This window comes from Croceicoccus estronivorus (genome assembly GCF_001625325.1).
Classification (GTDB): domain Bacteria; phylum Pseudomonadota; class Alphaproteobacteria; order Sphingomonadales; family Sphingomonadaceae; genus Caenibius; species Caenibius estronivorus.
On record NZ_JRQQ01000006.1, the window covers coordinates 57,672 to 115,342 of the forward strand.

The 57,671-nt window shown below is 58.9% G+C and carries 52 protein-coding genes (2 of these 52 cut by a window edge); 23 read left to right on the plus strand and 29 right to left on the minus strand.

The genetic code is table 11. The features are described from left to right. Together MB02_RS10130 and MB02_RS10140 are read right to left on the minus strand one after the other, a co-directional pair. On the minus strand, positions 1–2,437 hold the 5' portion of the coding sequence (locus MB02_RS10130; RefSeq protein WP_067537296.1) for a TonB-dependent receptor domain-containing protein. It extends 488 nt beyond the left edge of the window; the window shows 2,437 of its 2,925 coding nt (coding positions 1–2,437); it begins with the start codon at positions 2,435–2,437; its stop codon lies off the left edge, out of view. 1,096 nt (positions 2,438–3,533) lie between these two features. Further along, positions 3,534–5,930 (minus strand): TonB-dependent receptor, encoded by a 2,397-nt coding sequence (locus MB02_RS10140; RefSeq protein ID WP_156495476.1) that lies wholly within the window; start codon positions 5,928–5,930, stop codon positions 3,534–3,536. An 805-nt stretch (positions 5,931–6,735) separates the two neighbouring features. Between MB02_RS10140 and MB02_RS17695 the strand changes: the two genes are divergently transcribed. Beyond that, the gene (locus tag MB02_RS17695; RefSeq protein WP_156495477.1) at positions 6,736–7,005 is read left to right on the plus strand and encodes a hypothetical protein; all 270 of its coding nucleotides are present in this window, start codon (positions 6,736–6,738) and stop codon (positions 7,003–7,005) included. Between the two features lie 63 nt (positions 7,006–7,068). Here MB02_RS17695 and MB02_RS10145 read toward each other — a convergent pair whose 3' ends face one another. Next, on the minus strand, positions 7,069–8,421 hold the full coding sequence (locus MB02_RS10145; protein WP_067536601.1) for an amidohydrolase family protein: 1,353 nt from the start codon (positions 8,419–8,421) through the stop codon (positions 7,069–7,071). Next, positions 8,415–9,644: a CoA transferase gene (locus MB02_RS10150; protein ID WP_082826105.1), complete on the minus strand. Its 1,230-nt coding sequence runs from the start codon at positions 9,642–9,644 to the stop codon at positions 8,415–8,417. Before MB02_RS10150 ends, MB02_RS10145 begins: the two co-directional genes overlap by 7 nt. A gap of 459 nt (positions 9,645–10,103) precedes the next feature. Between MB02_RS10150 and MB02_RS10155 the strand changes: the two genes are divergently transcribed. Then, positions 10,104–10,724, plus strand: a complete 621-nt coding sequence (locus MB02_RS10155) for a TetR/AcrR family transcriptional regulator (RefSeq protein ID WP_170304692.1) — start codon at positions 10,104–10,106, stop codon at positions 10,722–10,724. Between the two features lie 97 nt (positions 10,725–10,821). Here MB02_RS10155 and MB02_RS10160 read toward each other — a convergent pair whose 3' ends face one another. Genes MB02_RS10160 through MB02_RS10170 form a run of 3 tightly spaced genes read right to left on the minus strand, consistent with a single transcriptional unit; the run spans position 10,822 to position 13,070 of the window. After that, positions 10,822–11,133, minus strand: a complete 312-nt coding sequence (locus MB02_RS10160; RefSeq protein WP_067536603.1) for a hypothetical protein — start codon at positions 11,131–11,133, stop codon at positions 10,822–10,824. Further along, on the minus strand, positions 11,117–12,052 hold the full coding sequence (locus MB02_RS10165; RefSeq protein WP_170304693.1) for an alpha/beta hydrolase: 936 nt from the start codon (positions 12,050–12,052) through the stop codon (positions 11,117–11,119). Before MB02_RS10165 ends, MB02_RS10160 begins: the two co-directional genes overlap by 17 nt. A 25-nt stretch (positions 12,053–12,077) precedes the next feature. Then, positions 12,078–13,070 carry a Rieske 2Fe-2S domain-containing protein gene (locus tag MB02_RS10170; protein WP_235829485.1) on the minus strand — a complete coding sequence of 331 codons (993 nt, stop codon included), beginning with the start codon at positions 13,068–13,070 and terminating at the stop codon, positions 12,078–12,080. Between the two features lie 285 nt (positions 13,071–13,355). On the opposite strand from MB02_RS10170, the gene MB02_RS10175 reads away from it, so the two are divergent. From MB02_RS10175 to MB02_RS10190, 4 genes are read left to right on the plus strand one after another with little or no spacing between them, the layout of a single operon-like run. Further along, entirely contained in the window at positions 13,356–14,507 is a 1,152-nt protein-coding gene (locus MB02_RS10175) for an acetyl-CoA C-acetyltransferase (RefSeq protein ID WP_067536610.1), read from the plus strand. Beyond that, positions 14,507–14,974, plus strand: coding sequence for a MaoC family dehydratase (locus MB02_RS10180; protein WP_067536613.1), 468 nt, complete (start codon positions 14,507–14,509; stop codon positions 14,972–14,974). The genes MB02_RS10175 and MB02_RS10180 overlap by 1 nt, the downstream gene beginning before the upstream one ends. Before the next feature lie 2 nt (positions 14,975–14,976). Further along, a complete protein-coding gene (locus MB02_RS10185; RefSeq protein ID WP_067536617.1) occupies positions 14,977–15,294 on the plus strand; it encodes a 2Fe-2S iron-sulfur cluster-binding protein in 318 nt (105 codons plus the stop codon). 15 nt (positions 15,295–15,309) lie between these two features. Beyond that, complete coding sequence (locus tag MB02_RS10190; RefSeq protein WP_067536620.1) at positions 15,310–16,215, plus strand: SDR family NAD(P)-dependent oxidoreductase; 906 nt, start codon at positions 15,310–15,312, stop codon at positions 16,213–16,215. On the opposite strand, the gene MB02_RS10195 is transcribed toward MB02_RS10190, so the two are convergent. Then, complete coding sequence (locus tag MB02_RS10195; protein ID WP_156495479.1) at positions 16,195–16,752, minus strand: hypothetical protein; 558 nt, start codon at positions 16,750–16,752, stop codon at positions 16,195–16,197. The genes MB02_RS10190 and MB02_RS10195 overlap by 21 nt on opposite strands. 198 nt (positions 16,753–16,950) lie before the next feature. Beyond that, positions 16,951–18,045, minus strand: a complete 1,095-nt coding sequence (locus MB02_RS10200) for an amidohydrolase family protein (RefSeq protein WP_067536627.1) — start codon at positions 18,043–18,045, stop codon at positions 16,951–16,953. A 179-nt stretch (positions 18,046–18,224) separates the two neighbouring features. Between MB02_RS10200 and MB02_RS10205 the strand changes: the two genes are divergently transcribed. After that, positions 18,225–19,070: an enoyl-CoA hydratase-related protein gene (locus tag MB02_RS10205; protein ID WP_067536630.1), complete on the plus strand. Its 846-nt coding sequence runs from the start codon at positions 18,225–18,227 to the stop codon at positions 19,068–19,070. Positions 19,071–19,152: 82 nt separating this feature from the next. On the opposite strand, the gene MB02_RS10210 is transcribed toward MB02_RS10205, so the two are convergent. The 6 genes from MB02_RS10210 to MB02_RS10235 form a co-directional block, all read right to left on the minus strand. Next, on the minus strand, positions 19,153–21,609 hold the full coding sequence (locus MB02_RS10210) for a TonB-dependent receptor (protein WP_067536633.1): 2,457 nt from the start codon (positions 21,607–21,609) through the stop codon (positions 19,153–19,155). 149 nt (positions 21,610–21,758) lie between these two features. Next, entirely contained in the window at positions 21,759–22,910 is a 1,152-nt protein-coding gene (locus MB02_RS10215; protein ID WP_067536636.1) for a thiolase C-terminal domain-containing protein, read from the minus strand. Beyond that, complete coding sequence (locus MB02_RS10220; protein ID WP_067536640.1) at positions 22,907–23,287, minus strand: Zn-ribbon domain-containing OB-fold protein; 381 nt, start codon at positions 23,285–23,287, stop codon at positions 22,907–22,909. Before MB02_RS10220 ends, MB02_RS10215 begins: the two co-directional genes overlap by 4 nt. Positions 23,288–23,304: 17 nt before the next feature. Then, on the minus strand, positions 23,305–25,797 hold the full coding sequence (locus MB02_RS10225) for a CaiB/BaiF CoA transferase family protein (protein ID WP_067536643.1): 2,493 nt from the start codon (positions 25,795–25,797) through the stop codon (positions 23,305–23,307). Positions 25,798–25,899: 102 nt separating this feature from the next. Then, positions 25,900–26,910: a helix-turn-helix domain-containing protein gene (locus MB02_RS10230; protein ID WP_067536646.1), complete on the minus strand. Its 1,011-nt coding sequence runs from the start codon at positions 26,908–26,910 to the stop codon at positions 25,900–25,902. A gap of 138 nt (positions 26,911–27,048) precedes the next feature. Continuing rightward, on the minus strand, positions 27,049–27,864 hold the full coding sequence (locus MB02_RS10235; protein ID WP_067536648.1) for an acyl-CoA thioesterase: 816 nt from the start codon (positions 27,862–27,864) through the stop codon (positions 27,049–27,051). Between the two features lie 147 nt (positions 27,865–28,011). Here MB02_RS10235 and MB02_RS10240 point away from each other — a divergent pair, with 147 nt between their 5' ends. Genes MB02_RS10240 through MB02_RS10260 form a run of 5 tightly spaced genes read left to right on the plus strand, consistent with a single transcriptional unit; the run spans position 28,012 to position 32,023 of the window. Continuing rightward, positions 28,012–29,025 (plus strand): DUF7064 domain-containing protein, encoded by a 1,014-nt coding sequence (locus MB02_RS10240; RefSeq protein ID WP_067536651.1) that lies wholly within the window; start codon positions 28,012–28,014, stop codon positions 29,023–29,025. Further along, positions 29,006–29,995 carry a phosphotransferase family protein gene (locus tag MB02_RS10245; protein ID WP_067536656.1) on the plus strand — a complete coding sequence of 330 codons (990 nt, stop codon included), beginning with the start codon at positions 29,006–29,008 and terminating at the stop codon, positions 29,993–29,995. The genes MB02_RS10240 and MB02_RS10245 overlap by 20 nt, the downstream gene beginning before the upstream one ends. Continuing rightward, a complete protein-coding gene (locus MB02_RS10250) occupies positions 29,995–30,306 on the plus strand; it encodes a DUF6285 domain-containing protein (protein ID WP_067536659.1) in 312 nt (103 codons plus the stop codon). The genes MB02_RS10245 and MB02_RS10250 overlap by 1 nt, the downstream gene beginning before the upstream one ends. Next, the gene (locus MB02_RS10255; RefSeq protein ID WP_067536663.1) at positions 30,303–31,064 is read left to right on the plus strand and encodes an enoyl-CoA hydratase/isomerase family protein; all 762 of its coding nucleotides are present in this window, start codon (positions 30,303–30,305) and stop codon (positions 31,062–31,064) included. Before MB02_RS10250 ends, MB02_RS10255 begins: the two co-directional genes overlap by 4 nt. Further along, a complete protein-coding gene (locus MB02_RS10260) occupies positions 31,061–32,023 on the plus strand; it encodes an enoyl-CoA hydratase/isomerase family protein (protein WP_067536666.1) in 963 nt (320 codons plus the stop codon). The genes MB02_RS10255 and MB02_RS10260 overlap by 4 nt, the downstream gene beginning before the upstream one ends. A 36-nt stretch (positions 32,024–32,059) precedes the next feature. On the opposite strand, the gene MB02_RS10265 is transcribed toward MB02_RS10260, so the two are convergent. From MB02_RS10265 to MB02_RS10280, 4 genes are read right to left on the minus strand one after another with little or no spacing between them, the layout of a single operon-like run. Then, the gene (locus tag MB02_RS10265; protein ID WP_067536670.1) at positions 32,060–33,550 is read right to left on the minus strand and encodes a class I adenylate-forming enzyme family protein; all 1,491 of its coding nucleotides are present in this window, start codon (positions 33,548–33,550) and stop codon (positions 32,060–32,062) included. A gap of 28 nt (positions 33,551–33,578) precedes the next feature. Next, complete coding sequence (locus MB02_RS10270) at positions 33,579–34,859, minus strand: MFS transporter (protein WP_067536673.1); 1,281 nt, start codon at positions 34,857–34,859, stop codon at positions 33,579–33,581. Then, entirely contained in the window at positions 34,856–35,806 is a 951-nt protein-coding gene (locus MB02_RS10275; RefSeq protein WP_067536677.1) for an alpha/beta fold hydrolase, read from the minus strand. Before MB02_RS10275 ends, MB02_RS10270 begins: the two co-directional genes overlap by 4 nt. A 12-nt stretch (positions 35,807–35,818) precedes the next feature. Continuing rightward, positions 35,819–36,973, minus strand: coding sequence for an acyl-CoA dehydrogenase family protein (locus MB02_RS10280; RefSeq protein ID WP_067536680.1), 1,155 nt, complete (start codon positions 36,971–36,973; stop codon positions 35,819–35,821). Between the two features lie 325 nt (positions 36,974–37,298). Here MB02_RS10280 and MB02_RS10285 point away from each other — a divergent pair, with 325 nt between their 5' ends. The 5 genes from MB02_RS10285 to MB02_RS10305 are packed head-to-tail and all read left to right on the plus strand — an operon-like array spanning position 37,299 to position 40,913. Continuing rightward, complete coding sequence (locus MB02_RS10285) at positions 37,299–37,742, plus strand: hypothetical protein (protein WP_067536683.1); 444 nt, start codon at positions 37,299–37,301, stop codon at positions 37,740–37,742. After that, positions 37,739–38,560, plus strand: a complete 822-nt coding sequence (locus MB02_RS10290) for a hypothetical protein (protein WP_067536686.1) — start codon at positions 37,739–37,741, stop codon at positions 38,558–38,560. Before MB02_RS10285 ends, MB02_RS10290 begins: the two co-directional genes overlap by 4 nt. Beyond that, complete coding sequence (locus MB02_RS10295; RefSeq protein ID WP_067536688.1) at positions 38,557–39,654, plus strand: tetratricopeptide repeat protein; 1,098 nt, start codon at positions 38,557–38,559, stop codon at positions 39,652–39,654. Before MB02_RS10290 ends, MB02_RS10295 begins: the two co-directional genes overlap by 4 nt. Positions 39,655–39,661: 7 nt before the next feature. Beyond that, on the plus strand, positions 39,662–40,000 hold the full coding sequence (locus tag MB02_RS10300; RefSeq protein WP_067536691.1) for a hypothetical protein: 339 nt from the start codon (positions 39,662–39,664) through the stop codon (positions 39,998–40,000). Between the two features lie 25 nt (positions 40,001–40,025). After that, a complete protein-coding gene (locus MB02_RS10305; protein ID WP_170304694.1) occupies positions 40,026–40,913 on the plus strand; it encodes a hypothetical protein in 888 nt (295 codons plus the stop codon). A gap of 107 nt (positions 40,914–41,020) precedes the next feature. On the opposite strand, the gene MB02_RS10310 is transcribed toward MB02_RS10305, so the two are convergent. After that, positions 41,021–43,417, minus strand: a complete 2,397-nt coding sequence (locus tag MB02_RS10310) for a TonB-dependent receptor (protein WP_067536697.1) — start codon at positions 43,415–43,417, stop codon at positions 41,021–41,023. A gap of 514 nt (positions 43,418–43,931) precedes the next feature. Between MB02_RS10310 and MB02_RS10315 the strand changes: the two genes are divergently transcribed. Then, entirely contained in the window at positions 43,932–45,686 is a 1,755-nt protein-coding gene (locus MB02_RS10315) for an amidohydrolase family protein (protein WP_067536700.1), read from the plus strand. Positions 45,687–45,840: 154 nt separating this feature from the next. Here the strand turns inward: MB02_RS10315 and leuD are convergent, their stop codons facing one another. From leuD to MB02_RS10330, 3 genes are read right to left on the minus strand one after another with little or no spacing between them, the layout of a single operon-like run. Then, positions 45,841–46,476: a 3-isopropylmalate dehydratase small subunit gene (gene leuD / locus MB02_RS10320; RefSeq protein ID WP_067536702.1), complete on the minus strand. Its 636-nt coding sequence runs from the start codon at positions 46,474–46,476 to the stop codon at positions 45,841–45,843. Next, on the minus strand, positions 46,476–47,882 hold the full coding sequence (locus MB02_RS10325) for a 3-isopropylmalate dehydratase large subunit (RefSeq protein ID WP_067536706.1): 1,407 nt from the start codon (positions 47,880–47,882) through the stop codon (positions 46,476–46,478). Before MB02_RS10325 ends, leuD begins: the two co-directional genes overlap by 1 nt. Continuing rightward, on the minus strand, positions 47,879–49,024 hold the full coding sequence (locus tag MB02_RS10330; RefSeq protein ID WP_067537307.1) for a CaiB/BaiF CoA transferase family protein: 1,146 nt from the start codon (positions 49,022–49,024) through the stop codon (positions 47,879–47,881). Before MB02_RS10330 ends, MB02_RS10325 begins: the two co-directional genes overlap by 4 nt. 93 nt (positions 49,025–49,117) lie before the next feature. On the opposite strand from MB02_RS10330, the gene MB02_RS10335 reads away from it, so the two are divergent. The 4 genes from MB02_RS10335 to MB02_RS10350 are packed head-to-tail and all read left to right on the plus strand — an operon-like array spanning position 49,118 to position 52,612. After that, positions 49,118–50,074 (plus strand): hydroxymethylglutaryl-CoA lyase, encoded by a 957-nt coding sequence (locus MB02_RS10335; RefSeq protein ID WP_067537310.1) that lies wholly within the window; start codon positions 49,118–49,120, stop codon positions 50,072–50,074. Next, positions 50,071–50,751 carry an isochorismatase family protein gene (locus MB02_RS10340; protein WP_170304695.1) on the plus strand — a complete coding sequence of 227 codons (681 nt, stop codon included), beginning with the start codon at positions 50,071–50,073 and terminating at the stop codon, positions 50,749–50,751. The genes MB02_RS10335 and MB02_RS10340 overlap by 4 nt, the downstream gene beginning before the upstream one ends. Beyond that, positions 50,751–51,686: a polysaccharide deacetylase family protein gene (locus MB02_RS10345; RefSeq protein ID WP_067536709.1), complete on the plus strand. Its 936-nt coding sequence runs from the start codon at positions 50,751–50,753 to the stop codon at positions 51,684–51,686. The genes MB02_RS10340 and MB02_RS10345 overlap by 1 nt, the downstream gene beginning before the upstream one ends. Beyond that, a complete protein-coding gene (locus MB02_RS10350; RefSeq protein WP_067536711.1) occupies positions 51,683–52,612 on the plus strand; it encodes a polysaccharide deacetylase family protein in 930 nt (309 codons plus the stop codon). Before MB02_RS10345 ends, MB02_RS10350 begins: the two co-directional genes overlap by 4 nt. A gap of 67 nt (positions 52,613–52,679) precedes the next feature. Here MB02_RS10350 and MB02_RS10355 read toward each other — a convergent pair whose 3' ends face one another. From MB02_RS10355 to MB02_RS10370, 4 genes are all read right to left on the minus strand, one after another. Continuing rightward, a complete protein-coding gene (locus MB02_RS10355) occupies positions 52,680–53,009 on the minus strand; it encodes a hypothetical protein (RefSeq protein WP_067536714.1) in 330 nt (109 codons plus the stop codon). After that, positions 53,006–54,151 (minus strand): class I SAM-dependent methyltransferase, encoded by a 1,146-nt coding sequence (locus MB02_RS10360; RefSeq protein ID WP_170304696.1) that lies wholly within the window; start codon positions 54,149–54,151, stop codon positions 53,006–53,008. The genes MB02_RS10355 and MB02_RS10360 overlap by 4 nt, the downstream gene beginning before the upstream one ends. Before the next feature lie 84 nt (positions 54,152–54,235). After that, positions 54,236–55,168 carry a hypothetical protein gene (locus MB02_RS10365; RefSeq protein ID WP_067536719.1) on the minus strand — a complete coding sequence of 311 codons (933 nt, stop codon included), beginning with the start codon at positions 55,166–55,168 and terminating at the stop codon, positions 54,236–54,238. 102 nt (positions 55,169–55,270) lie between these two features. Beyond that, entirely contained in the window at positions 55,271–56,047 is a 777-nt protein-coding gene (locus MB02_RS10370; protein ID WP_235829486.1) for a GntR family transcriptional regulator, read from the minus strand. 111 nt (positions 56,048–56,158) lie between these two features. Here MB02_RS10370 and MB02_RS10375 point away from each other — a divergent pair, with 111 nt between their 5' ends. Further along, the gene (locus MB02_RS10375; protein ID WP_067536722.1) at positions 56,159–56,560 is read left to right on the plus strand and encodes a GlcG/HbpS family heme-binding protein; all 402 of its coding nucleotides are present in this window, start codon (positions 56,159–56,161) and stop codon (positions 56,558–56,560) included. A gap of 39 nt (positions 56,561–56,599) precedes the next feature. On the opposite strand, the gene MB02_RS10380 is transcribed toward MB02_RS10375, so the two are convergent. After that, positions 56,600–57,451, minus strand: a complete 852-nt coding sequence (locus MB02_RS10380; protein ID WP_067536726.1) for an SDR family NAD(P)-dependent oxidoreductase — start codon at positions 57,449–57,451, stop codon at positions 56,600–56,602. Positions 57,452–57,463: 12 nt separating this feature from the next. Continuing rightward, on the minus strand, positions 57,464–57,671 hold the 3' portion of the coding sequence (locus MB02_RS10385) for an oxidoreductase (protein WP_082826108.1). The gene runs 1,772 nt beyond the window's last position; the window shows 208 of its 1,980 coding nt (coding positions 1,773–1,980); its start codon lies beyond the right edge, outside the window; the stop codon is at positions 57,464–57,466.

The following is a 57,671-nucleotide window of genomic DNA, read 5'->3' on the forward strand; positions in this document are numbered from 1 at the left end:
AGGTCGCGTCGATGTCGATACCCGCCGTCTTCAGCGAAGAAATGTTCGCTTCCGCGATGCGGACGAGAGTCGGGAACTCGGTGGGCGACGGACGGCTGATGAGCGAGCAGGTCGGCGCGCTCGGTCCGAAGGTATAGCAGTTGTCGACGATCTGCTGCGCACTCAGCGAGTCAATCGCCTTGTCCAGCTTGATCGAATAATAGTCCACCGCAAGGCTGAAGCCCCGGAAGAAGCTGGGAGTGACAACTGCACCCAGTGAGAAGGTCTTCGCAACTTCCGGATCCAGGTTACGGTTACCACCGCTGACCGTCGGAATATTGAAATTGATCTTGGTCACCGGGTCCAGCACGATGCCGATGCCGCTCGTGTCTCCGCGATAGAGTTCGTAGAGGTTGGGCGCACGGATGTCGCGTGAATAGAGGCCACGGAAAAGAAGATCATCGATCGGCTTCCAGGTCGCACCTACCTTCCAGGTAGTGACGCCGCCGGAGGACGAATAATCGGTATAACGGACGGCACCATTGACGCTCAGTTCCTGGAAACCAGGCGTATCGGCAAGGATCGGAACGGCGACTTCACCGAACACTTCCTTGACGGTTTCACTGCCGTCGGCAACGCCGACATTCATCAGCCAGTAGTACAGAACACTGCTGGGAACACCACGCAGGCCGGCGAAATATGCGTCCCGCTCTTCAGTCGTATCCAGCGTGGCCGGATCGGCGTTGCTGGTGAGCAGGAGGCTTTGCTTGCGCCATTCCGCGCCGACTACGACATCGACCGGACCTGCGGGCAGGCTGAACGGACTGCCGCTGATCGTACCGACAATCGAGTCATGCTTCAGCTTTGCGCGATACCGCGATGTTCCCGTGACATAGTCATAAGCTTCCGGTGAACTGATCGCCGGTGCCCCGGCAAGGACGTTAAGCGGCAGACAGCCCGAAAAGGCGGACGCGTAAACGGGATCCAGCAGCACGCGGCAAGTTGGATCACCACTGTCGGGATCAGTTACGACATCAACTGCGGCATAAAGCTTGCGCTGGTCATAAAGACCGGACTGCGCGACCTTATGCGTCGATTCACCGTGGGTGTAGCTCAGGCTGGCTTTGAAATCGCCAAACGTCGCATCGAACCCGACCGTCCCCATCCAGAAATCGGTCCGCTCTTTTGCTCGCGGCGCGGGATTGCCCGGAGAATACTGGCCGAAGCTGACATAGTCATCCGCGGTAGTCAAAAGCGAGTCAATGCTGGCGGGAAGGTAGGGATTGCCCTTGTACAGGTTGACCGGCGTCACGAGGGAATTGCCCAGAGCATCGTAGCTCAGATCCGTCCGGCTATAGATTCCCTGAACATAAGCATTCACATTGTCGGTCAGGTCATAGCTCAACCGGCCAAAGCCCTGCCATGTCTTGTAAGGTGCAACCGCAGCGGTATCCGCAGGGATCGTATAACCGTCGCCACCAATGCCGAAGCCGGGCGTTCCGGTCGGAGTGCCGTTGTCAAACGGCCTGAACGTGCCATCGCCATTATAGGCGTAACCGGTGTAGGGAAAACCCGGGACACTGGAGCCCTTCAGAATGCCGATGTCGTTGTTACCTCCAATCCGAACATCCGACTGGGCGACGAACGGATTGAGGCTGCCACCCGGGGAGCAAGCCGTCGGATCGCTGGTAGTGTTTACGCAGTTGGCATTGGAACCAACGTAAGTGTAGCTCTGACGCCCAATCTTGCGATCGCTGCGCAGCATACCATCGTTGTTGGAGTATTCGACGCTGGCTAGGAAGTGACCGCGGTCGTCGGCGAAGGGCGTACCGTATGCCAGGCCAAAGCGCTGGTTTTCGTTATCGCCCCGCTGGGAAATACCGGCTTGCGCCTGCCCCTTGATCCCGGTGAATTCCTTGTCGAGTACGAAGTTCACTACACCGGCAACAGCATCGGAGCCCCATGCGGCGGATGCACCGCCAGTAACCACATCCACCCGGTTGACCAGCAGGTTCGGAATGACGTTCGTGTCAATCGTACCAATGTAAGTCGTCGGCGGAACGCGAAGACCATCGAACAGAACCAGGGTACGCAACGGCCCCTTTGGATTGGCTGTGGGAGTCCCCAGACCACGCAGGTTGAGGATGTTTCCGTGAATCGGAATTGACGAGAAGTTGTTGGCGGATTTGCCGGGGCTCAGCGAATTCTGGAACTGCGGGAGCTTGTTGAGAGCGTCGGGAATGCTGGATGGCGTAGTCTTCGCCAGATCTTCGGTCGAGGCCACAGTAACCGGCGTAGGCGCCGTATAGCCATCGCGCACGATGCGCGTACCCGTTACGATAATTTCCTTTTGGCTATCCGCCGCAGCATCGCCGTCGTTTGCATCCTGTGCAGCAGCCTGACCGGTATAGGTCAAGGCACTGCTCGCCAATAGAATTGCAACTGCCTTCAATCGCATGACACCCTCCCTGTGCATCCACCCCATTGCGCGCACTAACGCACGCATTCGTAATAGATGGCATATTCTAACCTCTAGTGCAACTTTGGTAGTCCGACAAATTTTGCCAGTCAATGCAAATTTGAGACGCTACGGAAAATTTCATGCGACCTGCCCAGAAGGGTGATATATATAAATTTAATCAACTACTTATTGTGAAATTTTGTATACTCACCTTGGTCGAGACTGGCTATGAAAGCCATCTCCACCCCCCGGGAATAACCCTTGTGTTGCACAGAAACATCGAATCGTGTGCTGATATCCAAGCGCAAGGGGGCCCCAAGCCTCTCACTCGGGGCGCATTTGCATTCTATCCTGACAAGGGGCCTCTGGCCGTGCCCGCCGCGTGAAAACGGAATGCAGCTACCACACGATGTCGAGACCTTTACTGGTCACTTACAGATGCAAAGCATGCATACTCTGAGATCGATGCACGGCAAAAATATGGAAAATTAATCAGGGCGGCTAAGCCGTTGAACAAACGGCCTGCAATGTTTCATGGGATCAACACGGCGATCTCGGCTGCCGTTATGGCAGTTGGGCCTCTGGCAACCGACCACCGCCGCATACTTTTCGAACCAAGGGACCGGAGAGTAGTATTGGTCAATCGCAATGACGAGCTGAGCCCCGCGCCGCTCCACGTTACTTCGGAAGATCTGAATGCCAGGGTCATACCAGCTCTACTTCGATCAAGAGTGACAACGTCACTTTTGGGGCAGAGCAGCCACAACAAGCTTGCGCGACTTTCAATCCCGATTTCTCAGGCAGGTCCGGTTGAATGGGATCCTCTGGCAAGGCTTGGGTGAGAACACCGTTATGAAGCCAACACGATCACGGGAACGGTCTATTTCCATTCCCATCCGGTCAATGGCAGCTTGCGATATCCGGAGACGTAGCCTTCCTGCTCGACAAACTACCGATGATTGCCACAGCCGCAGGCTCAGCAACGAGCGTACTATTCCGATCGGAATCCTATGTCCGTGAGCTGATCGTATTCCCGAACGAGAGAGGCCCGGAAGAATGCCGGGCCGGATAGAAAATCCGGCCCGGCCAACGATCAGAATTCGAGGTTCACCTCGAGGCCATAGAGGCGGCCGTTGATGAACTGACCGGTCTGTACGATCGCAGTCGGACCGAACAGCATCACGTCATCCTTGTCGAAGAGGTTCTGTCCCCAAAGCGACACGCCCACTTTGGCTCCTGCAAGGGGCATCTGGACCAGACCGAGGCGTCCATCGACGATCCAGTGCCCCTTGGCCACTGCCAGGGCATCGACTTCCGGTGTATCCGCAGGAAATGTGCCGAGCGGCACTGTCGAGCGATAGCGGCTGTCCAACCGGATCATGAAGTGACCGCCAGAGGAGAATTCCGGGAAATCATATTGCCCGGAGAACCGCATGTTCCATTTTGGCGTGTAAATCGGGCGCGCGATGTCCGCGACATCGACAACACTTCCGCCAACCGTGGACAGGTATTCCTTGTACTTGAAGTTCTGATAGCCGAAATTCGCCTCCAGATTGAGGCCATTGACCGGAACCGCAGTGAATTCCGCCTCAAGACCCCAAATACGCGCCTTACCCGCATTTTCAAAGCGCTGGACGCCATCCTGGAAAGTCTGAATCTGGAGATCCTTGTAGTCCATGTAGTAGCCGGACAAATTGGCCCGCAAGCGACGATCCAGCAGTTCCGATTTCAGGCCCACTTCATAGGAAGTGACCTTTTCCGGACCATAGGGGATCGCGCCGAGAATACCGCCAGCGACATATCCGGTCGAAACCTTGGCATAGGTCGTGATATCCGAACTCGGCCGGTAGGTCAGGATAGCGCTGTAAGTGAACTCGTTATACTTCTTCTTGTAAGTTCCCGGCGGCAAAGTGCCACCACTACCGACGCCCGGCGCGCCACTGCGGATAAGCTCCGTTTCGCGCTTGTCATGCGTATAACGTCCACCCAGCGAGAAATCGAGCTGATCGCTGATGTGCAAGGTTCCCTGCGCATAGCCCGCCAAGGAGCTGTTCCTCACGATCGTCTCGTTCACACCATTCCCGAAGACACTGTCAAACGCGGGAATCGGCACGACAGTGCCATTAATGGTCGGCTGCATGACGCCGAGGATATTGAGCGCCGGCGAGCGTTCATGGAAATAGAAGCCGCCGAAAGTCAAATCGAACGCGTCGCTCGAGTACACACCCTGCAGTTCCTGAGTGAACTGCTTCTGGGACGTGCTGCGCGCCGTCAGGAGCGTGTAGAAGCGGTCATTGGGGCCAGCCGCATTGGCAGGATCCGTGACGCCAGCGATATCGCCTTGAAGCAGGGCGCCAAATTGCGCGGCAGAGAAACGAAGGCCACCGGTACCCGAAAGGTCGTAGCTGTTCGGCTTCTGCTTGAATTTGCGATAGCCGGTAATGCTCTTCACAGTGAATGCGTCGCTGGCCTGCCAGGTCAGCGTGAGATTATGCCCTTCCACTGTCAAAGGCTGGACAGAGGTCGAGTTGGCAACTTGCGACAGCGGCTTTTCGCCGAAGTTGGTAATCCCACCCGTCAACTGCTGAAACGCGAATACAGCCTTGGTCAACTGCGCCAGATCGCCCGTATGGCCAAGCACCTGCACCGGGCTGCCGACAGTCTTGCTGTCCGTGTAGTCAAAACGGTAATCGACCGTGAGATTACCGCCGAAATCGAGTCTGGCGGCTGCCTGAAACGCATCCACGTTGCGGGCGCCAAGACGATCCGCGTAGGTGATCTTGCCGAATGTCGGCTCACGAAGGCTGAGGTCGACCTGCTGCCCTCCGGCCAGATTCTTCATCCAGCCATGGGATTCGTCATGAAGATACGAAAACTTGACGGAAAGTGGGCCCATCTGCGGCAAGTTGACAGTGGTACGGAACCGCAATGAATCCTGATTGCCATAGGAAGCCATGGCCTTGACGCCGAATTCACCCGTGGGCGTGGCCGTAATCAGACTGATTGCACCACCGGTCGCGTTGCGGCCAAACAGTGTTCCCTGTGGCCCGCGCAGCACTTCCACACGCTCGATATCGGCAAGATCGAAAATCGCGCCCACTGAACGGCCGATGTAAACGCCATCGAGATAGATGCCGACCTTCGGATCAACCGCATTGTCCGATGTACCCGACGTGATACCGCGAATACTGATTGTCGGAATCGATTGAATACCCTGAGTGGTAATCGCAAGGTTTGGCGCCAACCCGGACAGGTTCTGCACGTCAGTGACGCGCAGGTTGTCCAGCGTCTCGCTGTTCAATGCGGTGACCGCGACCGGCACATCCTGCAGGCTTTCTTCTTTACGCTGGGCTGTGACGACGATTTCACCCAACCCTCCGCTGCGGACGCTCTGTTCCGCCGGCGCTTGCGCAAACGCCGCACCGGGAAATGCAGCCCCAGCCGCGATAGCAATGGCCGCAGTTTGCATCAGGAATTTTTTCTTAGACATCCCCCACCCTCTCTCAAAAATTATATATGACTTTGAGGTTCAGTTCTTCACACATAGTCAGGCCAAATTTAGGGGCGCTTGCGCCCCCTGTCCGCGCCTGAATTACTCGGACAAAGCGCCACAAGATGCTGCCTTTGGCAGCGTCCGGTAACATCCTGAGGAAGTTGGAAGCATTCGTGCGTGCTTCAAATGAAGCCATTGGGCTGCGAACCTCTGCACCGAGTGGATCGGCAACAGATGGAACTGTGGTTATCAGCGCCGAACCGGGCACATCATTACCCGTTCGGCCAAATGGCCAGCCCTCACGAGCCCTCTCCCTGCTGTTCATTTTTATTACTTAACAGAGTGTATTGTTAACGTGGAATTCTGGATTCGCAAGATAGAAAACAGCAGCGCTAAACACATAGCCCGACAGCCCGGGAATCCATAGAAATTCGTCCTGATCGAAAGGTCGGCGTCCCCGTCAGAAAGCTCGGCAAGCATCGTTTGCAGATGCAGATTGCTGCAAAAATTGTGCGCAGCATTTGGCGCTCCTGCCTCGACCGAACACTGGGGCGTGCATCGCTCATCTCAGAGGATGATCTGGCCAGCATGTCATACGCAAGCATGACGTTTCAAATATCTATACGGCTAAACTATAAAATCAAAAGCACTTCATATAATCAAAAAGACACCTGCCCGGGCAGATGGCACGGCAAAACATTTCACAGGTCAATAGAATAGTGTTCTTCCCATTCCCTCATGACATTCACGAGGGACTCATATTGGAAGAAATATGGCTGGACCCTCAAAAGGGGAGGAAGCTTTGAAAAAGACAGACTATTCGATTCTCACCTTTATGGCAGCAGCACTATTCGGGGCCAGCAATGCCATAGCGCAGCCGTCACTATCCAACTCGGACACCAGTGCAGCAGCAACTAGCCGCCAACAGGATGCTGCTGCTTCGACCGAAACTGGAAAGCCCCAACCAGGCCAGCAGCATCGAAAGAAAATGAAAAAGCTTGATGCCGCCGAAGCTGAACCACTTGAATTAATGGATGAAACAGATCCTTGTCCGACTTTGCCGTGTCCGTGATCGAACGCCTGTCTATCCCACGCTGTTATTGCACGTGATAAAATGATGAGAATTGCATACCGTTCAGATGTTTGATTGCGCGGCGATTGCAGTTTCCTGATGAACGATCTCGCCCCCGACAACCGTCAGGTCGACCGCAACCGCGGCAGGATCACGGCCAGCCTTGTCCCAACCTCGATCGAGGAGACAGAGATCAGCTACCTCTCCCTCCTCGACCATTCTTGATGCCCCCCCAGGATCATCGGGGTGTCCGGTCCACATTGCCAATGCCGCATCTGGCAAGAGCATTTCGTCATTCCCGAAGCCGTGAGGCCGATTGACGGCTGCTGCGACGGAAAGCCACGGATCAAGTCCGCCAAAGGGTGCATCGCTTCCTCCGGCCAGTGGAATGCCTTGGCGCATCAGCCCTCCCAGACGATAGAGCCGAGGATGATCGCCCGACGGAACATCCAGACGATAGGCATCGCCCCGTTCCGCCAGAAAGTGCGGTTGCGTGACGACCGTCAAACCCAGCCTGGCGATCCACTCCGCGAAATGATCGTCGATGAGCGCACCGTGTTCGATACGGTCGCCGGCAAGAGCCCCTGCCTCCTCGATCGCACTCAGCGTCCAAGCCAGCTCCGCATAAGTCACGCAGTGCGCCGCAACGACGCGTCCATCGTCATGCGCCACACCTACGGCACGTACGACATCTTCCAGTGGCGGCAGGTCGTGATCGTGGAAATGAAGCTTGTGCGCCCCCACCCGTGCCCGGTGGAGCGGCCTTTGACCAGCCAAGCTCATTTGTCCCATAACAACAAGCCGCTGTGGCAGGCCCGCAGTCGCCAGTGTCTCGTATTCTTCCGGTCCGTTTCGCACCGTCGCATCGGTTATGCTGGTGACACCGCGAGCGGCCAGACGCCGTCCGACCTCCGCGAGATCCAACGGTTGCTTACGCAGCCTGGCCTGCAGCCAGTCGTCCCGGTCAAGCAATCTGCCATCGGCCGGTGCCCTGTCCCCAAGGCAATCCAGAGCCGCACTGTTCAGAATCCACATTCGTCCACTGCGATGTTGAATGCGAACCGGCCGGCGCGGGCCATGGAGATCCAGCCATTGGCGATCGATCTCACCAGCGACGGATTCATGATAACCGATGCCCCTCAACCACCCGCTTCCCGGCGTAGTAAGCAACGCTTCTGCCAATGATGGCCCATCCCGCACATCAGGCGGGCCGCAAGGGATCGATTGCAGCGCGGCGGCAGTCGCCATCAAATGACAGTGATTATCGACAAGGCCGGGAAGTAATGCTCCACCTCCAGCATTCACAATCACTTCGGCGGCAAGCGGAGACAAGGCAGGGGCGATGCTGGCGATTTTTCCCGCTTCGATACGGACGTCCCGCCGGCAGCCCTTCACCTCTGCGTTGCGTATCAGCATGCTGGAACACTGTCGTTATCGGCCCCCAGAGCTCGCGCGGAAGGAGATGAGCGCATGGGATACATAGGTGCCGCATCATGTTGAGCCATGGCTTGCCAGTGCGGAAGCTCTTCTGCAGCGGCCGCATGATAATGCAGGGCGTGCCGCACCCCATCCGCCAAGGAGACGGAAATCAACCCACCGGAACCTTTGCTCCAACAAGTCCAGGCTGCCAATGCGGCATGCAGACCAGCCAAGGGGTCCGCAATCGCATCTCCCGCAAACATGGGAATGCCCCAATACGCCCCCATAAATGCGGAGATGCCTCCGGCAATCGCAGCATCGTCACCAAATCCGATCCGCTCGCCCGCCTTTCCGTAGCGACCGTGCGCGGTAATGGAGACCCAGATCATCCCCTGAGCCACCAGTTCTTCTGCATTGATCCCAAGATGCCTGAGTGCGCGTGGCCGCGATCCCTCGATAACGATATCGGCGCTGTCGATCAGATTGCGCAGTTGCCTGCGGCCTGACACGGAGTCAAAGTCCAGCGCGACACTGGCCTTTTCAGCATTGAGCAGATCATAGAATTGCCGATTGCCTCGCCGCGCCCCATCCGGGCGCGCGATACTTTCAACCTTGATGACCTTTGCCCCCATCGCCCCCAGCAAGGACGCAGCCAGCGGCCCGGCCCAGAGAGAGGAGAGATCGACTACCAACGGCGTCGTTCTCCCGCGCGTCGTACCAGCTGAGCTGAACGTCCATGGTTCTGCGGCGTAAGGCATCCGCTCTGCCGCAATGGGCAAACCCAATTCCATTCCCCGCTCAACCAAGGCCGCCACAGAGCGTACATGAATGGCCGCTGCAAGCTTTTGCCAATTGTCCGGACATTCTCCATCGAGGAGGGCTGGAAGTAAGTCCCAATCATCCGCGCGCGCGAGGTTGAGCGCAATTCGCCCGTCATACGCATCGAGCAGACAGCAGGAACCGTTGGCGGACATCCGCCCACCTTTTTTGAGCCCGAGTAAACGTGACCTCTCGCCCAGGAGCAACGCACCGTTCGCCGGTAAACCTGATGGATCGCGAGCCAGCCTCTTCAAGCCATTCAAAGCATTGTTGGCCACTGTCGTAATCGCGGCGGGATAGACCAGTTCATCTCCATCCGGGCGGCCAGTTATCGCCATCAGACCCGACCTTCGCCAGGCAAGAGCCGGATGATCGCCGTTTTGCTCCCCGAGTTTAGACATGATCCGCCACGTCGAAGGCTAAAAACGCTCTGCCTATGATCCGTGCAGGGCCTTTCCCATTTCGCAACCTCTCACAACTGCACTCAAGCCAAGACATACGGCCACTGGTCCGTTTCTTACTCCGCTTCGTGACAAGATTTGAGAGGATCATTGACGGAAACCAACCCTTTTCTTTGGCGCAAAACCAATCTAACGATCGTTTGATAAGCGAATATGTTCCAGTCAAGATGTGCGATCAGATATATGCCGCAGCCTTGCTGCGTTCCGCTCGTTTTTTATCGAGAGTTCACCGAACCGAATAACTCGCAGCGCTCAATATCATCAACTTGGCGAGCATCTGCGCGGTGGCACGTTCCGGCAACATCCCAGAGTGGCACGGTGATATGAAACGACAGGGTAGGAGCGAATACTTAAACAAACACCAGTTTCACTGCTAATCAAATTACGAGAATTTTTATCGTGAAGCCAAAAATCAAAGAAAATACCCTTGTAAATAAACAAATAAAACCCCGTGCGCGTAACTTTGCCCGGCGTGAATATATAACGCAGGTGGCAAGCATCTTGTTCGCAACACGCGGGTATGAGGCCAGCTCGATGCGAGACATCGCGGCGGAGGTCGGGATCATGCCCGCGTCGCTATACCATCATTTCAGCTCCAAAGAGGACTTGCTCGTTTCCGTTGTCAGCGAGAGCGTCGCCAAGATCCAAAGGGCAGTCGATGCCGCAATCGAGGATATTGAAGAACCCTGGGTACGCTTCACCGCCGCAATATTGGCCCATGTCGAGGCATTGCTGGATCGGGAAGGTTTTCAGGTATTGGTCATGCTCACTCTCCCGCCAGAAATTAGCGACACCGCGCGCGCCTCACTGATTTCTCATCGCAATGAATATGAGCGCCGCTTCACTTCACTGCTTTCCGCGTTCAACACACCCGACGGAACCGATCAGCGCGTCCTGGCAAATCTCATCCTGGGCATGCTCAACAGCATTCCGATCTGGTACAAAGTCGATGGCGGATCTTCACCGCGAGAAATTGGGCAAAACATCCTGTCCCTGGTGAAAGGAGCATTCGCCCAATAATCCCCGCGCATCGAATAAATCGCGCCCTCGCTACACCGAAAGGCCCATAAAGGGGCTTCATCAGTCCCTTTATGGGTAGCTTCAGCCGGCAAGTGCCTCAATCGGACGATGGCAAAGCCTTTGGTAGTTTCACCGCCAACGCAACGCCATCCACACTGACGGTCCCCTGGCCGGCTTTGGTGCAGAGGAATTCCATCGTTTCGTCAGCATCGACATAACGCTTGCCGGCGAGCGTACCTTCCGCGAACTTTGGATCGAGCCCCGTGCTTTCGCCTTCTTCATCCGGCAATAGCGCTGGCGCGCCGCCGATCCGGATATCGATCTCGCGAGCCGGTGCTTTCAAGGTCATGATCTGGGTATCGCACACGGCACTGCGCAATTTCATTCCAGCCTTAACGTGTCTTGGCATTCAATACTCCTGCTACTCCATCAAGCCAATGTGCCGTGCGCGTGAAGAATTGCGCTGCGGAGGAGGCTACGAACAAGTGGTGGCCTGATGTTTCAAGCACATACAACGTAAAATCATGCGCATTCTCATACCGCTGTGCGAGCAGATGCGGCGGCCCCGTCATATCGCGATCACCCACCGCGACCATCACCGGAACGTCAATCGCGGCCAGTTCTTTACGCACATTACCGGGCAGGATCGCAAACTGCCCCAGATTGGCAACCAGCGTATCATGAACGGCAAGCAAGGCACGGGCGGCAGCCTTGTCACTATCGCGTGCGATCGTCGGAATATAACCGCTATCCGCGAAACGCGCACGCGCAAGCTCCACGACACGGCCAACCCCAAAATCAGGATCGACGGCTGCAGCCTTCTCTACCTCGTTCAGAATCTCCGGCATACCTCCGTCACCGAAACAGAGCAGCAACAAGGCATCAAAAGATGCCCCGCGCGCTTGCGCCATGACAGTCAGAATCGCGCCTGCCGAATGTCCGACTCCCACCACCGGCAATTTCGCCAGATCGCTTCCGATTGCCTCGCCCCTGCGAAGGTGAGCAAGCAGCAAGCGGTTGGCATCAGCCATATCCGGCACACCAAGCGTGAAGCCGTCCTCCGGTCGTGTGCTCTCACCCACGCCAACCGGATCGAGCGCCAACACGTAATGGCCTCCCTGCGTCATGGCCCGGGCGAAACTGAATTCCGTCCCGGGGCCACCATCGAGATCGTAATAGCCACGCCGCATCCCCCCGCCCGGCGTACAAAACAGCATCAGAGGCTGTTTCGCTGGCCGGGTTGGAGAATGAAGTTCGAAGGCGATGGAAATCGTCTCTCCATCCGGACACAAGCGTCCAATCGTAACCTCATGGCGCTCCGACGTCATGCAAGCGCCCTCCATCACAAGGCGGTCAGGCTGCTGCATTCTCGCTCGCATAGAATTGGGCGAACCATTCGCGCCACATCAGGATCGGGCCGTCACCGTCACACAGGAGAGGTTGCGGGCGATACTTCTTGTTATCCCACACGATCAAATCGACCGATTCAAAGCCAGCCGATTCCTCACCCTCAGCCGCACCGATCGAGTGAGCATAGAGATGTTCGGCGATGCCCCTTTCAGTACTCCCTTCCGCGTAATCGCGGAACGTGAACGCCATGCGTGAAAGTGTCATTTCCCGATCAACAGGCAGAGGGGTCGAGAACATCACCATGGTGACGCCATCTTTGTTGAACCGCATCACCTGGATGCCGGGCCCGTGATGCTCGCCCGTGATGAAGCCATCGCCGATATCGACGGAGAACTTGTAATCGTCAGCCTTTGCGACCCCCTCCGGAATGATCGGGGAACCATGGAGGAAGCGCAAATGCGCGTAATCGACACCGTTTTCGCCGATTTCCTGAATGGCCGTGCCGATGTTCCACTGCCCCCGCCTGGTTTCGATCCTGTCGTCAGCCTCGAATTCAGGAACGGTCGGCAGCGGGAAGAGGGGATCGACGCCATCGGGATGATACCAGGCGAAGATGGCGCCGTAACGTTCCTCTACCGGCAAAGTGCGCAGGACCGGCCGCTTCCGGGCGAGACCGGGCATGATTTTTGCGTAGGGAATGGCCTTGCACCAACCGTCTGCGTCGAATTCCCAGTGATGGAACGGGCAACGAATATTGTCGCCGTCGACCACCCCGCCATGACCGAGATGTGCCCCGAGGTGCGGACAGAACGGGTCGCTCAGACCTACCTTGCCGCTCTCTCCGCGGAACAGCACCCATTCCTGATCGAATGCCTGAATATTGCGGATCTCGCCAACCGGCAGCTTGGCCGACTCTTCGATCATGAACCAACCATAGGGAATCGGGAAAGGGCAACGCTCCAGTTCCTTGCTGGTCTGGATGCGCTCAATTGTCATTACTTCATTCATCGCGAACCTCTCAGGATGCCCATTCAGATTGGGCTTGCTCCCTTGGGGTAGGTACCTGCGAAATACCGGACAAGCCTCGGAAATAGCATTTGCACCCAGCCAGGGAGCCAATTTGTGACTCCCCCAAATACCTATCCCATTCAGCCGCCACTCAGGCGGACCAAAATCTTCCAAAGGTGGTACGGAAAGAGACTCCATGTCGTCATGGTCTTTCCTCCCGACACATCCGGAGCTTAACCAGCCCGCACCATTGGAAGGAGGAGCGGACACCGCATGCCTGAAGCTTATATCATCGACGCCGTACGTACGCCTTTGGGGCGCAAGAAGGGCTCGCTCTCCACAATGCACCCTGCCGATCTGGGCGCCGTACCGCTTCGGGCGATCATCGAACGGACTGGAATCGACCCGGAGCAGGTCGACGACGTAATCTTCGGCGTGCTCGAGGCCATCGGCCCGAACGCAGGCAACCTTGCGCGTACCTGCTGGCTCGCAGCCGGTCTGCCCGAGGCGATCCCTGCTGTCGCCATCGACCGGCAGTGCGGATCGGGGCAGCAGGCCGTCCACTTCGCCGCATTTGGCGTCATGAGCGGTCAGCAAGATCTCGTCATTGCAGGCGGGGTGCAACAGATGAATGCCATCCCGATTCTGGCATCGATGGCCGCAGGGAACGCATTCGGCTTCGACGATCCCTTTTCCGGATCGACGGGCTTCACAACGCGATATGGAGACGAGGAAGTGAACCAGTATCGTTCTGCGGAGCTTATCGCGGAACGCTGGAATATCACGCGGGAAGAAATGGAACAGTTCGCACTGACCTCTCACCAGCGCGCCGATACGGCCATCCGTGAAGGCCGGTTCAAGAGTCAGATCACGCCAGTCGGTGATTTTACCCAGGATGAAACGGTACGACCGGATACCACCCTGGAAAAAATGGCCAGCCTCAAGACTCTGCGCGAAGGGGGCCGCATTCATGCCGGCATCGCGAGCCAGAATGCGGACGCTTCTGCAGCAATGCTGATAGCGTCCGAAAAAGCCGTGCGCGAACATGGTCTGAAACCCCGGGCGCGCATTCACTATATGACCGTGCGTGGTGACGATCCGGTATGGATGCTGACCGCACCGATTCCGGCAACACGCTATGCATTCGAAAAATCCGGCCTGACGGTGGACGACATCGACCTGTTCGAATGCAATGAAGCCTTCGCGAGTGTCCCCATGGCATGGATGCAGGAACTTGGCATCCCTCACGAAAAGACCAACGTAAATGGTGGTGCAATCGCTCTCGGGCACCCGCTGGGGGCGACAGGCGTCCGGCTGATGACGACAATGCTGGCCGAACTGGAACGCACAGGCGGGAAATATGGCCTGCAGACCATGTGCGAAGGCGGCGGCCTTGCCAATGTGACGATCATCGAGCGGCTGTGATGGACAATCCCACTGTTTTCGAGACACCGAATGCGCTGCTCGGGCAGGAAGGAACCGATCTTGGCGTAACTGAATGGTTCACGATCGGACAGGATCGGATCGACACCTTCGCCGAGGCGACCGAAGACCGGCAGTGGATTCATGTCGATGCCGAGCGCGCGGCATCGAGCGTCTTTGGCGGGACCATTGCCCACGGTTTCCTGACACTTGGCCTGTTCGCCTACTTTATCCCGCAGCTGATCACGGTGAACGGGGCCGCCATGGGGATCAATGCCGGAGTCGACAGGGTGCGCTTTCTCACACCTGTCCGCGCCGGGTCACGCGTGCGTGCGCGAGGCGAGATATTTTCCGTCGAGGAAAAGAAAGGCGCGGTCCAGCTGATCCTGCGTCTGACGATCGAAATCGAAGGGAGCGACAAACCCGCCTGCGTGGGAGACTCCCTCGCCCGTTACGTTGTCGCCAGCTAATTATGCCAAAGATAGAAGTACAGGATCGCGACGGCGGCGTGCACACGCTGGAAGCCCCAGATGGAACAATGCTGATGCGCCTGCTGCGTGAGGAAGGGCTCGGTGTGGCCGGTACATGCGGGGGCATGTCATCGTGTGGCAGCTGCCACATCTACGTGCGAAGCAATCACCCGCTCCCCGCGCCCAGTGAGGACGAGGCCGACATGATCGAAGCCCTGGGCGACATCGTCGAAGTCCGTCCGAATTCCCGTCTTTCCTGCCAGATCGTCCTGGGGCCAGAGACAGCCGGCCTCTCCATCGAAATCGGCCCGCAATTCTAAAATAGGGGTGTACCCATGGATTTTACCGATCAGGTCGTGATTGTCACGGGCGGCGGACGCGGTCTCGGACGTTCTCACGCACTCGCTTTTTCCCGCGCGGGGGCCCGCGTCGTCGTCGTCGATTTGCCCGGCGAAAGCGACGATCCAGCCGCCGATGTCGTCGGAGAGATTCACGCTACGGGCGGGCAGGCTCTGGTCAACCACGCCTCGGTTACCGATCGCCCTGCAATCGACGCGACAGTAGCGGATGTGTTGTCCCGCTGGGGACGGATCGACGCTCTGGTCAATAATGCGGGCATCCTGCGGGACAGGAGTTTTGCCAAGCTTGGCCAGCAGGATTTCAGCGATGTCATCGATGTCCATCTGACCGGGGCTTTCAACTGCACTCAGGCTGTGTGGGATCCGATGCGAGAGCGCAATTATGGCCGCATCGTCATGACCGGCTCTGCTTCCGGCCTGTTCGGTAACTTCGGCCAGTCCAATTATGGCGCCGCAAAGATGGCACAAATAGGCCTGATGCAGACGCTGGGTATCGAAGGGGCAAAGGCGGATATCCGCGTCAACAGCCTCGTACCGTCGGCCGCCACCCGTATGACCGCTGATATCCTTTCCCCGGATATGCTCGACGCACTCTCGCCGGACCTCGTCTCACCTGCGGCGCTGTTCCTTGCATCGCGTGATGCACCAAACCGCTGTATGCTCATCGCCGGCGCAGGCAGTTTCGAAGTGGCAACCATTTCCATGTCTCGCGGGATCCACCTGACAGGCGATCCGTCCACCATGGCTGACCAGATATCGGCGCGCTTTGACGAGATATGCGACCCGACCGATGCCTTCATGCCATCAAATGCCATGGAGCCGCCAGAGTATCAGCTCGGCAAGCGGGCAAGCGCACTGAATCTAGGTTCCGGATCGCGATAATCTGCCACGCTTTTTTGCAGTCTCGTCAACCAGCGGACGCAGCATTTCTTTCGCCAGATCGCCCAGCCCCTTCGTGTAAAGGTCTCGTTGCTCGGAAAGCAGCTCCAAGCCTTCCTCATCAATGCCGTCCAGGGCCTCGTTACCCCAATCCGTCTGGGTATTGTTCACCCGCCGGATACATACAGCGGCACCGACCGCGATATATCCAGCGGCACGAGACAGTTTCACCGCTTCGGCAGGTGCAAACCCCCGCTTCACCAATGCCAGCATGAGGCGACCTGAAATTCTGGCCTCAGCCTCAAGACCGAACCCGCTGAAAACAAATTGCTCCAGCACTCCCGGATTGTCGACCATCAGGGTTTGCAGCGAACCGGCATAATCGAAGAGATAGTCTTCCCAGCCCTGTCCGCGATCAACTGCCAACGGCAGTGTCTCAACGCGCCGCGCGACCGCAAGCTGGACCAGCTCGCTCCGGCCTTGGACATAATCATAGAGCGTAGCAATTCCGACACCGAGCGCCTCCGCCACACGCTTCATACTGAGATCTTCGGGGGCTATGCCAGCTGCCACATCGACAATGCGATCAAGGGTAAGCAGTCTCGGGCGCCCAGGCGAACGGCTTGACCTGGTTTCATGGGTCATTGGCGCGCTTTTTCAATCAACTGAACTGGATCGGGCCGTCATCGGGCCAAGCTTGCCCCCACCCATTGGCAGGCGGGGGCAAGACACCTTCTCTTACGCAAGAGCAAACATCTTGAGGCCGTTTTCGCAAGTGATCTTGCGGCGATCATCGTCAGAGACACCTGCGGCTGCGAATTGCTTTTCCATCAATTCGCGCGAGTTCGGCCATGACGTTGCCGGATGCGGGAAATCGGTGGACCAATACAAGCAATCCGGGCCAAAATATTCGTAACAATATTTGAGGCCTAGCGGCTCGTACATGAACGTGGCGCCCATCTGCCGTTTGAAATATTCGCTGGGGAGCATTTTCAGAGCGGGGAACTTGTAATGTCCCTGCAGGATGCGCCCGTCCAGAATTGTGTCGAACAGGAACGGCAACCAACCAAGACCCGGCTCAACAAACAACACCTTGAGCTTCGGGAAACGTTCAAGAGTGCCCGACAAGATCCAGAAGCAGAGCGTTTCCGCAAGCTGGAAGCCCGGCAAACCAAGGGCAACGCCCTTCATCGGTGTTGGGTCCCGCTGTATCAACTCGTAGCTTTTGGCATTCTGATCGAGATGATTGAGTACCGTGATGCCGGTTTCAGACAGCACGCTCCACAGCGGATCATAGCGCGCATCGAAATAATCGGGCAGGCCAAGCTCCGTCGGGAACGGCGGCAACTGGACGCACCGCGCGCCGCGTTGGGCAACCCGCTCGACTTCCTTGACCGAACCTTCGATATCATGCGGCAGCAACTGATAGGCGCACATCAACCGTTCGGTATCGATTGAGGCAAAGTCAGCAATCGCATCATTGAAGCCTGACAGCATAGCCTGCCAGTCATCGCCCATGATGTCGGGGCTACACATTTTAGCGCCGCCCACTTCGGGGAATATGACCTCTGCAAACACGCCATCGCGATCCATCGCTTTCAGCTTGGCATCCGGGGCATAGTGGCCCGGATCGTTCCAGGCGATTGGATCCATGAGATCGTTGATGTCGGGAATGAAGCCCCCGCGGCGATCCAGTTCACGCTGCTCATGCAGTTTACGGCCTTCGACCCAGCGCTCACGCAAACGCTCGGGCAGACGCTCGGTGACCCATTCATCGGTATAGTACACATGAGAATCAACCGAGATCAGTTTTTCGGCTGCGTTAGTTGCCATAATATCCTCTCCAAGACGCAGTACGTATTGCACTCTTCTTGTAATACTTACGAAGATCTCATCTCTGACGACATGGCAGAAGGTGACTGGGCTCGGGTAAAATTCTACACGCGCCATTCTGCTTTGATCTTCGCTCCACAACGCACGATCCTGGGAGCGGAAGATCAAGGAGATACGATTTGGAAACTCATACAATCAGTTGCGCGGTCGATACGCATGTATTGACTATCACGCTCGATCGGCAGGAACGCCTGAACGCATATAACGCCGAAATGTTCGCCGAACTGACGGCCGCGTTCGATATGGCAGATGCCGACCCAGACATTCGCGCAGTGATTGTCACCGGCGCCGGAAGGGCATTCTGTGCAGGGGCAGACATGGTCGAGGGAGGAACCGCCACTTTCGACTTCTGCGACCCGGACGACAAGGAAAAGGAACTTGCCTGGCGGGATGATGCCGGGCGTCTGTCCCTGCGTATTTATCGTTCATTGAAACCTGTCATTGCGGCAATCAACGGACCGGCGATCGGGGTCGGCATTACAATGACGTTGCCGATGGATATTCGCCTGATTGCAGACAACGCACGTATCTGTTTCCCGTTTGCGCAGCGTGGCATCGTACCGGAAGCCGCATCGAGCTGGTTCCTGCCCCGCATCGTCGGCATATCGACCGCAATCGAATGGTGCGCCACGGGCCGAATGCTCTCCGCGCAAAGCGCCCACTCAGCCGGACTGGTTCGTTCGATTCATTCCACTGACGAGCTTCTGCCGGCTGCCCGAGACCTTGCCGGCGAAATCGCGGCCAGTTCCCCTGCTTGCGTCACGCTTTCACGCAGGATGCTGTGGGATGGCCTGACAACTCCTGAGCCCGAGATGGCCCATGCGCTGGAAAGCCGGACCATCTATCATCTTGGCCAAGCGCCCGACGCAGCAGAAGGCGTGACAAGCTTCTTCGAAAAACGTCCGCCCGTCTTCTCAAGCCAGGTCCCGAAGGACCTGCCACCCTTCTGGCAAGAACTCCTGTAATCACCGCCAGATTTTCACATCAAAAAAGGGAGGCAGGCGATGCGAAGCCTGCCCCCCAATGGGAGATTGAGTTGGCTGGAGCTTATCGGTTCGCTGAAGTTCCGAACCGATAACGAAGCTGGGCACCGATCATCCGCGGCTCACCCCATGTATCCGCGACCAGACCCAACGAGCTAAATGTCGTCAAACGGCCCTGGACATAGTTCTTGTTGGTGACATTCGTTGCGAAGATGGACGCATCGAAAGAGGAACCTGCGATCCCGTTCCAATCAAGGCGGAGGTCCAAAGTGCCGAAGCCCGGCAGACGATTGTATGGCTCCAGCGGAAGGGGGCTGCCCCACATCCCGCTTTGATGAGAGTATGACAGGCTGGGTATGATCTTCCCGAGGCTTTCAGCCACCGGCAGTTCATATCTCATGGAGATATTGAACTTGTGCTTGGGCACATAGCCAAAAACCGTCGAGGAATCCTTCAGTTTCGCATCGGTGTAGCTGTAGAAGCCGGAAATGGACAAGCCAGGGGTCGGGACCAGAGTTGCTTCCAGCTCCGCGCCCTTGATGTCGGCACTGCCACCGTTGATAAGAACCGTCAGGGCCTGGCCATTTATTGCGGTGCCAAAGCTCTGAATGATGTCGTTGTACCAGCTGCGATAGAGCGAGATGTTGGTGCGTAATTCGGCATCACCACCGAGATACCAGTCAGCTTTCGTACCGAATTCCAGATCCGTAACTTTTTCAGGCCCATATGTGAGATATTCGGCAGATGGGACTGCGAAGTTGAACCCTCCTGGCTTGTAGCCCCGGCGCGATGCCAGATAGATCAATACGTTGTCGGATGCCTGATAGTCGAAAGACAGCGTCCAAGTAGGCTGCTTGAACTTGGCCGAGCGGTCGACGCGGCAGGTGGCATCGTCGAACGGCGTACCATTGCCCGGCGCTCCGCCCTGGCTGCATAGCCCTGAAACGGCGTTGAACTGCTGCGCCGTGCCCGACCGCTTGTCCCAAGTGTATCGGCCGCCGGCAGTGAACTTCAATCCTTCGACGAAAGAGTCGAGATTTACCGTTGCCTGCGCGAACAAGGCGTAAGTATGGCCCCGCGCCCGCGGACGCACCAGATTTACGCCACCGATTGTTGCGGATCGCGTCTGGGAAAAACCAGCCGGACTGTTCCATTCGGCAAACGCACCAAGCACATAGTTCAGACCTGAAGTGCGCCCCTGGATCTGGAACTCATTGCTGATGTTCTCTTGCGAGAGAACCCGGCCATCGGCCTTGGTATTGGCGACCCCCAGAAAAGTCAGCGGCGTTCCGTCATAATCGAACGCGTAGCGCGTGTCCTGGCGATTGTATCCGAAGATGTTGCGCAATGTGATTCCGTCGGAAACATCCCAGTCGGTCAGGTTCGCGAAAATTTGCGTCCGCGCATGATAATTCTGCAGGAAACCCGTGAAGGTGCAACGTATGCCACAAGCCTGCTGCTGCGCCAGAACGGCTTCTAGCGTTGCATCCGAAAAGAAGCTGAAGCGTCCCGCGGCCTTGGCAGCAAGAATGGTATTGGTGAAATCGCTGGACAGACCCGCGGTCGACGGCCCACCCGCCAAAGTCAGCGGCAGGGGATTATTCAACCCGAACGCATCGATTGCCGACTGCGGGAGAACACCCCGAAGATCGGCAGCGAACACCGCATCACGGTTAAATGCCCGCAGAACCGCGCCGTCACCATTCCGGTTCGTTTCGAAATAATTGTAGATGGTGGTATTGCGAAATTCCGGAACGGGCTCGAAGAGAACCGATATTCTCCCGCTCCAGTACTTTCGGTCATCCAGCTTCTGCGTACCGAGCGATGTGAACGTATTCGTCGCAGTATCGATCGCTTGCGCGTAGTTCTTCGTAAATCCGTCACGATGGTAAGCGGTACCGGCGACGCGCACTGCCAGCACATCCGGAACGATCGGTATGTTGAGCGCACCTTCGATCCCGTAGAGATCATGCGATCCCCCCTGAATCTGGAGATAGCCATCCAACTCATAGGTGGGCCGCCGTGTCTCGAACAGTACTGCACCGCCAGTGGTATTACGCCCGAACAACGTACCCTGAGGCCCCTTAAGCACCTGTACGTTTTGCATGTCATAGTAACTGCCGACGCCTGACTGCCCCGGAACCTCGTTAAAGTAGGTCTGAACCGAGTTCACCACCGTGCTGGCGACGGAAGCCCCCTGACTCGACCCCAGGCCACGCAACGAGAATGATTCACTGGTGCGGTTGATCGCCGTGGCGATGGTCAGCGATGGCACAATGCGCTGCAAATCGGAGGCGGTCTGAATATTCCGCTGACGGATTTCATCACTGCCCAGCGCAGTGATCGCAACAGGTACATCCTGCAGGCTTTCCTCGCGGCGGCGTGCCGTCACGACTATATCCTGAATAGCTGCGCCATCACGCACCGCCGTATCGGTTGTCTCCTGCGCAATAACAGGTGTTGCACTCATGAACGGCAAAATCGAGGCAGCCAACAGCAATACACGCCGATGTGTTTTCATTTCCCTCCCCTTTCTCATTCGCAGTATTTCTTTGTGGTGATTTTTCGCGATGCGAATACAATTTAGGTTACACGGCCAGGCCGGTTTGTCGCCGGATCGAAATACGACATCGTAGGAACAAAAAGGTCGATTTACCCTGAGAGTGATATTTACAGGGGGCCGAGAATCATCCCGCTTCTGCTGGCGGAAACCAGCACATGCTTTGCATCCTTGATCTGGTTGGCCGCAGTTCCGCGTACCTGGCGGACGCCTTCCAGAATGTTGTTCATTCCGTGGATGTAGCCTTCTCCGAGAAGACCCCCGTTGGTGTTCACCGGCAAGGAGCCCGACAGGCCGATGTGGCCGTCCTTGATGAAATCCTTGGCTTCTCCTCGTTTACAGAAGCCATGCCCTTCGAGCGTCAGGAACACCACCGGGGAGAAATTCTCATAAATCATGGCGACGTCGATATCGTTCTGCGTCAGCCCGCTGTCTGCCCACAGCCGTTCTGTCATCGTCCGGGTTTCCTCGAACTCCGAGAGATCCTCGCGGTAATAGTCGAACATGATCAGGCCGCCCTTGCGATGCGACTGGGTGGCGGCAGCAACCCGGACACCGGGCTGGGCAAGGTCACGCGCACGGTCCGCGCTCGTAACGACCATTGCGACCCCACCATCGGATTCCTGGCAGCAGTCCAGCAAACGCAGCACCGGCTCGACGATCCACCGGCTTGTCTGGTGATCTTCCAGAGTAATCGGCTTGCCATAATACCAGGCTGCCGGATTGGTAGCGGCATGTGCCCGCGCGGTAACGACGTAACGCCCGAGATCCTCGTTGGTCACACCATATTTGAGCAGGTACCTTTGATACCACAGCGAATAGATTTTCGCAGGTGTATCCAGACCATAACTGAAGTGAAAATCCGGGCCTGCTGCCGTCGATGTGTATCCGTTCGGATCGGGTTGGCCGAAACGACGGCCCGAACGCTCGTTGAATGCCCGGTACACCAGCACCGCCTTCGCAGCGCCGCTAGCCACCGCCGCTGCTGCAAGCTGGATTGTAGCCGCCGACGCACCACCCCCGAATGGACCACGTGCGGTCCAGTTCAGCTCGGTCATGCCCAGAGTACGCATCAGATCCAGCTCGTCGTTGCTGTCGAGCGTAAACGTCACCATGCCGTCGATGTCGTCAGGCGTAAGTCCTGCATCCTGAATGGCCGCCAAGCTTGCCTCGGCAGCGAGTTGCAATTCGCTGCGCCCGGAATTCTTGGAGAATTCAGTCTGCCCAATGCCGACAATGGCAGTATCGCTGATCTTGCTCATGCGCTGTCTCCCGTCATCCGGAACTGGGGCAGAATCTGTCCGTCCACTTCTACAAAAGTGACTGCCACAGGCGCCCCGGCCGTTACTTCGTCGATTTCCGTATCCAGCAGGTTGGATACCAATCGGACACCTTCTTCGAGATCGACCAGCACGACGATCCGGCCTTTGTCATCAGCCTGATTGGGATGTTTCGAACAAAGCCACGCGTAAACTGTCCCTCGCCCGCTGGCCTCGACCGTACCCCATTCCAGACCATGGCAATGTGGGCACATCGGCAACGGTGGATGGGCGATTTCGCCACAGCTTGCGCAACTGCGCAGCAGCAGACGCCCTTCCTGCGCGCCTTCCCAAAAGAAGGCATCGTCTTTCGACATCATCTGTCTCCTCTTAATCTTCAGGCTTCGGCGCCGGTGTCGCTGTTTTCAGGCAGCGATGCAGGCGGCTGAGCCCAACGGCTCGCGAATACCTTGTGCGTTTCTCCCGGCGCCCAGGCGAGCGCGGCATTGGTATCCAGCAGTTCCTGGATTTCCTCCTCACTCCTCCCGAGTTCGGCGAGAATGGCCCGGGTATCCTGCCCAACCACAAGCGGCGGCCCCTGAATCGCTCCCGGTGTTTCGGAAAATTCGAGAAGCAGACCGATCTGATCGATCCGTCCGACGAACGGATCCGGATAGGAAGCCGTCCACTGTCGCTTGGCGAGTTCGGGATCGTCATGCAAACGGCGCGAGATTTCGGGGTCGGAAATTTCGCATGGAACACCCGCTGCATCGAGCGCATCCAACCATGCCTTCGCTGATTTCTCGCGGAATTTCGCTGCGAAAGCCGCGCGGGCCGCCTTGTCGTCGAGGCCACTTTTCACATTGGCAGCCTGTTCGAGAGCTCGGCGTGTTTCCGGCGTCAGCGCCGCCACGCAGAGCCACCCGCCATCGCCGCCTTCATAGAGGCTATAGTAAGCGGACAGGCCCGTTTGCATCGCGTCGAGACGCGGCCGATCAATCGTCCCGCCATCGGCCTTGGCAACGGCAAAGGAACAATTGAGTTGCTGCGCGTTGACGATCGAGGTGTCGACCCGCTGCCCCTTGCCGGTCAACTCCCGGTGCCTGAGCGCCTGACAGATGCCGATAGCCGAGAGGAAGCCATTGCCGGTGTCACCAAACGAAGTGAAGCTCCACATCGGCTTGCCGCCATTAGCCATGCCGCCATCTTCGTATTGAACGCCAGCAAGGCACCCGCCCGTCTGGTCATTGCCCGGCAAAGCCTGGCGCGGCCCGTGCTCGTGCCCACGCGTATGGCAATAGATCAGATCAGGCTTTAATTTCTTGAGGCTCTCATAATCGACGCCAAGCCGTTCGGCCGCATCGTAGCGCATGTTATGCTGCACCACATCGGCAGTGAGGACCAGTTCCTCCAATACCTTCCGTGCGCGCGGATCCTTGAGATCCAATGCGATCGAACGCTTACCGCGATTGGCCATGTAGGCGACGTGATTGCGATGCCAATACGTATCATAGAGCGCATTGATCTTGATGACCTCCGCCCCGAGGTCGGACAGCAACTGCGTTCCGAACGGCCCAGCAATGGCCAGCCCAAGGTCGAGGACCCGTACACCGGCAAGCGGCCCCTTGTTGCCAGCCTGTACTGCGTGCGGCTTTGCCTGTGCCGCCACAATCGCCGCTGCATCTGCACGCACTTCAGCGCCGTGCTGATCCAGCGATGGCGCAGGCCCGCCGGGCTCTCCAGGGCTATCAGTCAACGTGTAGCTGACACCGATCTGTCGCAATTTCCCCAGTTCGGGATCGTCAAGCTCGAACGAGCAGCGGTCCGCAATAAGCAGCGGGTCGTTCAAGGCAACTTCGGGCGAACGCGCCTCCTGCATCGTTACGCCTGCAATTGCCGCGGCATCGACCCACTCCTGAGCGGGGAAGCGCTTCATCGCTTCAGCCAGGATTGGCTGGTAATAAGACATGACGACGATTTCTTCCGGTCCTGTCCCGAACCGATCAGGGTCGTTCTGAACTGAAAGATCAGGCGTGGCGTTGAGCGTGTCCCCCTCGGAAGCCGTGAGAATGAAACGAGGGTTTGGCACCCAGTTGTGGATCCAGCGTCCATCGGAACATTCATAGTGTCCCTTCGGCGCCTTCGAACTGAGTATCCAGGTATTGAACATTTCCGCGTCGATATCTTCGGCGCGCTGCCAAACGCCTGCAGCACCCGCGAGCGCACCCTGCATCAGGCTGGCTTTCACATGCTGGCCACGCCCGGTGTGTTCGCGCGCATAAAGCGCCGCCGCAATGCCAAGCGATGCGGAATAGGCTGCCCCCATGCTGGGATAGGGCACTGCAGAAAAGAGCGGTCCGTCGCGGTCAGGCCCCTGCGTCCATTCGCGCGGAATCTCCACCTCCTCGAAGGGATCGGCGCGTCCGGAAATGTGGTTTAGCGCACCTTCAGGCCAGCCGCGCTGTTCCCACTGCAGACCAACGCGCGCGGCAACGAGAGCGTCGTACGCTGGACGCCCCTGATGCTCGGGCACGTCGCCATATCCGGTGATGGAACAATAGATGATGCGCGGGTTGAGTGCCGCAACGGTCTCGTAATCGATGCCGAGCTTTTTGGTCGTGCCGGGCGAAAAGCTCTCGACCAGCACATCTGCGTCCTGCGCCAGCTTGAGAAACAGCTCGCGGTCGGCATCGTCCTTCAGGTCGAAGACGGCATTACGCTTGCCTCGCTGCCACACCTTGTAGCCGACCTGATCGCGAAAGGGATCGCCACCGGGCGGTTCGATTCGAGTCACCTGGGCGCCGTGATCCACCATCAGCATGGTCACGATCGGGCCGGCCACCCCCCAAGACAAATCGAGCACCTTGAGACCGCTTAATACGCCAGCCATTCCAATATCCCCTCTTCGAGCCTTTTTTGACAGCGAGAGGATGTTACCCGGTGGGCGCCCGGCGAGACATGGCCAAAACTTACAGACAGTCGCGAAAAAACTCTATCCGCTGCCTGTCGACATCTGCCCGGATGCAAGCATTGCCCGATACGAACTGGGGCTGACCCCAGTCCAGGAACGGATCGCACGTGAAAGGCCATTCGGCTCGGCGAAACCCGCCCGCTGCGAGACTTCCCTGATCGGCATGTCCCCGTCCTTGAGACAGCGCATGGCGACCTTGCGCCGCACTTCCGCCTTCAGCTCGCGATAACTCAAGCCCTTCGCCTCAAGCCGGCGACGCACGGTCTGACCACACATGCCGAATTCTTCCGCGAGCACTTCCAGCTTGGGCATCCGCTGATCCCGCTGCAGGTGGGCCTGCAATTTCACGCGGAGCGCTTCCGCCAGGCCGAGACGACCTTCGTTGGCAAGATCGACCGACGTAGGCGTCAGAAAAGTTTTGAGATCTTCGAGATCGCGCACCACCGGTCGATCAAGCACCACCACCGGGAAACTCAACCGGATCTGGCGTGCGCCGAAGCGGATGCTGGACCCCATCACCTCGCAATAGGCACTGACATCGACTTCGGGCTGATGAGGAAATTCAATTTCCTCGATCACGACTTCCTCACCGGTGAGCCATTGGGAGAAGCGATGCCAGAACAGCAGCCACCATTCGCCCAGCACATGGTGCGGATCACTGCTGTCCGTTTCGATCGTCATCAGGATCGAAGCATCAACTCCCTCCGATTCCAGCCGGAACGACACATCACTGGTTACCACACTATAAAAGCGGAATGCCCGACACAGGGCATCCTCAAGCGTCGAACTGAGCGTCGCCATCTCGCACATCAATTCAAAGGAGCCCGCACGCACCGCGTTCGGAGTCAGGCCAGCGAATTCGTCCCCACTCACCAGCTTGGCCTTACGGGAAATCTCCGCCAGTTCCATTGGGCCATACCGGCCGCCCGGCACCACAGGGCGCGAACATAGAGCATCGCGACTGAGACCGTATTTTGCAGCACTTTCCAAGAATGCCCGCGCATACCGGTCGATGAGCAGTTCTGCCGCCATCTTTAATCTATCCTCCTCTCCCACACGGCGCTCTTTTGAGTCTGGCCGCAACCGATAGACTAACGATCGTTCGTGAATTTGCAAGGTGGAGAGAATGCTAAAGATGCAGCAACATTCCGATATGGCGAAGAATTGTAATCAGGCCGGCTGAAGGCGATAACCGCGCACAATCACGGACTGGCTTGCCGAAGCCATCAGGGTCCCGTCTTGCGCGTAAAGCAGCATCTGACCATGCGCAAAGCCGCTTGATGCCCCTTGCAGATGGATGTCGCACAGCACGTAGTCGGTTTCCGCAAGCGTGAGATAACGCACGCAATTGTCGAGACTGTTGACCGCCAGATCACCGCCCCCGTCACCCAGCGCATTACCAATCGATGCGGGAACGAAATCCCCCATCAGCGCCAGCATGGGCCGGTCGATCGGATCACCTGCGGTAGGCCGCATCCACACGACCATATGCCCTGCATCGGGTGCGTCGGGGCGCGTATCCCACCCCTTGGCGATGCGCACCTCCATCCGCGAAAACAGCCCCCCTTCAGGCGATGCCCACCGCATCGGAAGCAACGCACAATCTTCCGGCGGCGGCACCGCACTTGGCCGAACCCACTGGCTGCGCGGCGCATTCGGCCGCGCGCCCAGTGACAGGCCGGCAACGATTATATCACGCTGGTCCTGACGCAGCGTGACGCGGGCCTGGGTTGTGAAACGCCCGCTAATCAACGGCGCCACATCAATTGCAACCCGGCTGCCACGCGGGGCGAATGCCAGATACTGGGCAGTGGCCCAAACAGTCGCACGGCCCGTGTTATGTTCCGCCGCCGCCACTGCCGCACCCAGGCCTATCCCGCCAAACATGAAAGGATTGGCTTCCGGCCCCACCGACCGCAACGGCGCAACATCAAATGCGTAGCCTTCCCCGCCGGGGGCAAGGTCCATGTCAAAAAATCCAGCCATGACCTCGCGTATGCGTTTAACAGCCGCAGGTCGTTAGACAAATTGCGACAGCCCCGGATTAAGCCTTTAACCACACCACAAAATGAACCATGTTCATTTGCACTGCCAAATCGCATAGCTGTGCGACCGAATTGACAAGGAGAGAGGATGATGCGCGATTTCCGGCTCGACCCGATCGACGAATATACTCACGAACCGGGCCCCGAACCGAATTTCAGCGAAAGCGTGTATGTCAATGCCTTCGACGACCGTACCGGCGTTGGTGGATGGATGCGTCTGGGCAATCGCGTGAATGAAGGCCGGGCCGAGCTTTCGGTCTGCCTTTACCTGCCGGATGGCCGCATAGCTGCCTCCTTCCGGCGACCACGCATTTCTTCCAACAGTGTGCTCGATGCCGGGGGACTCGGCTTTGATGTGGTCGAGCCGATGAAACGGATCACCGCCCGGTACGAAGGCGAGCTGATGATTCTGGATGACCCCTCCGTGCTCCGCAATCCCGGTCCGGAGCTGCAGGCTGCGCCGCGTTTGCCCGGATCGCTCGAATGGACGCTCGATACCATCTCGCCCCAGCACGGTGGCGAGCCGACATCACCTGATCAGCCCACCATGTATGGCCGGGATTTCTCCCTCGGCCATTTCAATCAGCACATCCGGGCGACCGGGCATATTCGCATTGGTGACGAAACCTGGACTCTCGATCCCGGCCACGGCTGGCGTGATCACAGCTGGGGACCGCGCTGGTGGACCAACATCGTATGGTATCGCCTGCTGCTCGCCGCCTTTCCGGACGGGCGTGGCTTCATGATTCACAAATTGGCTGACGAAACCAATCGTGCGCGCCGTTCAGGGGTGCTGATGCTCGACAATGCGTATCACGAGATTGCCGATTTCGATCTCGTCACGGACTGGTCGCCGACGCGCGATCCCAGGAATGTCCTGGTCAATGTAATTACCGAGGACGGCAAACGCGCCACCATCAAAGGAGAAATCCTCTCACTGGCCCCGCTACGCAACCGGCGTGAGGAAAACGGGCGCGAACTTCTCAGCCGCATTGCCGAAGGGCATACTCGCTGGGAGTGGGACGGCGTGATCGGATATGGCATGACCGAATATATCGAGCGTGTGGCGGAGGACGGAACACTTGCCGGCTATCCCCTCTGATCCACTTGCTGCGCTGACCGATGCCGTACGCCGTCGTTTCGGCGCACAAGCCCGCGTGGACAATCTCACTCAGGCGACGCTGGGCGGGTCGAACCGCACTCTGCTGTTCGATCTCGTCGAGCCTGCCGGGACCCGCCGTCTCGTGTCACGCGAGGAAACCTTCTCCGACAAGGCCAACCCCTTCCTCCCGCCGGACATGCAGTTCCGGATCATGACGACAGTCCATCGCTCGGGCATCCCCGTGCCCGAGCCGGTCTTTGCCTATGACGAACAGGATGCGCTTGGTCCCGGCTTCGTTACGGCATTCGTTTCCGGCGAAACACTGCCCCGGCGCCTGCTTGCGGACACCACCAACCACTCTCGCATTCTGGCCCAGCTCGCAGACGCCCTTGTGCGCCTGCACGCATTGGATCTCGACGATTTCGCCTTTCTGCGCGAGATACCGGAGAGTGGAGATCCCGTTGCAGCACTGGCAATGCGTCTCGATTCGATCGCAGAACCCCACCCCGCACTGGAACTTGGCCTCCGCTGGCTGGAAACGCATCGTCCGGATGCAGTCGCTCCTGCGATGGTCCATGGCGACTTCCGCAACGGGAACTTCATGATCGGCCCCGAAGGCCTGGCCGCGCTGCTGGATTGGGAATGCAGTTTCATCGGCGATGGGGCCGCCGATCTCGGCTGGCTCTGCACGCGCTCATGGCGCTTCGGGGCAATCGACAGGCATGCCGGCGGCTTCGGAACACGCGATGACCTGATTGCAGCCTATCGCGCAGCTGGCGGACGCGCCATAACCCCTGAGGAAATACGCTGGTGGGAAGTACACGGCCTCATCCGCTGGGGTTTCTATAACGGCCTGCAGGGCCTTGGCCACGTCAACGGTCGGCGTTCGCCGGCCTATGCCGCTTGCGGCCGCAACGCTGCCTTGATGGAATACGATCTCCTGATGACACTTTCCGGGACATACGACTGATGCGCGACTATCGTCCGACCAGTGCCGATCTACTCGCCACGGTGGCTGATTTCCTTGGCCGGATCGGGCCGAAACTTGATTCCGGCGACCGGTACGAGGCGCTGGTCTGCAATCACCTGCTTGGCATGGTCCGCCGCGAGCTCGAAATGGGCCCGCTCGACGATGTCGACGAGCAGGCGCTAGCCCGGGCGATCCGGTCCGGCCAATGCGACGATGACTGGGACGCGACTTTCGCTACCGTCCTGGCCCGCACAATCGAACGCGTTCGGCGCGTCAAGCCCGATCATCTGCTGCCGGAGCATGCCCGATGAGCCTCCGCATTACCCTGTCGATCGCAGATGGCGTCGCCACGCTGACCCTTGCCAATCCGGAACGCCGCAACGCGGTCGATCTCCAGTTTACCAAGGATTTCGCGCTGGCAGCGCTCGATTGCGCCACTGATCCACGGGTTCGCGTCATTCTGCTACGCGCGGATGGACCGATGTTTTCAGTCGGAGGCGACCTTGCGGAGATGATCGCCGAGAAAGATCGTGCGGAACGCCACGTGCTCGAAATGGCCAGCCATTTCCATCTCGGAATTGAACGATTGCGCAACGCCCCGGCCCCGCTCGTTGTTGCCCTCAACGGGACAGCCGCCGGCGGGGGCTTCAGTCTGGTTCTCGGCGGCGATGTAGTAATCGCGGGCCAGTCGGCCAAGCTTGTTTCCGCCTACTCCAAGTCCGGCCTCACGCCAGACGGCGGCGCGACCTGGCTGCTCCCGCGCCTGGTCGGTCGCAGTCGCGCCTTCACGATCCTGGCCCTTAACCCCGTGCTGACAGCGGAAGCAGCCGAACGGATCGGCCTCGTCTCCCAGATCGTGAAAGACGATGAGCTTGACCGCGAAGCCATGGCAGTCGCACGCAAACTCGCGGCACTGCCATCCGGCGCACTGGCAGTGCTCAAACGTCAACTCGATGAGAGTGCAGGCAACGGCTTTGCCGATCAACTGGCGCTGGAAGCAGAGTGGATCGCAAAGCGGGCCGCCGATCCTGAAACGCAAGCCGCGCTCGACGCATTCTTCAAGCGATGATCCTGACCGAAGAGGATTTTGCGACTCTTGCCGAGATACGCGAGCCGCTTGACCGTTTCGGCCCTGAGACAGAGCGACCTTTCCTCGCAATCCGCGTAACCGATGGTGCTATCGCGCATGCCGAGTTTATCCGCATGCTGCCTTGCCCGGTTCTGGCCATCGGGCCCTCCGAAGCACCGCTGGTACAAGCCTGTGATGTCCAGCTGGACGATGAGAGCGCCCTGCCCGTAATCGCCCGAACGATCAGCCATGCCCCCATTGCCTCGACCATTCTCGTGCAGCACCTCCGCGCGAGCGAGCGACTACCCGTTCTTGAAGCACTGACTGCGGAAAGCCTCGCCTATGCTACGGTGCAACGCGGCCAGGACTTCCTGCGCTGGCGGGCGGAGGCACCGTGTAGTGTCCCCCCGGGGGGCATCGATCCGCTCGCGATCCTCCGCGATGGAGACATTCTCGACCTGCGCCTCGACAATCCGGCCGCGCGCAACGCCATCGATGCAACGATGCGTGACGCCTTGTGCGAAGCATTGGATCTGGCGCTCAGCGACGACACGATCGCACGGGTTCGATTGACCGCAACAGGTCAGTGCTTCTCGACCGGCGGTGAGGTATCCGAGTTCGGCCTGGTCGCCGATCCGGCCACCGCCCACTGGATCCGTAGCCTGCGGCTGCCTGCGACACGCGCCGCGCAACTGCGTGATCGTCTGGAAGCCCACATCGATGGTGCGGCGATCGGTGCCGGCATAGAGATTGCCGCCTTCGCCAGCCGCCTCACCGCCACCCGGCGCAGCTGGTTCCAGCTGCCCGAACTTGATTACGGACTCATACCCGGTGCTGGTGGAACCGTCAGCATGTCCCGCCGCATGGGGCGGCAACGCACCGCCTGGCTTGCGCTGACGAAAAAGCGCCTTTCTGCCGCGAAAGCGCTGGAATGGGGCCTGATCGACGCAATCCTGTAAGATAGCGCCGATCAGCAAACCCGGCCGAGAGGTACCTTACACGGTCTCGGCAAAATCCTGTCGCACCATGCGCCGCAGCAGCTTCCCCGTCTCGTTATAGGGCAAGCTCTCGACGAAGCGGATGGCCTGCGGCACGCGACTGGACCGGAGAGCGCCGCGCACCATGGCCCGCAGATCATCCGCTTCCACATTGGCGCCAGGCTCGGTCACCACAGCCGCCGCAACAGCCTCTCCCCATTCGGCATCAGGGATCGCCACCACGGCCACTTCGGCCACGGCGGGGTGACCCAGGAGCACTTCCTCGATCTCACCGGGAGAAATATTCTCACCTCCGCGCACGATCACGTCATCCGCACGGCCATCGAGAAAGAGGTAACCCTCTTCATCCAGCCAGCCGCGATCACGTGTGGGAAACCAGCCCTCGGCATCTATCTGGCTCCCGGCGCCATGGTATTCGCCCGCAACCTGTTCACCGCGGACAAACACCATCCCGGCTTCTCCCGGCCCCAGATCTCGTCCATCCTCGTCACGAACCACCAGTTCGACGGTCGGCAAGGCCTTGCCGACCGAAGCCAACCGACGCCTCACCCCCGGATCATCGGAAGCCGCCGCAGCACGATGCGTCTCTGGATCGAGCAGGCAAATCGTGCTGCTCGTTTCCGTCAGGCCATACGCATTCGTGAAATCGATGCCAGGGAACAATTCCATTGCCCGTTCAATGACTTTCAGCGGCATTTTACCGCCACCATAGGCAATGGCGCGCAGCGCCGGCAGCGTGGGCGCCATCCCTTCCGTATCAATATGCTGCACCAACCGTTGCAGCATGGTCGGCACGAGAAAAGCGTTGGAAACGCCATGCGCGTGCGCCAGTCGCAGCCATTCGCCCGGTTCGAACGATGGCAATTGCACCATCCTGCGGCCCGCATAGACAGAGCTGAGCACCGCAGAAATCCCCGCGATGTGATAGGGTGGAACGGTGACGATCGTCGCATCGTCTTCGCTCGCGCCCATGAACTCCACGGTGCCGAGAATATACGCCATCAGATTATCGTGACGCAGAATGGCCGCCTTGGGCGCGCCAGTGGTGCCACTGGTGAACAATTCCACTGCGATGCCCCGTTCCACGTCCGGCGCATCCCCCGGTTCCGGACTTGCCGCCAGTGCGGCGGCAAGAAACGCATCGGGCGAAAGGGTCGTTACGCCATAGGCATTGATCTCACGGCCGGTAATCAGCATGGCCGGAGTGACACGCTCCAGCAGAGCGGCAATTTCAGGTTCGGTCAGCCGATAGTTGATCGGAACGAACGGTTTGCCTGCAAGGGCAGCCCCGAACAAGGCCACCGCACCTGCCGGATGCGTCACATCGAGATATGCGATGCGCTCTGCGTCCGAGGCACCGATTAATGTCGCGGCGCCCCGCACGGCCGCCATGAATTCATCATAGCGCAGCACCGTGTCGCCGTTCACCAGCGCCACGCGCTCCGGCATCGCGTCCGCCGCCATCTCCAGAAGTGTGAAAATATTCATGAGTAGAAAGCTGGTCCCTTAGGTGGAGTCATGCCGTCGCCGGCACCGGACGTGATCCGCCGGGTCCGGTCCGCACCAGACTGACAAGAATGAAGGATATGATCGCACCTACCAGGAACACCCCGAAGGCACTTTCATAGCCGCCGGTCCGATCGTAAACTTCGCCGATAAAGCGCAGGCCTGCGATTGAGAAAATCGAGATGCCCAGCATCATCGTACCCTGAATCTGCCCGAAGTTGCGCGACCCGAAAGCGGCCGCCATGAGCACCATCCAGACCGGATACACGCCGCCGATAGCAACGCCGATCAACGCAACCGCCAACAGCATCGCCCAGTAGCCCGGCCAGAAGATGAACAGCAGCAGCATCGCGACGTGGGCCCCCGCAACCAGCCCGAACAGCCGTCGCATGTCGAACCGTTCCGCCAGAAAGCCGACCAGCAATTTGCCTGCCACTGCCGAAGCGGACTGGACCGCGAGCAGGATCGAAGCGGCCTCCATCCCCACACCTTTCCCAAGGTAGTAGGGTATCTGCGAGGCGATGACGGCCTGATCGCTCGTCAGCAACAGTGCGGTGCCCAGCATGATGAACCAGAAATTGGGCGTGCTGAGGAATTGCTTCAACGTCCAGACCGGCTCCTCCGCATCCAGCGAAGCATGCACAGTCGCGCCGCTATCCAGTTCCCCGGCAGCCCTCAGTGCTTGTTCTGTCGGCCGGTCACGCACGAAGAGCAGTGCTGACGTGACCATGATCACTGCAATACTGATGCCCAGAATGGTCAGGGCGTCCCGCCACCCGAACTGGCTGATCAAAACAGCCATGACCGGCGGCATGAGAAAACCGCCGCCGGATGTCGCCACCGCGATGATACCCATCGCGCGCCCGCGCCGCCTGCGAAACCAGCGCGAGGTAACCGTGTTGGCCGCCAGACTGCCACCCACCGTCGCCCCCAGCGCCACGAGCAGCACAGTGGCGGCCAGCATCACACCGACCGACTGGCTGCGCGAAATCACGACCAGCCCTGTGCCCAGCAGCAGCCCGCCTGCCGCCATCACCGCACGCGCCGGCAACCGGTCCAGCAGCCGCCCGAACAGCGCACCCCACAGGGCAAAGCCGATCAGCAACACGATCAAACCGGTATTCACATCCGCCCGCGAGAGGTTGAAATCGCTGGACAGCGGCAAGACCAGCAATCCGAAGATGTAAACCGTGCTGCCAATCGCGAGCAATGCGCAGGTGAAAGCCCCGCCCAGCACCTTCCACCCCTGGTAGGAGGAATTTCTTCCGCTTGAGTGATGAACCACGCTCATGTCACCTCGCCCATTGCCGCTTCGGCTGCTTGTTTCGTTTTCATGAAATCGAGGATCCTGGCCACGACCGCTTCGGCGCGATTGAGGTGGACCCAGTGCCCGGCATTCTCGATCACATTGACCGCGACATTGGAGAATGCCGCAAGGTCGTCTGCCACGGGCGGGTATGCCCAGCTCTGCGCTCCATAGATATGCAATACGGGGCAGGTGATGCGCCTGTAATATTCGCGCAATGTCTTGGACGGCTGGATGAATATCTGTTGGCGGACGAGCGGATCGAATTTCCATTCAAGGCCACCATCGGGCCTCACCCTGGTCCCTGTCTGCGCAAGATACATGGCCTGCTCTCGCGTCAGGCGCTTGTCACCATCGCGAAGCAAGCGTTCGACCACCTGATCCACACTCGGGTACACACGGGGACGGACGTCGAACAGCGCATCACGTTCATCCAGCCAGGCTGCGATACGTTCGACTTCGCTGGTGTTGCGACCCAGTTCGCGCCGGGCAAGCCAGGCTTCCATCCGCGCGTCCGCCGCCGGACCGACCAACGCCGCAAGCCGCCCGCCTTCCATCCCTTCCATAGCCACAAGCCGGGAAACGCAATGCGGCCGCGCCCCTGCCAGTAGGAGCGATATTCTTGCCCCCATGGAATGGCTGACGATATCGACCCGTCCCCCACATACGCGATCGATGAATACCGCCAGATCGGCAATGTAGGCCGACAGGGAATAGTCCCCGCCCGGGACATGCGCGCTGTCCCCGTGCCCCCGCAGATCGACGGCGATTACGCGCCGTTCAATCGCAAGCGCTTCTGCAATAGGTGCCCATGCGGCTGCATGATCGAGCCCGCCATGCACCAGAAGGAGAGGAGGTGAATCCTGCTCGCCCCAGGTCAGATAGGAATATTCCAGACCCGCGATCTCGCAACGATGGGAAGTTGGCGTCATCGACGCGCGCTCTCAAGCGTCCGGGGCAATCGAGCGAGCGACCACCACCTTCATGATTTCGCTCGTACCGCCATAGATCCGCTGCACCCGCGCATCGCGCCACAGGCGCGCAATCGGATATTCGTTCATGTATCCGGCGCCTCCATGAAGCTGGAGGCAGGCATCGACCATCTTCCACTGCATCTCGGTATGCCACAGCTTCACGGCGGCACCCTGATATTGATCGAGCTTGCCTTCGATATGACGTTGCAGCGCCCAGTCGATATGCGCCCAGCCCACTTGCAGCTCGGTCGCCAGTTCCGCGAGGACGAATTTGGTATTCTGGAAATCCGCCACAGTTCTGCCGAACGCCTTGCGCTCGAACACGAAGCTCACCGCCTCGTCAAACGCACGTTGCGCCCCCGCCTGGGCACCGATCGCAACGCACAGCCGCTCTTGCGGCAGTTGGCTCATCAGATAACCGAACCCCTCTCCTTCGTTACCGATGAGATTGCCGACCGGTACACGGACACCTTCGAAAAACAGTTCCGACGTATCGGCCGAATGCTGCCCAATCTTGTCGAGATTCCGCCCCCTGGCGAATCCCGGCCGGTCTGCTTCAACCAGGATCAGGCTGATGCCCTTGGCTCCGGCTGTCGCATCGGTCTTGGCAACAACGATAACGATGTCGGCATTCTGCCCGTTGGTAATATAGGTCTTGGAACCATTGAGAACATATTCGTCCCCGTCGCGGCGGGCAGTCGTCTTGATTCCCTGCAAATCGGAGCCCGCACCCGGCTCTGTCATCGCAATCGCGATGATAGCCTCACCCGTCACCATTTTCGGCAGCCATTTGTGCTTCATCTCTTCCGAGCCGTAAGCGATCAGATAGTCGACCGCCACATCGGTATGCAGCGGCAGCCCGGCCGTCGACCCGGCATACCAGAGCTCTTCATTGACAATGGCAGCATAGCTGTAATCGAGCCCAAGCCCGCCATATTGCTCCGGAACCTGTGGGCAGAGCAGCCCTTCCGCCCCGCAGGCAAGCCAGAAACTGCGATCGACCACTCCCGCATGTTCCCAGAGATCCAGATTGGGCAGAAGCTCCCGCGCGAACAGCTTGCGAACTGTCTCGCGAAACAGCTGGTGCTCCTCCCCATACGGAAGCCGGTCGTCAATCGGCAGCATTTCTCTTCCCCATCATCGTTTGGGGCGAGTTCAAGCCCGCCCGAAAGCACAATGCTTCGGGGATCAGGCGAAGAGCGGCAAGGCTACGAAATCTTCCAGAAAATGGGACAGAAACGATGATCGGCCCGTTTTCATGTCATCCACCCAACAAGGCCGACATATCCGGTGAATGCCAGCCAGGGCCAATTGCCTCCTCCCACGGGAGCATACCTTCCGCAGGCAAGGCCATCCCCCAAGTGCGGGATGGCTGGCCCCTCCCCCATGCGGCATTGGAACAGCGCGAGAGGGACGGCTTTGCCCGATCCTTCAATTGTCGGGGTTAAAAATGCGGTCAAACGGCATATTGGGTGCGGCACTGCTCGCATGCATGGCAGGCGTGCCTGCTCATGCACAGGATGCGCAGCGATCCGTATCCTCAACCAATGCCGCGTTTGAGCAAGGGCAAGCCAGCGGCCTGTCTCCGCAGACGGCTTCGGAATATCTCCTGTGTCATGCCCTGTGGCAACGATGGGAGCTTGTCCTTGCAGGCATGGCCTCGCCGGGGTTTTCCAATGGCCTGCACTCCGCTCTGAATGATCCCCGAAAGGCGGCAAAAGCTGCGCGGTACTGGCTGAAACGCGCACGAACTTATGCAAGCGGCGAGGATATGGCCGCAGCGCAGGAAAAGGCCGATCGCGATTACGCCGCCTACATCCAGAACGATCCCGGCCGGGAAACAGCGCTGCCATGGAACTTGGGAACGTGCATTCCCGGGCAGGGGCGCAAATGATCCGCAGTGCCCTCACCCGCGTGGCAGTGGCGGCCATTGTCGCCGTGATACCACTGCAGGCGAGTGGCGAAATCCTGGCGGCAGAAGCGCATGCGAATTCAACGCGGCTCAAGGTCGCCAATGTGTGCCCCGATGGCCGGTACGAGGGCAATTGCAGTTCCACAGAGATATTGCAGGCCATTGCTTTCGCGCCTGATAAACTGCCAGCGCCAGAGCCGCGCTGCTTCTATCGCACGCAGGCTCGGTGCCATGTCATCGCAACCGGGCGCATCCAAGCCACCGCCATGACAGTCGTCTGGCAACACATGACGCTGTCGCCTCCCGACGGCCCGATCATGGAAATGATGGTTCTGGGCGAACAAACGGAAACGCACGATGTGAAGCTGATCGGCGCCAGCCAGGTCGATGGATATTTCTCGCCGCCCGATCTCGTTGCCGATGACGAAAACCTGCTCCTGATTCATGTGCCCGGCGTGCGTGCGGGAAGCGGCGCAGGTAACGCCGATCTCGTCCTCAAGTACACCGATGACGGATGGCAGGGCGTGGACCTGTCCTACTGGGCGGAGCAGGTGAACACGTTGCTGCCGCAAGGCTTGTCCATCCATAACAGCGCGCGTCTCGATCTGCGTGAAATGCATGCCAGTTCGCCGGTCTGGCGGGACAGTGACGGCAATTGCTGTGCCACAGGCGGAACCGTGCAGATCGACTTTACGCTGGATGGCAATGTGCTGATCGCCAGCCGGATCGCCCTGTCCGAAACCACGCCGACTGGCCCCACTCGCTATATCGAAGCAAAACCCGGAGCCGACAGCCAATGATCCGCGCTCTTCCCATGATCCTGGCGGCCCTGATCGGCCTGATTCCACTGCCCGCCATGGCACAGGAGGTTCCTGCCGATCCCTTCACCCTGCATGAAGCCAGTGTCGCGGCGCAGGATGCAGGCGATCTGGCTACCGCCCTGTCCGGTTTCTCCGATGCCTGTGAACTCGGACTGGCCCCATCCTGCACCATGGCCGGCCTGATAGAGATGGATCGGGCCGACAATGCACTGGCTTATGTCGATGCCGCCGGGCTTCTTGCCATCGGCTGCCTCGCAGGCAGTGACTTTTCCTGCGAACGTACCAGCTACGCCCTGGGGCGCTATTCCTCGTTCGCCAACGACGCAACCAGCGGCTACGTCGCCATCGCTCTCATGCAGATGGGCGAAGAATGCCGCAAGAAACCGGACGGACAGGCATGTTACGATGCTTCGGCCCTGCTGCAGGCGGAACGGATGGGCGGGGCCGATATGGCTGTGATCGGCACTTATGCCGGACGCGCCTGCGCAAACGAGCGTCGACCCGGGTGTATGCTGGCAGCCGCGATGCCTGCCGCACCGGATGACGCGGACCCCATGGCTCTCGCCGGGACACGCTGCGACCAGGGACGTGCCGATGGCTGTATTGCCCTGCTGTCGGTGTTGATTCCCGCTCAGGAAGGCGCCGACACTGCAGGCGCGATTGGGGCGTTGGAAAGGGCCTGTAACGCCAACGTCGGTATCGCCTGCGCCAATCTGGGGCTTTACCGTTCTTATGGACCGGAAGCCGCGCGCGATCTGATCGCCGGACGCCATTTCATGCGCGCGGGCTGCGACGGCGCAGTTGCGCAGGCCTGCTTCGCGCTGGCGGTGATGCACAAAAAAGGCATCGGCGGGCCGGTTGACCAGCGTCGATCGGAAGCACTGGTGCGCCATGCGTGCGATCTGGGTTGGGCGAAATCCTGCACAACCCTTGCTCGTATCACAGAGCTTGAGGAAGCCCTCTCAGACAGGCCCGATCCTGCCGTAATGCGCCAGCGTGCCTGCCGTTTCGGCGATCAGGAAGCATGTGCCCCGGCCACGCAATCGCCGCCCAATTCATCCAATACCCAGTGAGAATGCCATGACTCGTTTGCAGAAAATCCTGTTGGCCGCATCGGCCGTTCCATTCGTGAGCGCCAGCCCCGCGATGGCGGAGAGCGAAGAGGAAAAGATAATCCGCTTCGCTGCGGAATGTACCTATGTCACCAAGACCGTTGAGAAGGAGGGCATCGGCCTCAAGCACAGCGGCGACGAATGGCTCGGGATGCTCAGCCAGGTCGAGCAAAAGGCGGGGATCGACGCACTGCCTTACCTGAATCAAGCCAAGGCGAAATACAATCGCCACGCCAAGAAGATGGGTGCCGACTGGGCCTTCAAGCGCATGATCAGCCGCGCACGCGAATGCGACAAGCAACTCTAGTTCCGCAACAATCCGGAGAATGCCCATGATTACCGGGTCGCGCATCTTGGCGTGCATCGCCTTGCTCGCCACGCCGCACATCGCGCTTGCTGATACGTGGAAAGACGACAATCCCCAGGAAACGGCGGATTACATCTACGAATGCGGCCTTGCGCTCGACTGGGGCGAACAGCATGCCCAGCAGAGCTATCGGGTCGACAGCGTATTTACGCAGAAGCATCTCGACAGCGTGATAAGCCGGAACAAGGGTGTCAGCGAAGACACCTCCGCCGCCAATATCAAGAAGTTGTGGAGCGACACGGCGAAAAGCGACGGCCAGGCGGGACTGCGCACTTACATCCTCGATACCGCCCGCGACTGTGAGCAGATCTATCTTGAACTGCTCGCTCAGGAACGAGGCGGCTCTGCACAGCCCGCACCGCAGCCGCCCGCAAATGAATCAACCCAGATTTCGCAGAATTTCACAGCCGCGGATCTGCGGAACTATGTCCGGCGCACAGGCAATCACGCCGCAGTGGCCGACTATATCGTGTACAAATATCCCAACGGCAAAGATCCGTTCGGCGACAGCCCCGAAGGCGAATTGCTGGGCGAACTGATCGTCGAGATTGGGGCGAAGGGAGTCATCCGGTTCAGCGATGCGGCCATTCTGGCTATCATCGGCAATCATTACTGGCAGTACAACCCACCAGCCTCCCGCATCGCAGAAGCGGAATACCAGCGCCGCTTGCGGGTGAGGAAGTATAACGCGGCCCAAAGCAGGAGCTGGGCCGAACGGGCCGCGGCCGACCGTGCACGGCAGGCGCGCGAAGCCAATGCCAAGCCAGTCGGCTCGCTCGGCCGCCATTGTGAAAAATACTACGATCCGGGTGGGCCCGGAGTGGGAGGAGCGTGGATCACGAAGTGCCGATAAGCGCACGGATCACGACGTCTTCGACATAATCAGGCCGCCAGGCGACCTTGCCTTGCGCGACACAAGTGTTGCCTGGCGCCGGAAGCTCCGGCGCCAGGGCACTATCCTCAGTACTCGAAAGAAATCTCCAGACCATATGTCCGGCCGCGTTCAATGCCGCGGATCATCTGTGCGACATTGGCGCCGTAGGCGGTGTAGTCCTTGTTGAAGATGTTCGCGCCATAGACCGAAACACTGATCTCGCCCCCTCCGGCACGAATACCGGCCAGACCGACACGCCCATCCACAGTTACGTAGCCCTTGGCCGAGTTGTATTTGTTGACCGGCGCAATATCGCCATTCTGATCCAGCACTGCCAGCGGGCCGAGCTGTACCTTGCTGCGATAGTTCGCATCGATGCGGGCGATCGGATAGGCGCCGCTTGTAAAATCGGCACCGCTATAGGCCACTGACACGCGACCGGTCCATTTCGACAGGAACGGCGGCCTGGCGATATCGGCCACATCCACGCCGCCAAGAATATATTGGCGGTACTGGAAATCGGTGTAGCTCATGTTGCCGCTGATGCTCAGGCCATCGACCGGGATCAGCTCAAGCTCGGTTTCGACACCCCGAATGCGGGCCTTGCCGGCATTCGCAATCGTGCTGACGCCATTGGCGAAGACCTGGGTCTGCAGATCCTTGTAGTCGTTCCAGTAGAGCGCAACATTCGCCCGCAGCCGGTTGTTCAGCAGCGTGCTTTTCACGCCGATTTCATACGCGGTCAGATCTTCCGGATCGAAGCGTGTACCGGCGTAGATTCCGCCCGAAACATAGGCGGTCCCCACTTTTGCATAAGTCGTGATCTTGGCGGTCGGTCGCCATGTGGCAATCAGCTGATAGTTGACCCGGCTGAACGACGCCCGGAAATCGCCGACACCGATCGAGCCGACCTGCGCGCCGGAAAGGGCGAAGATGTTGGTCCGCCGCTTGTCCTTCGAATAGCGTACGCCACCGGTCAGATCGAATTCCGGCGTCACATGATAAGTGCCCTGCGCATAGGCCGCGTAGGAATTGTTGTCAGTCGTCAACCGCGTCACTGGCGAACCGGGCAGCGCGGGCGTGAAAACGCCATCCGTGAACGTCGCCAGCGAAGCGATCATGTTCGTGGTCGGATTTTCCTCGTGGAAATAGAACGCGCCGGTGATCAGGTCGAATGCGTCTGTCTTGACGCTTGCCTGAACTTCCTGGCTCCACTGTTTCTGGTGATTTTCATACACGTTGAAGATCGAGAAAAAGTGGTCGCGCGGTCCAGGCTGATTGGCAGGATCGCTGATCGCGTCCGGGTCTTTGGTCAGCAAACCGAGCAACTGGGCCTTGGTGAACAGCAATCCACCCGATCCCGCAAGGTCATAGGCCGATGGGGACTGATCCATCTTGCGGAAGGACGAGATGCTCTTCAGCGTCAACGCATTGCTGACATCATAGGTAAGCGTCAGGCTGTGGCCCTGAGTCTTGATGCGGTCCTCACTGGTTGCATTGGCCACGGCGTCCAGCGGTGTCGTGGAGATATTCGTGATGCCGCCATATTGCGGCTGCAAGGCGATAATGGGCGAAATGATCTGACCCAGAGTGTCTGCGGGAAGTACGCCATAGCTCTGCATGACGCGCCCGACGGAACGGGAATCCGTATAGTCGAAGCGGTAGTCAGCCCTCAGTGCGCCAAAGTCGCCACGCAGACTGACCAGCACGCCATCCACATTGCGGCCTCCGAGCTTGTTCGCCATGCGGATCGTGCCGAACTCGGGCACCGCACTCGATATGTCGAAAGTCTCTCCACCGATGAGATTGCGGACATCGCCGTTTATCTCATCGTGCAGATACGAGATGCGGGCTGAAATCGGCCCCATTGCAGGCAGGTCGACCGCGATCTTGGCGCGTTTCGCGCCATAGTTGCCGACCGACATGGTACCATGCACGCCGAACTCGCCCTTTGGCGCTGCGGTAACGATGCTGATGGCGCCACCTGTGGCATTACGCCCGAAGAGGGTTCCTTGCGGGCCGCGCAGGACCTCAACCCGTTCGATATCGGCAACGTCGAAAACCGAACCCACGACACGCCCGATATAGATGCCATCGACATACATGCCGATCTTCGGATCGACCGCCACGATCGTGCTGCCCGACGATATACCACGGATGTTGACCGTAGGCACGGTCTGCCGTCCCTGTGTATTGATCTGCAGGCCCGGCGCCACGGCCGAAAGATTGCTGATGTTGGTGATCCGCAGGTCTTCGAGCTGCTCAGACGTAACAGCCGTGACCGCGACCGGCACCCGCTGCAGGCTCTCTTCCCGTCGCTGCGCTGTCACGACAATGTCCTGAATGCCGGAACTGTGCGACTGGCCCTCTTGCTCAACAGCGGCACTATCCGCCGGAGCAGAGTTACGCGCGGTCTGCGCCGCGGCGGTCCCGCAATGAATCACTGAGCCGCTGACAAGCAATGTCGCGACAAACGCCTTCATCTTCACAATAAACTCTCCCTACCACAATTTTCAACGTTGTCTATTATTTTTAAAAATAATGGATTTTCATATCTATGTACAAAAATATGAATGATATTCTTTTATGATATATAAAAATATGTATTTTAGTTTATAATATATACGTACAATATACGTAAATTATTTATATTTTTGATATTTCATTTATACTCCACTGATAATGGAATATAATCTGCATAATTCTTGGATTTTGCTATGTACGATGTGTCACTACGGCAAGATTCGTAGTATATTTTCCGGGCATACGGATTGCGCATGATGCCGTTACAAATTTTCATCCGCTTTGCGCACATTTGCGCCGGTGGATTCGATCCCAATCCCGGCGTTTTCCAGCCGAAACGTTAGAGCCGGATGCAATGGGTCATTCTGGCCGGAAAGCGGCTGAAGGCATCGAATTCAATTCGATGAGAATTCATCATTCCTCATGGAACAGGAATGAAATTGATAATATGAATATCGTTCAAGAGAGGTGGATATGAGCTACAATATACTTATCAAGGGCGGCCACGTTATTGATGGACAGAACAAAGCACCATTTAAAGCTGATGTGCGAGTTTCTGGCGGAAAGATCGTAAAAGTTGCCGAAAACCTCGAACGAGAGGGTGTCGAACGCGTCGTGGATGCGACGGACTGTTATGTAACGCCTGGATTTATTGAGACGCATAACCACTACGATGCGCCAATGTGGTGGATGCCCAACATGTTCCCTCTGCCGGGTTACGGGATCACGACGACAATCAACGGCAATTGCGGCTTCGGCGCTGCCCCCGTTCATGAAACCACGGAGGCGAAAAACGAAGCCATCAAGATCTTCTCCTTCTTCGAAGACATCCCGCTGGAACCTTTTCACACACAATTGCCCTGGGATTGGAAGACATGGGGTGACTATCGCGAATCCATGCAGCGCCATCTGAAAGTTCCGATCAACTTCGAATTCTTCTGCGGTCATCAAGCGCTCCGCCTTGCCGCGATGGGTATGGACGCAACCAAGCGCCCCGCCACGGACGAAGAGATCGCAACGATGAGCGATATGCTGCGCGAAGCGCTCCAGTCAGGGGCGATCGGCTTTTCCAGCAACACGCTGGACTATGACGCGGAAGGCAATCCGGTCCCTTCACTGTTGGCTGACGATCGTGAGTTTTCCGCGCTCTTCGACGTGCTGGACGAGTTTCCGGACAAGACCTTCGAGATCATCATCTCCACTTTCCAGCGCTTTACCGGTGTCGAAGATATGGAGCGGATGGTTCCCATGCTGAAAGACCGGAAGTTCAAGACGCAGTGGGCCGGCGTGCCGTTCCTCAAATACCAGATGTCGCGTGGAATACGCCCGCTGATCGACGAGCATGAGCGCTACAAGCGAGAGGGCTGGCCGCTTTACACCGGCTTCACGCATGTTCCGCCAGCGACGATGATCAACTTCAACAGCCCGCTGGTGTTCGCCCAGAACAATCTGCTCGCCTGGGCCGAAATCGCCAAGGAAACGAACGTCACGAAGAAGCTCGAACTGCTCCAGAGCGAGGAATGGCGCGCCAGGGCCCGCGAGACGTGGGACGACATGTATCCGCAGGCATCGTTCCGGCGGCCGGAATCCATCATCATGCGCGACAGCCAGTATCGCGTTGGGCCCTATGGTTCCGATGTCACGTTCCAGGATGTGATCGACGCGCGCAGCGACAACGCGCATCCGTCGGATGCACTGGCCGACTGGGTCCTCGAAAACGGGGTCGGCTCGACCCTAGGGTTCAACATGGAAATTGAATCGCTCCAACAGATCATCGACCTGTTCAAGGATGAACATGCATTGGGCAATATCTCCGACTCGGGTGCGCATGCACAGATGCTGTGCGGCATCGGTGACCATATCGACATGATCAACACATTCGCCCGCGATAACGATTATCTCACTATCGAAGAGGCGATCTACAATCTGACCGGCAAGCTCGCGAACTTCTTCGGCCTTACCGACCGCGGACACATCGCCGAGGGCAAGACCGCCGACATTGCGATCTGGAACATCGACGAGATCGAACGGCGCCCGATGATCAAGGAATTCGACGTTCCTGATGGTTCAGGCGGTCGCGGCTATCGCTATACCCGCGACGCAGCACCGATGCGGATGACTCTGGTTCACGGCGAACCCGTTTTCGACGGCGGCACTTTCACCGGCTCCTATCCCGGACGCATCGCTGGCTTTGAAACCCACGAAGCATTTGCTCAGGCAGCTGAGTAATTGCAGGCCATGGCGGGGTTCACGCAATGTATGCGCAGCCCCGCCATTACTGTCGAATAGCCCCAGCACTTTGTCCGCCCCTTGTGCCAAAGGGTAAGCGGTTCAATCCGCACCTGCTTGCGTCAGATCCACGCAGAAGGTGCGGATTCCTGAGTTAGGCTGACGGTGCATTCCTGAAATATATCCAGGGTCGTGCATCATGGTCAGTTGCCCTGAAATCCTGAATGCGCGAACGATATCTCAAGGTCAGGTCAATCGGATCGAGGCCCAGCATCAATGCCTCGCGCACTTCCGGTTCGATGTCGAATGACCATTGCTGCCCATCAGGCAACACGACCAGCTGTTGTTCGAGATCGACCGTCAATTCCGGCTGCCCGGCCGCTTCGAGTGCGGACGCGAGAGTGCTCACGGTTTCCATCGGCAACGAAACCGGCACGACACCGTTCGCAATGCAATTCCCGCGAAAAATCGGATTGAACGAGGGCGCGATCACAGCGCGAATGCCATATTGGGCCAGCGCCCAGACCGCGTGTTCCCGGCTCGAACCACAGCCAACATTGGCCCCTGTCAGCAATATTCTCGCACCGGCATAGACTGGCTGGTTGAGCACGAAATCAGGATTTGGATCCCGGCTGCCGATCGCCTTGTAACGCCAACCGGCAAACAGCCCTTCGGCCAATCCCTGGCCGGATGGGCTGCGCATCTCGCGTGAGGGAATGATCGCATCAGTGTCGATATCGTCGCGTAATAGCGGCGCGGCGGTAGCGGTGAGTGTGGTGAAAGGTTCCATCAGGATGCGATCCTCCGAGGATCGGCAATCCGTCCGGCAATGGCGGATGCGGCCACAGTTTCCGGAGATGCCAGGTGTGTGCGTGTACCCGGCCCCTGCCTGCTTTCGAAATTGCGATTGGTGGACGACACTACCCGATCCTGTGGCCCGAAGCTCTCACCTCCGGCGAAGAAACACATCGAACAACCGGATTCCCGCCATTCGAAACCCGCCGCCTGAAATACTTCGTGCAGCCCTTCCGCCTCGGCCTGACGTTTGACGCTTGTCGAACCGGGGACGCAAATTGCCTTGATTCCCGGCGCGACCTTGCGCCCTTGCAGCAGGCTGGCGGCACGGCGCAGATCCGAGATCCGGCTATTGGTGCAAGACCCGATGAAAGCGGCATCTATCGGCAGGCCAGCCAGCGGGGTCCCACTGTCCAGACCCATATATTCACGCGCCCGCGCCTGTGCCGATTCAGTGCCCTGCCCCGGCGCCTCGCCAACGGCAGGAACCGCAGCGTCGATCGGCACGACCTGTTGCGGGCTGGTACCCCACGTAATCATGGGGGCGACATCACCCGCATCGAAGGAAAGCTCAACGTCGTATTCCGCGCCCTCATCGCTCGCCAGGGCAAGCCACTGTTCGGCGGCCTTTTCCCATTCCGCACCCGTTGGGGCGAAGCGGCGGCCTTTCACATACTCGAGCGTCTTCCCATCAGGCGCGATGATAGCCGTGAACGCGGCGAATTCGGTGCCCATATTGCAGAGCGTCAAACGGCCTTCCATCTCCAGCGCCCGCACCGCTTCCCCGGCGTATTCGACAACATAACCGGAACCACCGCCCACACCGAAACGACCCAGCAAGGCAAGAGCCAGATCCTTTGCCGTAACGCCTGGTGCCAGCGTGCCATCGACGGTCACTCTCATCGTTTTCGGGCGGCGAAGGCGCAGCGCCGAAGTCGCCAGGGCATGTTCGGCCTCGCTTGTCCCGATGCCCCACGCCAGCGCCCCGAGGGCCCCTTGGGAACACGTGTGGCTGTCAGGACAAATGAGCGTTGCGCCAGGCAACACGATCCCAAGCTCCGGCGACATCACATGGACGATACCCTGAGCCGGATCGTCAAGGTCGAACAGACGGATTCCCGCCTCGCGCGCGGCATCGCGCGTCATCCTGATAAATTCCGTGCCGGTAGGCATGAGCGTCTTGTCGCTACGCCCGGGAAAGGTATCGACAATATGGTCCATGACCGCAAACGCCTGATCAGGCGCGAAGACGGGTTGGCCACGATCGAGCAGCCGCCGAAGCGCGATGCCTCCGGTCCGTTCATGAAGCAGAATACGGTCGATCAGGACGAGATCGACACCGCCGGGCAAAGCCTCGATCCGGTGCTGTTCCCATATCTTCTCGAATATCGTGCGTTTCAAGAATCGGCCGCCTTGCTGTTACCGCCACCGAAAATTTCTTTTCCGTGTTCGCCGGGTTCCGGGAGATTATGCCGCACACCTGCGCGTTCCCCATCGATCTCGATCGGCAACGCGGGAAGACGCATTTGGGTACCGTCCGGGAGTGAGAGATCGACGAGGCCGCCACCCGCATTGAGATGGGGATCGTCGAAAAGTTCTTCCGGGCGCGTGATCGGAGCGGCAGGCAAGCCGATCGCTTCCAGTTTCCCGAGAAGCTCGGCCTTCTTCATGGAAGAGAACATCTCCCGAATAACCGGAAGGATCCGATCCCGGGCCAGAACGCGTTCGTTGTTCAGCTTGAGACTTTCATCAGCCGCAAAGTCGTCGAGACCGAATGCCGCACAGAACAGCTCCCACTGGCTATCGCTGACAACACCGACAAAGACCTGTTCGCCATCGGCCACGTCGAACACATCGTAAATGGCCCAAGCGGAAATGCGCGCGGGCATCGGCGCGGCGGCCTTACCCGTGACTGCCTGCTGCGCCATATGCTGCCCGACAAGGAATGCCGTGGTTTCGAACAAGGAGCATTTCACTTCCGCACCCTCACCCGTCCGGTGGCGCCGTTCCAGCGCTGCCAGAATGCCAATAACGCCGAACATGCCGCCAGTGACGTCGATAACCGATGCCCCGGCGCGCAAGGGCCGTCCCGGAGGGCCCGTCATATAGGCGAGGCCGCCCATCATCTGGGCGACTTCGTCCAGCGCCGTACGCTGCTCATAAGGTCCGGCCAGGAAGCCCTTGGCCGAGCAAAAGATAAGCCGCGGATTACGTTTACGCAGATTCGCGGCACCCAGGCCCAGTTTCTCCAATGCTCCGGGACGGAAGTTCTCGATTACGATATCGGCGGAATCCGCCAGTTCAAGCGCCTGATCCATGCCCTCTGGCGTCTTGAGATTGATGCAGACACTTCGCTTGTTACGATTGTACATCGGGAAATAGCCCGCGCCCGACCCAAGCAGCCGGCGGGTGTGATCGCCCCCTTCGGGTTCGATCTTGATAACATCGGCCCCGAGATCCCCCAGAATCAGGCCGATGGACGGCCCCATCACCATGTGGGAAAATTCGACGACCCTTAAACCCTCAAGCGGAAGTGAACTCATATCCGCAACACTCTCCATCAACCGTAACGATGCTTCTCGACAAGCGACGATCATTTGATATAGATATAAGACAATAAAGCAAGAAGAGGTTTGATGCATACCGAGATTCTCGTCAGCGAAGTCGGCCCCCGCGATGGCCTCCAGAGCATTGGCCAGATCATGCCTACCGAACAGAAGAAGGCATGGATCGCGGCAGAGGCGGCTGCAGGCGTTCGAGAAATCGAGGTCGGCAGTTTCGTGCCTCCCAAGCTCTTGCCGCAAATGGCGGATACTAGCGAGATCGTTAGCTTCGCCCGCACCATTCCCGGCCTGACGGTGGCGGTTCTGGTTCCGAATCTGCGCGGCGCACAGGCCGCGATCGAGGCGGGCGCGCACAAGATCACTCTACCCCTCTCCGTTTCGGAGTCGCACAGCCTCGCCAACCTGCGGCGCACACATGACCAGATCATCGAGGAATCGCGCGCGATAGCCGCATTGATCGCAGAGCAGCCGGAGGATCAGCGCCCCCATTTCGAAGGCAGTCTTTCGACCGTGTTCGGTTGCACGTTGGAAGGCGCGATTCCCTTGCCCCAGATCCTGCGCTTGGCGGAACGGCTGATGGATGCGGGTTGTGACGAAGTCGGCCTGTCGGATACGACCGGCTATGCCGATCCACGCGCGGTAAGGGAAATGATCAAGGCGGTGCGAGGTGTCGTCGGAGAAGACGCGCTGACAGGCATCCACCTGCACAATACGCGGGGGCTCGGCCTCGCCAATGTGCTTGCCGCGCTCGAAGAAGGGCTGAACACGGTCGATTCGTCACTCGGCGGAATCGGTGGGTGCCCATTCGCACCTGGCGCCAGCGGCAATATCGTGACGGAAGATCTTGTCTTCATGCTTCAGGCCATGGGGCTGAAAACCGGAATCGATCTGCCCCGGCTGCTCGAGGTGCGCAAGATCATCGAACAGGCCCTGTCGGAAGAACCGCTCTACGGCTTCACACCCGATGCCGGGCTTCCGCTGGGCTTCACGCCCGAAACAGTGACATCAGCTAAGGAGGCTGCGGAATGACGATTGGCACGCACATGGTGAAGGAGGACAAGACCGCCCGCCAGCTATTCGAGGAAGTGATGGCCAATCCCGCCCGCGCCAAATTCGGCTTTGGTGAGAAGCTTGCTATCGTCAACGTCGATTTCCAGAACGCCTATACCCGGATCGACGAATTCAAGACTGCCTACGAAACCGACCCACGCCAGATTGAATATGCCAACACGATTTCCCGTCTGGCACGTGAGAAGGGCATGCCGGTCATCTGGACGCATGTTGCCTACATGAAAGACGCCAGCGATGCGGGCGTATGGGGCACCCGCACCGACACACCCGACTCGCTTCAGAACATCAAATACGGCAGCCGCCGCCATGAGTTCGACGAGCGGTGCGAGATCGATTACGACAAGGACGCCGTTTACACCAAACGGATGCCTTCGGCCTTTTTCGAAACGCCGCTGCAAAGCCTGCTGGTGTGGCACAAGGTGGATACGCTGGTAATTACCGGCGGATCGACCTCCGGCTGCATACGCGCCACGGCAGTGGACAGCCTGAGCCGCGGCTATCGCACCATTGTCCCCATCGAAACCTGCGCGGACAAACATGAAAGCTATCACTTCGCGAACCTGACCGATCTCCAGCTGAAATATGCCGATGTGGAACCGGTGCAGACCGTGATCGACTGGCTGGAGGCGCGGTAATGGACGAAGGCGCAAAGGACCCTGGGCTATACGATTTTCGCCCATATCGCGATCGGCCACGGTTGGAATGGCCCGATGGCAAGAGTGTCGCCGTATGGGTTTCCCCCAATCTGGAATTCTACGAAATCGATCCGCCGGCCAACCCGTTCCGCAAGAGCTGGACCAAGCCGCACCCCGACATCGTACCTTATGGCCACCGGGACTACGCCAATCGCATTGGCCATTGGCGCATGGCCGAAGTCATGGAAAAGCACGGCTTCAAAGGCTCCGTCTCCCTGTCCGTTGCCCTGTGCCAGCATCACCCTGATGTCGTTGCCAATGCGAATGAACTGGGCTGGGAATTCTTCAGCCACGGCATCTACAACACCCGCTACAGCTACGGCATGGACGAGGCGCAGGAACGCGCGATTATCGAGGATTCGATCAACACCGTCCGCGACGCCACCGGCCAGACGATCAAGGGCTGGCTCGCCCCTGCCCTGACGCACACACCACGCACGCTGGACCTGATCGCAGAATATGGGATGACCTACACCTGCGATCTCTATCACGACGATCAACCGGCGCCGGTGCATGTGAAGACCGGCAAGCTGATATCGATGCCCTACAGCATCGAGGTGAACGACCACTACGGCTTCTTCGTCTACAACATGTCACCGCGCGAATACGCTGACACCCTGATCCGGCAATACGAACGGCTCGCTGCCGAAGGGGAGCGGTCAGGCGGCACAGTAATGTGCATTCCGCTCCACAGCTACCTGATCGGGCAGCCCCACCGGATCGGCCCATTCGAGGAAGTCCTGCGCCACATAGCTGCCGATGATCGCGCGTGGATTACCCGCAGCGGAGACATTGCCGATCATTTCCTATCGAGCGGCCAATACGAAACCACCGCAGCCGATTGCGCTCGTTACAAGCAGGGAGACGCCGCATGAGCCTGGATCCAGCCTATCTGACCTATCCCAAACGCCGGAAGGGAATGGACCAGAATCTCTACACACCTTCCCCCATGCCATCGCGCAAGCCGGTGACGTGGCCGGGCGGCAAACCGGTCGCCGTCACTTTGCTCGTCAATCTGGAATGGTTTCCGATCACGCCGGAAGACAAGCCGTTCCGCGCACCGGGTCATATGGTAACTCCCTATCCCGATTATCGTCATTATACGGCGCGCGAATACGGAACGCGGGTCGGCTTTTATCGCTTGCTCGATGCGTTCGAAAAGGCAGGCGTCAAGGCAACTGTGGCTGCGAATTCCGCCATTGCCGAACGCTATCCGTCGATCATCCAGGACATTCTTGCCGCAGGGCACGAGATTATCGCCCATTCCACGGACATGAACGGCACGATCGCGAGTTCTCTCACCGAAGAGGAGGAACGTGCGCTCATCACCACGGCCCGCGACACGTTGTCGGCGGCAATGGGCAAGGCCCCGCGCGGCTGGCAGTCCATCGCGCGATCACAGAGCTGGAATACGCCGAAGCTGCTCGTTGAAGAGGGTTTCGACTACATGTGCGACTGGGTAAACGACGACCTGCCCTACATCGCTGCCACCGAAGCCGGCACTATTGTTTCCGTGCCTTTCAACCACGAGCTGTCGGATCGGCAGATGATTGCCGTTCAGCAACAAAGCATGGATAGCGTCGCACAGCAGATGGAAGACGCACTTGCCTGGCTGAAGGCCGAGGCAGCACAATATGGCGCGGGACGTGTTCTGCCGTTCACCCTGACGCCCTACATTACGGGCCTGCCCTATCGCATGGATGCGTTCGAGGCTCTGCTGGCCCGTCTGGCTGGAGACGACGCCACCTGGTTCGCCACGACCGGCGAACTCGTGGACAGTTGGAAAAGCCAGATCTGCTAATGGAAATGGGCGACCGGTGGAGTGGAGGGCGCTCCACCGGTCATAAGATAGTCAACCGATAGAGCAATCAGTCTGCGGCTTTCTCCGTAACAGCCTCTTCACGTGGATCGAGCATGATGCGCATTGCACGCATCAGCAAACCGTCCGTCGCCTGCTGCCGTTCCTCCGCGACATCCCCTTCATAGGTTATATCGCGCAACGCGGAGACATCTTCCCCGCGCAGTTGCGCCACCAGCCGTTCAAGCCGGTCGATGCGATCATTGGCGACCGCAAGTTCGATCAATGTCGCCAACGCGATGTTGAGAACCTCTTCCGTCTCCCGGTTGGCAAGGCTGGGCTTGCGCGCACCTCGCGCGGAAGAAATGAGTTCGATCAGGGCTTCGGCTTCACTTTTCATCCGTTGTTGTCCTGGCCCGGCTTGCGGCCGCTGATGGCATACCACCGGTTGTTCATCATGCCCGACAGGGCAGCAAGATCGTGTTCGATCACAGTGTCAGCGGGGAATCCTGCGGCGATCATGTCGGCCTTGAGGTCCGCTGTCGCATAAGTGGCCCAGTGGACTTCCCCATTCCAGTGCGTGTCCCAGTCCCGTTCCACCTGATGCACCAGCGTCGGCGGGTTGCGGATGGCGACATCCTGATGAATCACCACCCCTCCGGGGCGCACCACGCGGAAGGATTCGCGGATCATCGCCTGCCGCTTTTCCTCGCCGATTTCGTGCATCAGGTTATGCGACACGACCAGATCGAAGCTGTCATCCTCGAATGTCAGGGAAGAGGCGTCCATCTGATGAAAATGAACCGCGACACCAAGCGATTCCGCCCGCGCGTGAGCATAGCGAAGCATCCCGGCGCCCAGATCCAGCGCATGGACCTCCACATCTGGCCAGTGCGCGGCATAGGCAGCCGAAGCCGCCCCGGCCGAACAACCGATGTCGAGCATCCTTGCGGGCTTGAAGCCGGTAAATGCCTCTTCCAGCAGGCGAAGGATGACCCCGGCCTTGCTGTCGCCACGACCTATGCCCTGACCGAAGGAGAAGACATTGCCGCCCAATTCGTACAGCGCACCGGCAACGACATCGTTCTCGCCCCGGTCCATGCCGTAACCGCCAGGCTGGAGATGGATGTCCACGTCAGCGACTTCCGGTGAGGGATCATAGGACGGATCAAGCGTGAGACTGCCACGGCGGGCTGGCGAATGCATCAGTTCTTCAGTGACCGCTTCCATACGGTCCAGATCGCGATAGATCGGCTGGCCTACCGAAACCCAGATCATTTCCTGAGCAGAACGATTGGCCGCGCTCCACAGCCGATAGCTGGGCGCCATCAGAAACGCCTCCCGGATCTCCTCCTCCGACTGGGGCCGGCGGCCATGGCGTTCGGCAAAGGCGGGGGCTGCTTCGCTGTCATAGATCTCGACATTGCGCGGCCGGACCTTTGCATTGAGCAGGCGGCGAAGCGCAACAACCGCGCCCTGTCTGGAACGTTCCTCCACAGTGGTCTGCGGCAGGACCGCGTGCTGGACGTCACGAACCTTCATCACCTGCTCCTTCATTCGATCGTGCCCGTATGAAAGCACCCGGCGGGCATTGCTGCAACTCTTTTGTTCTATATATAGTACAAATTAATTGACTTCTATCAATTCCACCAATTCTCCAGCCGGGCCGATCAGGGTACAGCTGCGCCGCCCCCGGTAGATTGCTTCCTCACGCACCTGTGGCGCTGCAATCGCCTGGGAGATGAAGGGTTCGATGTCTTCCACTTCGAAACTGGCCAGCGCATTGCCCGGCGGCAGGTGCCCCGGCGCCCGGGGCCGCGGTCCGGCAATATAGCCTTCACCGTTGGGGTACCCGTCCAGTTCCAGCAGATTGCCACGCTGCCGCATCCCGATTGCGCTGAGGTCGATGGTATGTTCCATATCCAGACCCTGCGCATCCTGGATGACCCGCACCTTGCTTTGGCGCACAGGCCGCTCTCGCAAGGCAAAGTTGTCGACGTACCAGCGCAGCAGTGTCACGAACTCCGGACCGGCGGCCACCACAATGAATGGTCGGCCGATAAAGCCTGATGGAGGCGGCAGGATCGAGGTTTCCCGATCACCGCTCTCCATTGTGAAATAGAGGCATTCGCCCGCCGGGCCAGCGACTTGCATGGCAATGATCGACGGCATGAATTGCAGCGGGCGCGGCTCTCCGATCACTGTGAAGGGCGAACCGGGAAAACGCCGGGCAAGCGTATGGACATCATCGACAATGATTTCCCACGCATTCCAGCCATAAGTGGTCAGTGGACGATAGCCCGGTGGCATAGGTGCCTCCACAAACCGGAAGAGAACCTCATCCTCGCCATCGGACGCCATCGTAAGCATTGCCGAGTCGGCTGCCGCAGGCGTGCCCCAGGCCGCTGCCAGCGTTTCACCCACTTGGCCGCGTTCGATGGTACGCAAGCCAAGATAGTCGGCATAGATCCGCTCTATCGCCGCAATATCGGGCGTCGCAGTGGTGACGGCGGCAATGCGCAGCAATGCCGGGTCCGTATCTGTCGTCCAATCGCTCATGCCCAAGTACTCCCAGCCCGGCCTCTTTCAGGAACAGGGGACAAGTAGCCTTGCTTTTGTTATATATCTATATCAAATTGACCTGGGCCGCCAATATTTGGTTCACAGCAGTTGCATGTCGACGCCAGGAGAATTGAGATCGAGCCGGATCTGGTATTTGTCAGGGCGGAACTGGGCCAGGATGTGCTGCACCGGCCTGCCCTGCTTGTCTTCCACCGTCCGGCTGACGCGCAGGATCGGCGACCCGATATCCACCTGCAGCATGGACGAAAGCATTGCGTCGGCCAACGTGGCGGAAATCGTCTGATGCGCCGCGCCGATCTGCACGCCCGCTTCTTCGATCAGGGCAAGCATCGGCGTGGTTTTCAGCTTCGCACGGGTCATGTGACTGGCAATGTCCGCCGGAATGAAACTGACGAAGTGCCCCACCGGGGAATCGTCGAACCACCGCACGCGTACGACCCGCAGCACATCCGTGTCGGGTTCGATGTTCAGCGCTTCATCAATCGGCGCACGGGCAGGCACATGTTCCACCTCCAGCAGCTTCACTTTGGTCGACCGGCCAAAGTTGAGCAGGGATTCGATTGCCTGATCGATATTGCCCTGAAACGGCTTGGCCGGCGAACGGAAGATGACTGTGGTGCCAACGCGGCGCTTGCGTTCGACGAAATGGTTTTCCGCCAGTTCGTCCAACGCGCGCCGCGCCGTTATGCGGGAAACGCCGAACTGGGCCGAAAGCCCTTCCTCGGTTGGCAAGCGGGAGCCGAAGGCCCGTTCACCGCTCGTAATTTCTTCCCGCAGTTGCAGGAAAATCTGATGATAAAGCGGTATCGCCTGCATGCGATCGACACCGGCGGTCTCTTCGCTTTTTACCGACAAACAACTGCCCCCCGATACTCAATGCCGAAAGGGCAATATCGCAATAAACCGCCCGGCGCATCCCCATCATGCGCTCTCACCATATCGTAAACTTTGATCAGGATCACTGCCATGCAAACGAAACCTATCCTCTCGTCCGAAATTGCAAGGCGGCTGCTCGATGCCGCATTGGATGCGGCTCAGGCTGCCGGCTATACGATGAGCGTAGCCGTAGTGGACGACGGCGGCTACCCGCTCGCCCTGCAACGAATGGAGCGGGCCGGCAAGCTGACAGCGAAAGTCGCCATGGAGAAAGCACGCACCGCCGCGCTGATGCGCGGACCGAGTGGGGCTTTGCAATCCAGAGTCAAGGACGACCCAGCTCTCCTGCGCCTTACGGATTATCTGCCCATGGCAGGCGGGTTCCCTGTAATGCATGAGGGCGAATGCGCGGGTGCCCTGGGCATATCGGGCGGGACGGCCGAACAGGACACCGAAATCGCAACTGCTGCATTGGCGATATTGGAGGGCTGAGGAAGCCCCCCTCCAATGCGTTTCAGACCGGCGAGGGAATCAATGCATTTCCTCGCCGCCAGAGACGTTCATCGCCTCGCCGGTGATGTAACGCGCCTGACCGGAACAGAGGAACGCACAGGCATTGGCGGTATCGTCCGGCGTACCCACCCGGCCCAACGGAATGCGGCCGCGCATGGCGGCAAGATATTCATCCACCGTTTGCCCGCGCGCCTTGGCCATGAATTCGTTCTGCCAGCTGCCGAGCCCGGTCGTCACATGATTGGGGCAGACCGCGTTGACGGTGATCTGTTCCGGCCCCAGTTCGATTGCCGCCGAACGCGTCAGCCCCACCAGACCATGCTTGGAGGCGATATAGGATGAGGTGAGCGCCGACCCGGACTTCGACCCGCGGCTGCCAATCGAAACCACGCGTCCCCGCCCCCAGTTCTCCTGTACCGGCTGCGAAAGCATCTGGCGCACGGCGTGCTTCATGGCGAAAAACGAACCACGCAGGTTCACGTTCAACACCGTGTCCCACATTTCCTGAGTGGCATCCACCAGCGGCCCGAACAGGTAACCGACACCGGCATTGTTCACGAGAATGTCCAGCCTGGCATACTTTTCAACCGCATGGGCAATCAGCGCCTGCACTTGCGCCTCTTCCCGCATGTCTGCCTGAAACGTACTGACATCCGGGTTAATCGCCCGAATATCGGCAGCCACTTCGGCCATTTCTTCCGAAGCGCCAACGCCATGCGCTGGCGCCATATCGCCCTGCGTTGACCCCAGATCATGAAGCACCAACTTCGCACCATCTTCTGCCAGCTTGCGCGCAATTGCTTCGCCGAGCCCCTTGCGCCGGCCCGCACCCGTGACGATCGCCACCTTGCCTTCAAGATCGGGATACATTGTGGTTTTCTCCTAGATTTCCATGCCCGCGCGATAGCCTTCGGATGTGGCCGAAAGGGCGATGCGCGGCGCTCTGCAATCGCCTACCAGGCGAATATCCATGCCACGGCCGCGCAAGGCGGCTGCCAGCGCATCGTCGGGAATCCGCGGCGTGGCATAAGTCAGAAAGGCGACATCGCGGAGCACACCTTCGGCCCCGCTAAAGATGTTGGCATAGGCG

Coding starts and splice junctions, on each gene's coding strand:
- MB02_RS10140 (WP_156495476.1), bottom strand. CDS start 5,930: ATGTCTAAGAAAAAATTCCTGATGCAAACTGCGGCCATTGCTATCGCG.
- MB02_RS10145 (WP_067536601.1), bottom strand. CDS start 8,421: ATGCTGATACGCAACGCAGAGGTGAAGGGCTGCCGGCGGGACGTCCGT.
- MB02_RS10150 (WP_082826105.1), bottom strand. CDS start 9,644: ATGTCTAAACTCGGGGAGCAAAACGGCGATCATCCGGCTCTTGCCTGG.
- MB02_RS10160 (WP_067536603.1), bottom strand. CDS start 11,133: ATGCCAAGACACGTTAAGGCTGGAATGAAATTGCGCAGTGCCGTGTGC.
- MB02_RS10165 (WP_170304693.1), bottom strand. CDS start 12,052: ATGACGTCGGAGCGCCATGAGGTTACGATTGGACGCTTGTGTCCGGAT.
- MB02_RS10170 (WP_235829485.1), bottom strand. CDS start 13,070: ATGACAATTGAGCGCATCCAGACCAGCAAGGAACTGGAGCGTTGCCCT.
- MB02_RS10175 (WP_067536610.1), top strand. CDS start 13,356: ATGCCTGAAGCTTATATCATCGACGCCGTACGTACGCCTTTGGGGCGC.
- MB02_RS10180 (WP_067536613.1), top strand. CDS start 14,507: ATGGACAATCCCACTGTTTTCGAGACACCGAATGCGCTGCTCGGGCAG.
- MB02_RS10185 (WP_067536617.1), top strand. CDS start 14,977: ATGCCAAAGATAGAAGTACAGGATCGCGACGGCGGCGTGCACACGCTG.
- MB02_RS10190 (WP_067536620.1), top strand. CDS start 15,310: ATGGATTTTACCGATCAGGTCGTGATTGTCACGGGCGGCGGACGCGGT.
- MB02_RS10195 (WP_156495479.1), bottom strand. CDS start 16,752: ATGAAGCGTGTGGCGGAGGCGCTCGGTGTCGGAATTGCTACGCTCTAT.
- MB02_RS10200 (WP_067536627.1), bottom strand. CDS start 18,045: ATGGCAACTAACGCAGCCGAAAAACTGATCTCGGTTGATTCTCATGTG.
- MB02_RS10210 (WP_067536633.1), bottom strand. CDS start 21,609: ATGAAAACACATCGGCGTGTATTGCTGTTGGCTGCCTCGATTTTGCCG.
- MB02_RS10215 (WP_067536636.1), bottom strand. CDS start 22,910: ATGAGCAAGATCAGCGATACTGCCATTGTCGGCATTGGGCAGACTGAA.
- MB02_RS10220 (WP_067536640.1), bottom strand. CDS start 23,287: ATGATGTCGAAAGACGATGCCTTCTTTTGGGAAGGCGCGCAGGAAGGG.
- MB02_RS10225 (WP_067536643.1), bottom strand. CDS start 25,797: ATGGCTGGCGTATTAAGCGGTCTCAAGGTGCTCGATTTGTCTTGGGGG.
- MB02_RS10230 (WP_067536646.1), bottom strand. CDS start 26,910: ATGGCGGCAGAACTGCTCATCGACCGGTATGCGCGGGCATTCTTGGAA.
- MB02_RS10235 (WP_067536648.1), bottom strand. CDS start 27,864: ATGGCTGGATTTTTTGACATGGACCTTGCCCCCGGCGGGGAAGGCTAC.
- MB02_RS10240 (WP_067536651.1), top strand. CDS start 28,012: ATGATGCGCGATTTCCGGCTCGACCCGATCGACGAATATACTCACGAA.
- MB02_RS10250 (WP_067536659.1), top strand. CDS start 29,995: ATGCGCGACTATCGTCCGACCAGTGCCGATCTACTCGCCACGGTGGCT.
- MB02_RS10255 (WP_067536663.1), top strand. CDS start 30,303: ATGAGCCTCCGCATTACCCTGTCGATCGCAGATGGCGTCGCCACGCTG.
- MB02_RS10260 (WP_067536666.1), top strand. CDS start 31,061: ATGATCCTGACCGAAGAGGATTTTGCGACTCTTGCCGAGATACGCGAG.
- MB02_RS10265 (WP_067536670.1), bottom strand. CDS start 33,550: ATGAATATTTTCACACTTCTGGAGATGGCGGCGGACGCGATGCCGGAG.
- MB02_RS10270 (WP_067536673.1), bottom strand. CDS start 34,859: ATGAGCGTGGTTCATCACTCAAGCGGAAGAAATTCCTCCTACCAGGGG.
- MB02_RS10275 (WP_067536677.1), bottom strand. CDS start 35,806: ATGACGCCAACTTCCCATCGTTGCGAGATCGCGGGTCTGGAATATTCC.
- MB02_RS10280 (WP_067536680.1), bottom strand. CDS start 36,973: ATGCTGCCGATTGACGACCGGCTTCCGTATGGGGAGGAGCACCAGCTG.
- MB02_RS10285 (WP_067536683.1), top strand. CDS start 37,299: ATGCGGTCAAACGGCATATTGGGTGCGGCACTGCTCGCATGCATGGCA.
- MB02_RS10290 (WP_067536686.1), top strand. CDS start 37,739: ATGATCCGCAGTGCCCTCACCCGCGTGGCAGTGGCGGCCATTGTCGCC.
- MB02_RS10295 (WP_067536688.1), top strand. CDS start 38,557: ATGATCCGCGCTCTTCCCATGATCCTGGCGGCCCTGATCGGCCTGATT.
- MB02_RS10300 (WP_067536691.1), top strand. CDS start 39,662: ATGACTCGTTTGCAGAAAATCCTGTTGGCCGCATCGGCCGTTCCATTC.
- MB02_RS10305 (WP_170304694.1), top strand. CDS start 40,026: ATGATTACCGGGTCGCGCATCTTGGCGTGCATCGCCTTGCTCGCCACG.
- MB02_RS10310 (WP_067536697.1), bottom strand. CDS start 43,417: ATGAAGGCGTTTGTCGCGACATTGCTTGTCAGCGGCTCAGTGATTCAT.
- MB02_RS10315 (WP_067536700.1), top strand. CDS start 43,932: ATGAGCTACAATATACTTATCAAGGGCGGCCACGTTATTGATGGACAG.
- leuD (WP_067536702.1), bottom strand. CDS start 46,476: ATGGAACCTTTCACCACACTCACCGCTACCGCCGCGCCGCTATTACGC.
- MB02_RS10330 (WP_067537307.1), bottom strand. CDS start 49,024: ATGAGTTCACTTCCGCTTGAGGGTTTAAGGGTCGTCGAATTTTCCCAC.
- MB02_RS10335 (WP_067537310.1), top strand. CDS start 49,118: ATGCATACCGAGATTCTCGTCAGCGAAGTCGGCCCCCGCGATGGCCTC.
- MB02_RS10340 (WP_170304695.1), top strand. CDS start 50,071: ATGACGATTGGCACGCACATGGTGAAGGAGGACAAGACCGCCCGCCAG.
- MB02_RS10345 (WP_067536709.1), top strand. CDS start 50,751: ATGGACGAAGGCGCAAAGGACCCTGGGCTATACGATTTTCGCCCATAT.
- MB02_RS10350 (WP_067536711.1), top strand. CDS start 51,683: ATGAGCCTGGATCCAGCCTATCTGACCTATCCCAAACGCCGGAAGGGA.
- MB02_RS10355 (WP_067536714.1), bottom strand. CDS start 53,009: ATGAAAAGTGAAGCCGAAGCCCTGATCGAACTCATTTCTTCCGCGCGA.
- MB02_RS10360 (WP_170304696.1), bottom strand. CDS start 54,151: ATGAAGGTTCGTGACGTCCAGCACGCGGTCCTGCCGCAGACCACTGTG.
- MB02_RS10365 (WP_067536719.1), bottom strand. CDS start 55,168: ATGAGCGATTGGACGACAGATACGGACCCGGCATTGCTGCGCATTGCC.
- MB02_RS10375 (WP_067536722.1), top strand. CDS start 56,159: ATGCAAACGAAACCTATCCTCTCGTCCGAAATTGCAAGGCGGCTGCTC.
- MB02_RS10380 (WP_067536726.1), bottom strand. CDS start 57,451: ATGTATCCCGATCTTGAAGGCAAGGTGGCGATCGTCACGGGTGCGGGC.